Source organism: Mycobacterium sp. (assembly GCF_002863225.1).
Classification (GTDB): domain Bacteria; phylum Actinomycetota; class Actinomycetes; order Mycobacteriales; family Mycobacteriaceae; genus Mycobacterium.
This window is the reverse complement of the sequence record NZ_PKEK01000022.1, coordinates 1-56,750: the sequence shown is the minus strand read 5'-3', so window position 1 is coordinate 56,750 and position 56,750 is coordinate 1. Positions and strand designations below refer to the sequence as shown.

General features: G+C 67.1%; 57 protein-coding genes (1 of these 57 running past the window's edge). 24 read left to right on the top strand and 33 right to left on the bottom strand.

The annotated features are described in order from the left end of the window. The 3 genes in view from CYU59_RS04720 to CYU59_RS04710 are tightly spaced (at most 55 nt apart) and all read right to left on the bottom strand, a layout consistent with a single transcriptional unit that may run on beyond the window. Positions 1-816 carry the 5' portion of a helix-turn-helix domain-containing protein gene (locus CYU59_RS04720; RefSeq protein WP_292976435.1) on the bottom strand. It extends 147 nt beyond the left edge of the window, so the window shows 816 of its 963 coding nt (coding positions 1-816); it begins with the start codon at positions 814-816; the stop codon falls past the left edge of the window. Positions 817-871: 55 nt separating this feature from the next. Continuing rightward, positions 872-1,822 (bottom strand): o-succinylbenzoate synthase, encoded by a 951-nt coding sequence (locus CYU59_RS04715; RefSeq protein WP_292976433.1) that lies wholly within the window; start codon positions 1,820-1,822, stop codon positions 872-874. Continuing rightward, a complete protein-coding gene (locus tag CYU59_RS04710; protein WP_292976431.1) occupies positions 1,819-3,423 on the bottom strand; it encodes an amidohydrolase in 1,605 nt (534 codons plus the stop codon). The genes CYU59_RS04715 and CYU59_RS04710 overlap by 4 nt, the downstream gene beginning before the upstream one ends. A gap of 66 nt (positions 3,424-3,489) precedes the next feature. On the opposite strand from CYU59_RS04710, the gene fadD8 reads away from it, so the two are divergent. Further along, a complete protein-coding gene (gene fadD8 / locus CYU59_RS04705; protein ID WP_292976428.1) occupies positions 3,490-5,091 on the top strand; it encodes a fatty-acid--CoA ligase FadD8 in 1,602 nt (533 codons plus the stop codon). Positions 5,092-5,176: 85 nt separating this feature from the next. Here fadD8 and CYU59_RS04700 read toward each other — a convergent pair whose 3' ends face one another. After that, positions 5,177-5,596, bottom strand: coding sequence for a PPOX class F420-dependent oxidoreductase (locus CYU59_RS04700; protein ID WP_292976426.1), 420 nt, complete (start codon positions 5,594-5,596; stop codon positions 5,177-5,179). Next, on the bottom strand, positions 5,593-6,171 hold the full coding sequence (locus CYU59_RS04695; RefSeq protein ID WP_292976423.1) for a TetR/AcrR family transcriptional regulator: 579 nt from the start codon (positions 6,169-6,171) through the stop codon (positions 5,593-5,595). The genes CYU59_RS04700 and CYU59_RS04695 overlap by 4 nt, the downstream gene beginning before the upstream one ends. Before the next feature lie 84 nt (positions 6,172-6,255). On the opposite strand from CYU59_RS04695, the gene CYU59_RS04690 reads away from it, so the two are divergent. Further along, complete coding sequence (locus CYU59_RS04690; protein ID WP_292976420.1) at positions 6,256-7,185, top strand: aldo/keto reductase; 930 nt, start codon at positions 6,256-6,258, stop codon at positions 7,183-7,185. 3 nt (positions 7,186-7,188) lie between these two features. Here CYU59_RS04690 and CYU59_RS04685 read toward each other — a convergent pair whose 3' ends face one another. Beyond that, on the bottom strand, positions 7,189-7,902 hold the full coding sequence (locus CYU59_RS04685; RefSeq protein ID WP_292976417.1) for a VIT family protein: 714 nt from the start codon (positions 7,900-7,902) through the stop codon (positions 7,189-7,191). Between the two features lie 106 nt (positions 7,903-8,008). Between CYU59_RS04685 and CYU59_RS04680 the strand changes: the two genes are divergently transcribed. The 8 genes from CYU59_RS04680 to CYU59_RS04645 all read left to right on the top strand — a co-directional run bounded on the left by CYU59_RS04680 (position 8,009) and on the right by CYU59_RS04645 (position 15,377). Next, entirely contained in the window at positions 8,009-8,911 is a 903-nt protein-coding gene (locus CYU59_RS04680; RefSeq protein ID WP_292976584.1) for a 1,4-dihydroxy-2-naphthoyl-CoA synthase, read from the top strand. 188 nt (positions 8,912-9,099) lie between these two features. Further along, the gene (locus tag CYU59_RS04675) at positions 9,100-10,041 is read left to right on the top strand and encodes an SDR family oxidoreductase (protein WP_292976414.1); all 942 of its coding nucleotides are present in this window, start codon (positions 9,100-9,102) and stop codon (positions 10,039-10,041) included. 13 nt (positions 10,042-10,054) lie between these two features. After that, a complete protein-coding gene (locus CYU59_RS04670) occupies positions 10,055-10,441 on the top strand; it encodes a VOC family protein (RefSeq protein WP_292976411.1) in 387 nt (128 codons plus the stop codon). Between the two features lie 116 nt (positions 10,442-10,557). Further along, positions 10,558-11,793 carry an inorganic phosphate transporter gene (locus tag CYU59_RS04665; protein ID WP_292976408.1) on the top strand — a complete coding sequence of 412 codons (1,236 nt, stop codon included), beginning with the start codon at positions 10,558-10,560 and terminating at the stop codon, positions 11,791-11,793. After that, on the top strand, positions 11,790-12,080 hold the full coding sequence (locus CYU59_RS04660) for a hypothetical protein (RefSeq protein WP_292976406.1): 291 nt from the start codon (positions 11,790-11,792) through the stop codon (positions 12,078-12,080). The genes CYU59_RS04665 and CYU59_RS04660 overlap by 4 nt, the downstream gene beginning before the upstream one ends. A gap of 61 nt (positions 12,081-12,141) precedes the next feature. Then, positions 12,142-12,444 carry a DUF3349 domain-containing protein gene (locus CYU59_RS04655; RefSeq protein WP_292976404.1) on the top strand — a complete coding sequence of 101 codons (303 nt, stop codon included), beginning with the start codon at positions 12,142-12,144 and terminating at the stop codon, positions 12,442-12,444. Between the two features lie 20 nt (positions 12,445-12,464). Beyond that, positions 12,465-13,589: an o-succinylbenzoate--CoA ligase gene (menE, locus tag CYU59_RS04650; RefSeq protein WP_292976402.1), complete on the top strand. Its 1,125-nt coding sequence runs from the start codon at positions 12,465-12,467 to the stop codon at positions 13,587-13,589. A gap of 36 nt (positions 13,590-13,625) precedes the next feature. After that, entirely contained in the window at positions 13,626-15,377 is a 1,752-nt protein-coding gene (locus CYU59_RS04645; protein WP_292976400.1) for an NAD-binding protein, read from the top strand. A gap of 3 nt (positions 15,378-15,380) precedes the next feature. Here the strand turns inward: CYU59_RS04645 and CYU59_RS04640 are convergent, their stop codons facing one another. Then, the gene (locus CYU59_RS04640; protein ID WP_292976398.1) at positions 15,381-16,157 is read right to left on the bottom strand and encodes an S-methyl-5'-thioadenosine phosphorylase; all 777 of its coding nucleotides are present in this window, start codon (positions 16,155-16,157) and stop codon (positions 15,381-15,383) included. Positions 16,158-16,195: 38 nt separating this feature from the next. Here CYU59_RS04640 and CYU59_RS04635 point away from each other — a divergent pair, with 38 nt between their 5' ends. After that, positions 16,196-17,071: a 1,4-dihydroxy-2-naphthoate polyprenyltransferase gene (locus CYU59_RS04635; RefSeq protein WP_292976396.1), complete on the top strand. Its 876-nt coding sequence runs from the start codon at positions 16,196-16,198 to the stop codon at positions 17,069-17,071. A 9-nt stretch (positions 17,072-17,080) separates the two neighbouring features. Here CYU59_RS04635 and CYU59_RS04630 read toward each other — a convergent pair whose 3' ends face one another. Next, positions 17,081-17,398 (bottom strand): antibiotic biosynthesis monooxygenase, encoded by a 318-nt coding sequence (locus CYU59_RS04630; protein WP_292976393.1) that lies wholly within the window; start codon positions 17,396-17,398, stop codon positions 17,081-17,083. Between the two features lie 734 nt (positions 17,399-18,132). Then, positions 18,133-18,447, bottom strand: a complete 315-nt coding sequence (locus tag CYU59_RS04625; protein WP_292976390.1) for a DUF4229 domain-containing protein — start codon at positions 18,445-18,447, stop codon at positions 18,133-18,135. 47 nt (positions 18,448-18,494) lie between these two features. On the opposite strand from CYU59_RS04625, the gene CYU59_RS04620 reads away from it, so the two are divergent. Beyond that, positions 18,495-18,656, top strand: a complete 162-nt coding sequence (locus CYU59_RS04620) for a hypothetical protein (RefSeq protein ID WP_292976388.1) — start codon at positions 18,495-18,497, stop codon at positions 18,654-18,656. Positions 18,657-18,690: 34 nt separating this feature from the next. Here CYU59_RS04620 and CYU59_RS04615 read toward each other — a convergent pair whose 3' ends face one another. From CYU59_RS04615 to CYU59_RS04580, 8 genes are all read right to left on the bottom strand, one after another. Beyond that, a complete protein-coding gene (locus tag CYU59_RS04615; protein WP_292976385.1) occupies positions 18,691-19,971 on the bottom strand; it encodes an AAA family ATPase in 1,281 nt (426 codons plus the stop codon). 98 nt (positions 19,972-20,069) lie between these two features. After that, positions 20,070-21,035, bottom strand: coding sequence for a c-type cytochrome biogenesis protein CcsB (ccsB, locus tag CYU59_RS04610; protein ID WP_292976383.1), 966 nt, complete (start codon positions 21,033-21,035; stop codon positions 20,070-20,072). Further along, entirely contained in the window at positions 21,032-22,576 is a 1,545-nt protein-coding gene (locus CYU59_RS04605; protein WP_292976581.1) for a cytochrome c biogenesis protein ResB, read from the bottom strand. Before CYU59_RS04605 ends, ccsB begins: the two co-directional genes overlap by 4 nt. 47 nt (positions 22,577-22,623) lie before the next feature. Next, positions 22,624-23,388, bottom strand: coding sequence for a cytochrome c biogenesis CcdA family protein (locus CYU59_RS04600; RefSeq protein ID WP_292976380.1), 765 nt, complete (start codon positions 23,386-23,388; stop codon positions 22,624-22,626). After that, complete coding sequence (locus CYU59_RS04595; protein WP_292976377.1) at positions 23,385-23,981, bottom strand: TlpA disulfide reductase family protein; 597 nt, start codon at positions 23,979-23,981, stop codon at positions 23,385-23,387. The genes CYU59_RS04600 and CYU59_RS04595 overlap by 4 nt, the downstream gene beginning before the upstream one ends. Further along, a complete protein-coding gene (locus tag CYU59_RS04590) occupies positions 23,978-24,586 on the bottom strand; it encodes a histidine phosphatase family protein (RefSeq protein WP_292976375.1) in 609 nt (202 codons plus the stop codon). Before CYU59_RS04590 ends, CYU59_RS04595 begins: the two co-directional genes overlap by 4 nt. After that, complete coding sequence (gene hemL, locus CYU59_RS04585) at positions 24,586-25,896, bottom strand: glutamate-1-semialdehyde 2,1-aminomutase (protein ID WP_292976579.1); 1,311 nt, start codon at positions 25,894-25,896, stop codon at positions 24,586-24,588. Before hemL ends, CYU59_RS04590 begins: the two co-directional genes overlap by 1 nt. Positions 25,897-26,108: 212 nt before the next feature. Further along, on the bottom strand, positions 26,109-26,570 hold the full coding sequence (locus tag CYU59_RS04580; protein ID WP_292976373.1) for a hypothetical protein: 462 nt from the start codon (positions 26,568-26,570) through the stop codon (positions 26,109-26,111). Positions 26,571-26,745: 175 nt separating this feature from the next. Here CYU59_RS04580 and CYU59_RS04575 point away from each other — a divergent pair, with 175 nt between their 5' ends. Genes CYU59_RS04575 through CYU59_RS04555 form a run of 5 tightly spaced genes read left to right on the top strand, consistent with a single transcriptional unit; the run spans position 26,746 to position 33,134 of the window. After that, positions 26,746-27,819, top strand: coding sequence for an NAD(P)-dependent alcohol dehydrogenase (locus CYU59_RS04575; RefSeq protein WP_292976370.1), 1,074 nt, complete (start codon positions 26,746-26,748; stop codon positions 27,817-27,819). A gap of 51 nt (positions 27,820-27,870) precedes the next feature. Beyond that, positions 27,871-28,542, top strand: coding sequence for a maleylpyruvate isomerase family mycothiol-dependent enzyme (locus tag CYU59_RS04570; protein WP_292976368.1), 672 nt, complete (start codon positions 27,871-27,873; stop codon positions 28,540-28,542). Next, on the top strand, positions 28,542-29,933 hold the full coding sequence (locus CYU59_RS04565) for a mycothione reductase (RefSeq protein WP_292976365.1): 1,392 nt from the start codon (positions 28,542-28,544) through the stop codon (positions 29,931-29,933). Before CYU59_RS04570 ends, CYU59_RS04565 begins: the two co-directional genes overlap by 1 nt. Then, on the top strand, positions 29,933-31,336 hold the full coding sequence (gene zwf / locus CYU59_RS04560; RefSeq protein WP_292976362.1) for a glucose-6-phosphate dehydrogenase: 1,404 nt from the start codon (positions 29,933-29,935) through the stop codon (positions 31,334-31,336). Before CYU59_RS04565 ends, zwf begins: the two co-directional genes overlap by 1 nt. Then, positions 31,329-33,134 carry a glycoside hydrolase family 15 protein gene (locus CYU59_RS04555; protein WP_292976359.1) on the top strand — a complete coding sequence of 602 codons (1,806 nt, stop codon included), beginning with the start codon at positions 31,329-31,331 and terminating at the stop codon, positions 33,132-33,134. Before zwf ends, CYU59_RS04555 begins: the two co-directional genes overlap by 8 nt. Before the next feature lie 48 nt (positions 33,135-33,182). Here the strand turns inward: CYU59_RS04555 and CYU59_RS04550 are convergent, their stop codons facing one another. Further along, on the bottom strand, positions 33,183-33,503 hold the full coding sequence (locus tag CYU59_RS04550) for a hypothetical protein (RefSeq protein ID WP_292976356.1): 321 nt from the start codon (positions 33,501-33,503) through the stop codon (positions 33,183-33,185). 271 nt (positions 33,504-33,774) lie between these two features. Here CYU59_RS04550 and CYU59_RS04545 point away from each other — a divergent pair, with 271 nt between their 5' ends. Beyond that, positions 33,775-34,170, top strand: a complete 396-nt coding sequence (locus tag CYU59_RS04545) for a nitroreductase family deazaflavin-dependent oxidoreductase (protein ID WP_292976577.1) — start codon at positions 33,775-33,777, stop codon at positions 34,168-34,170. Here the strand turns inward: CYU59_RS04545 and CYU59_RS04540 are convergent. Together CYU59_RS04540 and CYU59_RS04535 are read right to left on the bottom strand one after the other, a co-directional pair. Next, complete coding sequence (locus CYU59_RS04540) at positions 34,167-35,513, bottom strand: amino acid permease (RefSeq protein ID WP_292976354.1); 1,347 nt, start codon at positions 35,511-35,513, stop codon at positions 34,167-34,169. The genes CYU59_RS04545 and CYU59_RS04540 overlap by 4 nt on opposite strands. Before the next feature lie 7 nt (positions 35,514-35,520). Beyond that, the gene (locus tag CYU59_RS04535) at positions 35,521-37,350 is read right to left on the bottom strand and encodes an amino acid permease (RefSeq protein WP_292976352.1); all 1,830 of its coding nucleotides are present in this window, start codon (positions 37,348-37,350) and stop codon (positions 35,521-35,523) included. Positions 37,351-37,599: 249 nt separating this feature from the next. On the opposite strand from CYU59_RS04535, the gene CYU59_RS04530 reads away from it, so the two are divergent. Beyond that, positions 37,600-38,070 (top strand): VOC family protein, encoded by a 471-nt coding sequence (locus tag CYU59_RS04530; protein ID WP_292976349.1) that lies wholly within the window; start codon positions 37,600-37,602, stop codon positions 38,068-38,070. Between the two features lie 43 nt (positions 38,071-38,113). Beyond that, positions 38,114-38,785: an alpha/beta hydrolase-fold protein gene (locus tag CYU59_RS04525; RefSeq protein ID WP_292976347.1), complete on the top strand. Its 672-nt coding sequence runs from the start codon at positions 38,114-38,116 to the stop codon at positions 38,783-38,785. On the opposite strand, the gene CYU59_RS04520 is transcribed toward CYU59_RS04525, so the two are convergent. The 4 genes from CYU59_RS04520 to CYU59_RS04505 form a co-directional block, all read right to left on the bottom strand. After that, positions 38,775-39,701: a LysR family transcriptional regulator gene (locus CYU59_RS04520; protein WP_292976345.1), complete on the bottom strand. Its 927-nt coding sequence runs from the start codon at positions 39,699-39,701 to the stop codon at positions 38,775-38,777. The genes CYU59_RS04525 and CYU59_RS04520 overlap by 11 nt on opposite strands. 109 nt (positions 39,702-39,810) lie before the next feature. Beyond that, on the bottom strand, positions 39,811-40,404 hold the full coding sequence (locus tag CYU59_RS04515; RefSeq protein ID WP_292976343.1) for a TetR/AcrR family transcriptional regulator: 594 nt from the start codon (positions 40,402-40,404) through the stop codon (positions 39,811-39,813). Then, on the bottom strand, positions 40,391-41,254 hold the full coding sequence (locus CYU59_RS04510; RefSeq protein WP_292976340.1) for an oxygenase MpaB family protein: 864 nt from the start codon (positions 41,252-41,254) through the stop codon (positions 40,391-40,393). The genes CYU59_RS04515 and CYU59_RS04510 overlap by 14 nt, the downstream gene beginning before the upstream one ends. A gap of 54 nt (positions 41,255-41,308) precedes the next feature. Next, a complete protein-coding gene (locus CYU59_RS04505) occupies positions 41,309-42,022 on the bottom strand; it encodes a DUF5642 family protein (protein ID WP_292976338.1) in 714 nt (237 codons plus the stop codon). Positions 42,023-42,142: 120 nt separating this feature from the next. On the opposite strand from CYU59_RS04505, the gene CYU59_RS04500 reads away from it, so the two are divergent. Further along, positions 42,143-43,024 (top strand): hypothetical protein, encoded by an 882-nt coding sequence (locus CYU59_RS04500; RefSeq protein WP_292976335.1) that lies wholly within the window; start codon positions 42,143-42,145, stop codon positions 43,022-43,024. A 5-nt stretch (positions 43,025-43,029) separates the two neighbouring features. Here the strand turns inward: CYU59_RS04500 and CYU59_RS04495 are convergent, their stop codons facing one another. The 9 genes from CYU59_RS04495 to CYU59_RS04455 form a co-directional block, all read right to left on the bottom strand. Next, complete coding sequence (locus tag CYU59_RS04495) at positions 43,030-45,153, bottom strand: heavy metal translocating P-type ATPase (RefSeq protein WP_292976332.1); 2,124 nt, start codon at positions 45,151-45,153, stop codon at positions 43,030-43,032. Further along, the gene (locus CYU59_RS04490; RefSeq protein WP_292976329.1) at positions 45,150-45,404 is read right to left on the bottom strand and encodes a hypothetical protein; all 255 of its coding nucleotides are present in this window, start codon (positions 45,402-45,404) and stop codon (positions 45,150-45,152) included. The genes CYU59_RS04495 and CYU59_RS04490 overlap by 4 nt, the downstream gene beginning before the upstream one ends. Beyond that, positions 45,401-45,940, bottom strand: a complete 540-nt coding sequence (locus tag CYU59_RS04485; protein WP_292976327.1) for a DUF3093 domain-containing protein — start codon at positions 45,938-45,940, stop codon at positions 45,401-45,403. Before CYU59_RS04485 ends, CYU59_RS04490 begins: the two co-directional genes overlap by 4 nt. Before the next feature lie 62 nt (positions 45,941-46,002). Further along, positions 46,003-46,431, bottom strand: a complete 429-nt coding sequence (locus CYU59_RS04480) for a hypothetical protein (protein WP_292976325.1) — start codon at positions 46,429-46,431, stop codon at positions 46,003-46,005. After that, a complete protein-coding gene (gene hemB / locus CYU59_RS04475) occupies positions 46,428-47,396 on the bottom strand; it encodes a porphobilinogen synthase (protein ID WP_292976323.1) in 969 nt (322 codons plus the stop codon). Before hemB ends, CYU59_RS04480 begins: the two co-directional genes overlap by 4 nt. Positions 47,397-47,486: 90 nt before the next feature. Continuing rightward, entirely contained in the window at positions 47,487-49,160 is a 1,674-nt protein-coding gene (locus CYU59_RS04470; protein WP_292976321.1) for a bifunctional uroporphyrinogen-III C-methyltransferase/uroporphyrinogen-III synthase, read from the bottom strand. Positions 49,161-49,198: 38 nt separating this feature from the next. Beyond that, positions 49,199-50,125, bottom strand: a complete 927-nt coding sequence (gene hemC / locus CYU59_RS04465) for a hydroxymethylbilane synthase (protein WP_292976575.1) — start codon at positions 50,123-50,125, stop codon at positions 49,199-49,201. A 13-nt stretch (positions 50,126-50,138) separates the two neighbouring features. Continuing rightward, the gene (locus CYU59_RS04460; RefSeq protein ID WP_292976318.1) at positions 50,139-51,482 is read right to left on the bottom strand and encodes a glutamyl-tRNA reductase; all 1,344 of its coding nucleotides are present in this window, start codon (positions 51,480-51,482) and stop codon (positions 50,139-50,141) included. Between the two features lie 98 nt (positions 51,483-51,580). Beyond that, on the bottom strand, positions 51,581-51,841 hold the full coding sequence (locus CYU59_RS04455; RefSeq protein WP_292976316.1) for a glutaredoxin family protein: 261 nt from the start codon (positions 51,839-51,841) through the stop codon (positions 51,581-51,583). Between the two features lie 1,545 nt (positions 51,842-53,386). Between CYU59_RS04455 and CYU59_RS04450 the strand changes: the two genes are divergently transcribed. The 3 genes from CYU59_RS04450 to CYU59_RS04440 form a co-directional block, all read left to right on the top strand. Further along, a complete protein-coding gene (locus CYU59_RS04450; protein WP_292976314.1) occupies positions 53,387-53,674 on the top strand; it encodes a hypothetical protein in 288 nt (95 codons plus the stop codon). Beyond that, complete coding sequence (locus tag CYU59_RS04445) at positions 53,671-55,842, top strand: DUF5631 domain-containing protein (RefSeq protein ID WP_292976311.1); 2,172 nt, start codon at positions 53,671-53,673, stop codon at positions 55,840-55,842. The genes CYU59_RS04450 and CYU59_RS04445 overlap by 4 nt, the downstream gene beginning before the upstream one ends. Before the next feature lie 11 nt (positions 55,843-55,853). Further along, positions 55,854-56,750: hypothetical protein (locus tag CYU59_RS04440; RefSeq protein ID WP_292976309.1), on the top strand; the 897-nt coding region annotated here is incomplete at its 3' end.

Genomic DNA, 56,750 nt, shown 5'->3' with positions numbered 1-56,750 from the left:
CTCGGTGCGGACCCGTTCGACGTAGGACCCGGGCGCCTCGCCGACTTCGTCGGTGAACACCCGGGTGAAGTGCCGGGGACTCATCGCCGCCAGACGCGCCAGGTCGGCGATGCTGTGCGCGCCACCGGGTTCGGACTCCACCGCGTCCTGGACGGCGCGGATCGGCTCACGTTTGGCGCGGGCAACCCAGACCGGAGCGGCGAACTGGGTCTGCCCGCCGGGCCGGCGAAGGTGCAGCACCAGCCAGCGCGCGACGGTCTGCGCGACCTCGGTGCCGTGGTCCTCTTCGACCAGGGCAAGCGTCAGATCGATGCCGGCGCTGACCCCGGCGGCGGTCCACACCGTCGGCGAGCTGCGGATGAAGATCGGGTCGGGATCGACGACGACGGAGGGGAATTCCAACGCCAGCTGCTCCGCGAAGGCCCAGTGCGTGGTCGCCCGGCAGCCGTCCAGCAGGCCCGCCTGCGCGGCGAGAAAGGCGCCCGTGCAGACGCTGACGACACGGCGGGCGTGTGGTGCCGCGGCGACGATCCAGTCCACCAGCCTGGGGTCGCGCCGGTCACCGCGGGCACCATTGCCACCCGGAAGCAGCACGGTGTCGACGCCGTCGGTCGGATCGGGCAGGGGCGCGGCGCTCAAAGTCAGCCCTGTGTCGGTGGACACCGGCTGCGCGGCGAGCGAGACCAGTTCCGGTGCATACCCGTCCCTGCCCTGTGCGGCCAGCACTTTCGACGCTGCGGCGAACACCTCGAACGGGCCGACCAGGTCGAGGGCCTGCACCCCCGGGAAGCCGACGATCAACACCTTCTGCGCCATAGCTGCCAGTGTTGGCGATCAGACCCCGTGTCGTCTACGCCATGCACCCCACAAATCAGGACAGCAGCGGAAAGCAGGCCCCGATCCGGTCGATCCACCACTGCCGGCGATCCGCGGGTGCGGCCAAGGCAGCCAGCCGGGCCGGATCAGGCGTGACCGGTCCGACCGGCAGATAACCGTCGACCGGCTCGACAGGGTCTGCGATGTCCTCCACGAACAACCGACCGGTGCCCAGCCCGCAGGCATGCTTCACCGTCGGCAGTGCGGCGGCCGCGGACAGCCCGATCGCTATGCCGACCGCGGAGTCCAGCGCGCTGGATACCACGACGGGGATGTCGATCTGCTCGGCGATTGCCAGCAGCGCCGAAATCCCGCCCAGCGGAGCGACTTTGAGCACCGCGATATCCGCCGCGCCGGCGCGGACCACGGCAAGCGGGTCGCCGGCTTTGCGGATGCTCTCGTCGGCGGCCACCGGCACGTCGACCTGGCGACGCACCTGCGCGAGCTCATCGACTGTGGCGCAGGGCTGCTCGAGGTATTCCAGCGCGCCGAGCGCCCTCGCGGCCTCCACCGCCTGCGCGACGGTCCAGGCGCCGTTGGCGTCGACCCGCACAGTCGGCACCAGCGCACGGACCGCCTCGACCCGGGCGACGTCGTCGTCAAGGGTCTGACCAGGCTCGGCGACCTTCACCTTGGCGGTCCGGGCGCCGGGGTAGCGCGCCAGGATCTCTTCGACCTGCGCCGCGGGGACGGCCGGGACGGTGGCGTTGACGTCGATGCGCGTTCGTCGCGGCGCGGGTGGCGGGCGGTAGGCCGAGTCGATCGCGGCGGCCAGCCAGTACGCGGCCTCGGCGTCGCCGTACTCCAGGAACGCGCCGAACTCGCCCCAGCCGGCCGGGCCGTCGACCAGCGCCACCTCGCGGGTCGTGATGCCGCGGAAGCGCACCCGCATCGGCAGCGACACCACGTGCAGGCGGTCGAGCAGATCGTCCAGCGTCGGGGTCACGACGAGTAGACCTGGCGGCCGGCCAGGAATGTCGCAAGCACCTCCAGATCGGCGATCTCCTCCGGCGGTACCGTGCGCGGATCAGCGGACAGCACAACCAGATCCGCGTACTTACCGACTTCCAGCGAGCCGATGATGTCGTCGGCGAACAGCTGCCAGGCCGCGTCGATGGTCTGCGCCCGGATCGCCTGGTCCACGGTCAACCGTTCCTCGGGGCCCAGCACCCGTCCGCTCGGGGCCTTGCGCGTGACGGCCACGCTGATGTTGCGCAGCGGCTCCTCGGGTGTGACCGGCGGGTCGTTGTGCAGGGAAATCCGCATACCGGTGGCGACCGCGGAACCCGCTGGCATCCAACGGTTTCCGTGCTCGGGCCCGAAGAGTCCGTCGACGATCACGTCACCCCAGTAGTGGATCTGGTCGACGAAGATGCTGCAGGTGACGCCGAGGTCGTGGGCGCGCTGCAACTGCTCGGGACGGATCGCGCCGACGTGCTCGAGCCGCAACCGGTGATCGTCACGCGGATGACGTTGCAGCGCTTGTTCGTACACGTCGAGGATGGTGTCCACCCCGGCGTCACCCTGTACGTGGCAGGCCATCGGCCAGCCGAGCGGGTAGTAGGCACCGACGATCTCGGTGAGCTGCTCGGCGGTGTAGTTGGCGCAGCCGCACGAGCCCGGCGTCACGCCGATCGCGCGGGTGGCCGCGGTATCGAGGTAGGGAAACGACAGCGCGATGTTGCCGATCCACGGCGAGCCGTCCACCCAGATCTTGATGCCGACCTGACGGACCATGTCGTCACCCTCGCCGGGGGTGGCGGTGGTCGACATCTGCGGGTTGGACATCTCGTAGGTCCGCAACCGCACGGTGATCGCGCCGCGCAGGCCGTCGAGCAGCGGCCGTAGGGCCGGGTCGAACGCCATCTCCGAGCAGGTGGTCAGCCCGGCCCGGTTGAGCCGGGCGCACTCCGCCAGCAGCATGGCCGGGTAGTCACTCGGCGCGATGGCACCGCTGAGCAGCGGGAACACCGCGCCGGTTTCCTCGGCGCTGCCGTCGAGTTCGCCGTTGGCATCGCGCCCGTACTTGGCGCCCTTGGGGTCGGGGGTGTCGCGGCTGAGCCCGGCCCGCTGCGCGGCGCGCGAGTTGAAGTACGCCTTGTGGCCGGAGTTGTGGATGATGACCAGCGGATTGTCCGGTGCGACCTGGTCCAGCCAGCTCAGCGTCGGCTCCGGCAGACCATCCTGCAGCAGCGGATCCCAGCCGTTGAGGTAGGCGCCGTCGGCGCCGCGGCGGGCCACCTCGCCCCGGACCGCCTCGACCACCCGGTCGGCGTCGCGCATGGTGACCGGCCTGATGTCGACCAGCCGGTCGGACAACGCGATCGCCTCCATCAGCGGATGGCCGTGCGCCTCGACGAAACCCGGCATCACGCAGCCGGTGCCGACGTCGATGGTCCGGATCGACGGGCCGACCAGTGCGGCCACCTCGGATCGGCTGCCCACCGCGACGATCCGGCCGTCGGCCACCGCCAGCGCCTCGGCGGTGGGCCGGGCGTCGTCGACGGTCAGAACGGTTCCGTACATGACGACATCTGCGGCGGCCATGGGCAGAAATACTAGTGACAACAGGGTGTGGCTGACACGAATTGGAACACGTTCTAGTCTGACTCCATGACGGACGATCTGTTGCGCAATCCGACCCACAACGGCCACCTGCTCGTCGGCGCACTGAAGCGCCACAAGAACCGGCCGGTGCTCTTCCTCGGCGACACCACGCTCACCGGCGGTCAGCTGGCCGAACGGATCAGCCAGTACATCCAGGCGTTCGACGCACTCGGCGCCGGCAGCGGCGTCACCGTCGGCCTGCTCTCGCTGAACCGGCCCGAGGTGCTGATGATCCTCGGCGCCAGCCAGACTCAGGGCTACCGCCGGACCGCACTGCATCCGCTGGGTTCGCTGGACGACCACGCCTACGTGCTCTCCGACGCCGGGGCGACCGCGCTGATCATCGACCCCAACCCGATGTTCGTCGAGCGGGCACTCGGACTACTGGACAAGGTCGACTCGCTGAGGCAGATCCTGACGATCGGCCCGGTCCCGGAACAGCTCCAAGATGTCGCGGTCGATCTGAATGCCGAGGCGGCGAAATATTCGCCGCAGCCGATCACCGTCGCCGACCTGCCGCCGAATCACGTTGGCGGCCTGACGTATACCGGCGGCACCACCGGCAAGCCGAAGGGCGTGATCGGCACCACCGGCAACATCGCCACGATGACGCAGATTCAGCTCGCCGAGTGGGAGTGGCCCGAGCATCCACGCTTCCTGATGTGTACGCCGCTGTCGCACGCCGGCGCGGCGTTCTTCACGCCCACCGTGGTCAAAGGTGGCGAGATGGTGGTGCTAAGCAAGTTCGACCCGGCCGAAGTGCTGAAAGTCATTGAAGAGCAGAAGATTACGGCGACCATGCTGGTGCCGTCGATGCTGTACGCGCTGATGGACCACCCGGACTCCAAGACCCGCGACCTGTCGTCGCTGGAGACGGTGTACTACGGCGCCTCGGCGATCAACCCGGTCCGGCTGGCCGAGGCGATCAAGCGGTTCGGCCCGATCTTCGCGCAGTACTACGGCCAGTCCGAGGCGCCGATGGTGATCACCTATCTGGCCAAGGCCGACCACGACGAGAAGCGCCTGACGTCCTGTGGGCGGCCCACGCTGTTCTCCCGGGTGGCACTGCTGGGCGACGACGGTAAGCCCGTCGCACCGGGTGAGCCCGGCGAGATCTGTGTCGCCGGGCCGCTTTTGGCCGGCGGCTACTGGCATCTTCCGGAGGCCACCGCCGACACATTCAAGGACGGTTGGCTGCACACCGGCGACATGGCCCGCGAGGACGAGGACGGTTTCTACTTCATCGTCGACCGGGTCAAGGACATGATCGTCACCGGCGGTTTCAACGTCTTCCCCCGCGAGGTCGAGGATGTGATCGCCGAGCACCCGTCGGTCGCGCAGGTCTGCGTGGTCGGGGCGCCGGACGACAAGTGGGGTGAGGCGGTCACCGCGGTCGTCGTCCTGCGCGAGGACGCGGCGCGCGACGACGCCGCGGTCGAAGCGATGACCGCCGACGTCCAGGCCGCGGTCAAGGACCGCAAGGGTTCGGTGCAGTCACCCAAGCGGGTGGTGATCGTCGACGCGCTGCCGCTGACCGGGCTGGGTAAGCCGGACAAGAAGGCCGTGCGGGCGCAGTTCTGGGAGGGCGCCGGCCGCGCGGTCGGCTGAGTTTCCGCGCCGAGCGCCCGGCTGGCCGGGCAGTCGCGCCCCAGCGCCCGGCAGGCCGGGCGGTCGGGCGCGTTTCGGCGAACGGTCAGGACCAGGGGCCGATGCCGCCGACCTTCTCGACCCGGATGTGGGTGACGAATCCGGGCGGAGCATCCTTCGGCGGGAATTGGTCGGGGTCAGACAACGTCTGCGCCAGACTCCTGAGCAGTCCCGGGGCCCCGCCCTCTTCGATGTAGGCGGTTCCGGTGACGGACAGATACGGCCGCATTGCGTTGCCGGCTTCCTCCGTCGACACGATCGTCACGGCCACGCGGGGGTCGTGGCGAATGTTGCGGACCTTCTTGTGCTCCGCCAAATGAGCGGTCACCAGTTCGTCACCGTCGGGCGTCGATCGCAGCGCCACCCAGACCAGGCTGACCTGCGGACTGCCGTCCGGGTTGAGGGTGACCAGCGTGGCATCGACGCCGTCTCCGATGAGTGCGCGTGCCGCGTCGTTGAGTGTCATGCTTCCTCCAACCCGCCAACCGGCTTTTGATTCCCGATACCGGCCACCAGCAGGTCCAGCAAGCGGCCGGTCTGCCCGGGTGAGCCGCTGGCCAGGAAGATTCCGATCAGGCTCGACACCACGTCGTCGGCCGGCACGTCGGCGCGCAGGCTGCCGTCGTCCACACCGGCCCGCAGCAGCAGCTCGACGGCACCGACGATGCTGTCCCGGGTTTCGTTGCGCGCCACGGCCCCGGAGTCGAACATCGCATGCAACGACTCGGCCATGCCGCGTTTGGCCGCGACGAAGCTCGCGTAGCGGTCCATCCAGCGGCGCAGCGCCGTCGCCGGCGGATACCGCTCGAGCAGGCGCCCGGCGGCCTTGGCGACTTCGGCGAGCTCGGTCCGGTAGGTCGCTTCGACCAGCGCCTCGCGGGTGGGGAAATGGCGGTACAGCGTGCCGATGCCGACACCGGCGTCGCGCGCGATCGACTCCAGCGACACCGGCCGGCCGTCAGCGGCGGTGAATGCCGCGGTCGCGACCTCGAGCAGCCTCTCTCGGTTGCGTCGAGCATCGGAGCGCACCCTTCCGGTCAAAGTGGAGGTGCCTCCGTTTCTGCTACAGTCGATGAAACGGAGGGACCTCCGTATCTCTGCCAAGTGTCTCACGACAGGAGCACCATGACCGACAAACTCGGCGGCACGGCCACGATCGGCACCCACCCGGTGGCCCGGATCGGCTACGGCGCCATGCAGTTGGCCGAGACCTCGCTCGACGACGCGGTGGCCGTGCTGCGCCGCGCAATTGAGTTGGGCGTCAACCACATCGACACCGCATCGTTCTACGGCCCGGGCGAGGTGAACCGCCGGATCCGCGCGGCGCTCGAGCCGTACCCCGACGCCCTGGTGATCGTGAGCAAGGTCGGCGCACGCCATATCGGCGGCGACGGGCCGGTGCCCCTGGGTCCGGCGCAGCGACCTGCCGACCTGCGTGCCGCGGTCGAAGACGACCTGAGCCAACTTGGCCTGGACCAGATTCCGATCGTCAACCTGCGGCGCCTGGACCTGGGACCCGGACTGGAGGCCGAGGGCGATCAGATCGTCGACGTCGACGACCAGCTGGCCGAGATGGTCGCGCTGCGCGACGAGGGCAAGATCGGCGCGATCGGCGTCAGCAGCGTGCCGCTGGAAGTCCTGAAGCGCGCTCTGCCCGTCGGGGTGGCGTGTGTGCAGAACTCCTACAGCCTGTTGGACCGCTCGCAGGAGCAGATGCTCGACGTCTGCGTCGCCGAAAACATCGCCTGGGTGCCGTATTTCCCGCTCGGTTCGGCATTCCCCGGGTTCCCGAAGGTGTCGAATGACCCGGTGGTCGTCGAGATCGCGAACGAGTTGGGGGCGACGCCGTCGCAGGTCGGCCTGGCATGGCTGCTGGCGCACTCGCCGACGACATTGCTGATCCCGGGCACTCGGTCGATCACGCACCTCGAGGAGAACCTCGGCGTCGGCGACGTCACGTTGAGCGCCGACGCACTGGCCCGCCTGGACGCCATCACCGCGCCCGGAACCAGCGCGCTCCCGGACGGCATCGAGGGGTCCGCCGAACATTCGTAGCGGTCAGCCAATGACGGCACCGACCATGTGACCGATGGCGTACGTGACTGCCAGAGCGACTCCGCCGCCGACGCCATTACGCAGTGCCGCACGGTGTTTCGGCGCTCCACCGAGATGAGCCGAGACAGTTCCGGTGATCAACAGCGCGATCAGTACCGCACCTACCGTCAGCGGTATGCGGGCGGCAGGCGATGCCGCCATGACGGCGGACAAGGGCAGCAGGGCTCCGACGCTGAAAGCCACAGCCGACGACGCCGCCGCCTGCCACGGGCTGGTCAGCTCGGTTGGATCGAAACCGAGTTCCACCTCTGCGTGGGCGGCGATCGGATCGTGCGCGGTGAATTCCTCAGCCACGCAACGCGCCGTCGCCACCGATAAACCCTTTGCCTCGTAGAGCGCGGCCAACTCGTCCAGCTCCGCGGCCGGGTCCTCGGCGAGTTCGCGTCGCTCGGTGCGCAGCAGCGCCTGCTCGGTGTCGCGCTGAGCGCTCACCGAGACGTACTCGCCCAGCGCCATCGACACCGCGCCGGCAGCCAGCCCCGCAACTCCGGCGGTGACGATCGGGCCACGCGTCGCCGTGGCCGCAGCGACACCGACGACAATGCCTGCCGTAGAGACGATTCCGTCATTGGCGCCGAGCACGCCTGCGCGCAGCCAATTCAACCGGGCCGACACCGAGCCGCTGTGCGGCTCGCGCGAATGCAAAGTAGCGGACATGGTTGGCACATTAAGCCGCCACGCCTTCGCTGGCCAGCAAAGATAGCCTTCCCAAAGCCGGCCGACTACGGTCTGCCTATGCGTGACAGCACATCGGGTGGCGACCTTGTCTGACAATCCTTTTCACGACGATCAATGGAAGCCGGTCGACGGGTTCGCCGATTTGACCGACATCACCTACCACCGTCACGTCGCCGACGCGACCGTGCGGGTGGCCTTCGACCGGCCCGAGGTGCGCAATGCCTTCCGGCCGCACACCGTCGACGAGTTGTACCGCGTGCTCGATCACGCCCGGATGTCGCCGGACGTCGGCGTGGTGCTGCTGACCGGCAACGGCCCGTCGCCCAAGGACGGCGGCTGGGCGTTCTGTTCGGGTGGCGATCAACGCATCCGCGGCCGCAGCGGGTACCAGTACGCAAGCGGAGACACCGGCGATACTGTTGACGCCGCAAGGGCTGGAAGGCTGCACATCCTCGAGGTGCAGCGGCTGATCCGGTTCATGCCGAAGGTGGTGATCTGCCTGGTCAACGGTTGGGCCGCGGGCGGCGGGCACAGCCTGCACGTGGTCTGCGACCTCACCCTGGCCAGTCGCGAGCACGCCCGGTTCAAGCAGACCGACGCCGACGTCGGCAGCTTCGACGGCGGCTACGGCAGCGCATACCTGGCCCGCCAGGTCGGCCAGAAGTTCGCCCGCGAGATCTTCTTCCTGGGTCGTCCGTACACAGCCGAGCAGATGCATCACATGGGTGCGGTCAATGCCGTCGTCGACCACGCCGAGCTGGAGACCGAGGCGATTCAGTGGGCCGCTGAGATCAACGCGAAATCGCCTCAGGCGCAACGGATGCTGAAGTATGCCTTCAATCTGCTCGACGACGGGCTGGTGGGCCAGCAGTTGTTCGCCGGCGAGGCGACCCGGTTGGCGTACATGACCGACGAGGCCGTCGAGGGCCGTGACGCCTTCCTCGAGAAGCGGCCGCCCGACTGGACGCCGTTTCCGCGCTACTTCTAGACGTCGGGTTCGCCGCTGGCGCCGGCGTCTGGTTGCGCCGAGATCGACGCTGGCGCGCAGAAGTGCGAGAGCGCTCCACGCTGGCGTCGATCTGGGCAATCGACGAGGTGTCGCTCGGAGGTGGGCACTTCGAACATCGGCCACAGTCGGCGCCGAACGCGCTCAGACCTGCCACCTAGACTTCCGACGTGAGTTGGAACCCGATTCGACAACTGGCCACGCAGATCACGCTGGCCAGCATGCGCCCGCCCCTGGTACCGCGACTGCTGCCCAGCGCAACCAATATCGATCTGGCCGGCAAGCGCGTCCTGCTGACCGGAGCGTCGTCCGGGATCGGCGAATGCGCCGCCGAGCAGTTCGCCCGCCGCGGCGCGACCGTGGTTGCGGTGGCCCGCCGCAAAGATCTGCTGGACGAGGTGGTCGGCCGGATCACCGCGGACGGCGGCGAGGCGATCGCCATCCCCTGCGACCTGTCCGACCTGGACGCGGTCGACGCGCTGGTGGCCGACGTCGAGAAGCGTCTCGGCGGGGTAGACATCCTGATCAACAACGCCGGGCGCTCCATCCGCCGGCCGCTGGCCGAGTCGCTGGAACGCTGGCACGACGTCGACCGGACCATGCTGCTCAACTACACCTCACCGCTGCGGCTGATCCGCGGCATCGCCCCCGGCATGCTGGAGCGCCGCGACGGCCACATCATCAACGTCGCGACGTGGGGTGTCTTCAGCGAGCCGTCTCCGTTGTTCGCCGTCTACAACGCCTCCAAGGCGGCGCTGTCGGCGGTCAGCCGGGTGATCGAAACCGAGTGGGCGACAAAGGGTGTGCACTCGACCACGCTGTACTACCCGCTGGTGGCCACCCCGATGATCGCGCCGACCAAGGAGTACCAGGGCCTGCCGGCGCTGACCTCCGAGGAAGCCGCCGGCTGGATGATCGACGCGGCGCGCACCCGCCCGGTCCGGATCGCGCCCCGGATGGCGATCGCCGCGCAGGCGATCGACACCGTCGTCCCGGGCTTGGCCACCACCGCGATCCGGCGCCAGCGGCTTCAGCCGACGACGATGCAGAGCGCGAAGCGCGATGAGGAGAAGTCGGCTAAGCAGGCCGAGCCGAACAATCCCGACGCGTGATAGACACGAAGGCATGGAGATACTCGCCAGCCGGATGCTGTTTCGGCCGGCGGACTATCCGCGGTCGCTGACCTTCTACCGCGATCAGCTCGGGCTGGCGATCTTTCGCGACTACGGCGCGGGGACGGTGTTCTTCGCCGGCCAGTCGCTGATCGAGCTGGCCAATCACGGCGCCGAGGAGAAGCCGGCCGTGCCGTTCCCCGGCGCACTGTGGCTGCAGGTTCGCGACGTGGTCGCGACGCAGGCCGAGCTGGAGGGCCGGGGCGTCGAGATCGCTCGGGAAGCCCGGCAGGAACCCTGGGGTCTGCACGAGTTGCACGTGGTCGATCCCGACGGCGTTCTGCTCATCTTCGTCCAGATTCCACCGGAGCATCCGCTGCGCCGCGACACGCGCGGTTAACGCCGTGAGCTGGCAGGTAAACCCCAGACGAACATCTGACGTCTAGTGCGATATACCTTTGTTTTGCGACGCTGTTCTTTCGACAAGCGGTCCCTCCTACCTACAGAATTAGGCCCGTGAATCTTCAGCTGTTCCTTCTGATCATTGTCGTGATCACCGCCCTCGCTTTCGATTTCACGAACGGCTTCCACGACACCGGGAACGCGATGGCGACGTCGATCGCCAGCGGAGCGCTCAAGCCCAAGACAGCGGTGACGCTCTCGGCGGTGCTGAACCTGCTCGGCGCGTTCCTGTCCACCGCCGTCGCCGCGACGATCGCCAAGGACCTGGTCAACGGTCACCTGGTGACGCTGCAACTGGTGTTCGCCGGACTGGTCGGCGGCATCGTCTGGAACCTGCTGACCTGGCTGCTGGGCATTCCGTCCAGCTCGTCACACGCGCTGGTCGGCGGCATCGTCGGCGCGATGATCGCCGCGGTCGGCGGCCACGGGGTGATCTGGACCGGGGTGGCCTCGCGCGTGCTGATCCCGGCCCTGGTGTCGGTGTTTCTCGCCGGAGTGGTCGGCGCGGTCGGCACCTGGCTGGTCTACCGGATCAACCGCGGCGTCCCGGAGCAGCGCAGCGAGGCCGCATTCCGTCGCGGCCAGATCTTCTCGGCGTCGCTGGTCTCGCTGGCGCACGGCACCAACGACGCCCAGAAGACGATGGGCGTGATCTTCCTGGCGCTGATCTCCTACGGCGCGGTCAGCCGCACCGAGACGCTGCCGCCGTTCTGGGTGATCCTGGCCTGCGCGTGCGCGATGGCGGCGGGCACCTACACCGGCGGCTGGCGGATCATCCGGACCATGGGCAAGGGCATCGTCGAGATCAAGTCGCCGCAGGGCATGGCGGCCGAATCCTCTTCTGCCGTCATCATTTTGCTGTCCGCGCAGTTCGGTTATGCGCTGTCGACAACTCAGGTGGTCACCGGTTCGGTGCTCGGCAGCGGGGTCGGCAAGCCCGGTGCCGAGGTGCGCTGGGGTGTGGCGGGACGGATGGCGGCCGCGTGGCTGATCACCCTGCCCTCGGCCGGCCTGGTCGGCGGATTCACCTACTTCGTGGTGCACAAGATCGGCGGTTACCCGGGTGCGATCATCGGCGTCGCACTGCTGGTGGCCGTCGCCACGGCGATCTATTTGCAGTCGCGCAAGACCAAGGTCGACCACAACAACGTGAACGCCGAGTGGAAGGGCGACCTGACCGCCGGGCTCGACGAGCACGGCAAGCCGGGCCTGGCCGGCGCCCCGATCGGCAATGGTGCAGTCTCCGGCGTCGCTCCGCACGCCGACGTGAAGAAAGCGGGCACGCGATGAGCCACTGGTTCAACTACGAGGCGTCGCTGAAGATCCTGTTCTTCGGCCTGCTGCTGGGCAGCGGGCTGCCCACGATCTTCGCGCTCGCGGTGCGGATCGGCTCAGCGGGCGCCGGCGCCCAGGGGTCCGGCGCGGCCGTCGCGCAACGGAACCCGGCGCTGGCCGCGATCAGCTACGCGCTGTATGCGTTGGTGCTGGTCGCCGTCTTCGTGGGCGTGCTCTACATCGCTCGCGAGTTCATCGGAGTGCACACCGGTCTTTACATCCTCGGAGCCAAGCCCGCGTAGCATCGGAATTTCATTCCGTTTGTAGGCATAGCGACAGTCGGGCGGGGGAAGTGCACACACCGTGAACCGATTCCTGAACTCCGTTGTCGCGTGGTTGCGCGCCGGCTACCCCGAGGGCATTCCGCCGACCGACTACGTCCCGGTGCTGGCCCTGCTCTCACGCCGACTCAGCAATGACGAAGTCAAGCTGGTGGCCCGCGAACTGATCGCGCGCGGCGACTTCGACCACGTCGACATCGGCGTGCTGATCACCCAGATCACCGATCATCTGCCGGCGCCGAGTGACGTCGAGCGGGTGCGCGAACGGCTGGCCGCCAAGGGCTGGCCGCTGGAGGACGCCCGCGACGGCGAGGAGCCCAAATAGCCGTCCTGCGGGCCTTTCCCATGCCGCACGGCTCGCCGGTCGGTCCCCTGCTGGCCGCTTTAGACGCGGTTCTGCACGACGAGGCCCCCGCACTCCTTCCGCTGGGCGCTGACCAGTCGGACGCGGTGGCACTAAGAGCGGGCGAACCCATCGACGCCGACGTGGCCGTCGTGGCGACCACCTCGGGCACCACCGGCCCGCCCAAAGGTGCACTGCTCACCGCGGCCGCGCTGACCGCCAGCGCGGTGGCCACCCATGACCGCCTCGGCGGACCAGGCCGGTGGCTGCTGGCCCTGCCGCCGTATCACATCGCCGGCATCCAGGTGCTGGTCCGCAGCCTGCTGGCCGGCTCCGACCCGGTCGAAATGGACGTCTCGACCGGCTTCGACATCAGCCAATTACCCTCTGCCGTAGACGAACTCGGCTCCGGGCGGCGCTACACCTCGCTGGTCGCCACGCAGCTGGCCAAGGCGCTGGGCGACCCCGTAGCCACCGCCGCCCTGGCCGGCCTGGACGCGGTGCTGCTGGGCGGTGGCCCGGCCCCCGGGCCGGTTCTGGCCGGCGCGGCGGCGGCCGGCATCACCGTCGTCCGCACCTACGGCATGAGCGAGACCGCCGGCGGCTGCGTCTACGACGGCATCCCGCTCAACGGCGTGCGACTCCGACTCGACGACGGCCGGATCGTCCTCGGCGGCCCGACCCTGGCCAAGGGCTACCGCAATCCGCCGGACCCCGATCCGTTCGCCGAAGCCGGCTGGTTCCGCACCGACGACCTTGGCATGGTTGACGATTCGGGAGTGCTCAGCGTGCTCGGCCGCGTTGACGACGCGATCAGCACCGGCGGGTTGACCGTGTTGCCGCAACCCGTCGAGGCCGCGCTGCGAACCCATCCCGCGGTGGCGGACTGCGCGGTGTTCGGGCTGGCCGACGAGCGACTCGGCCAGCGGGTGGTGGCTGCGGTCGTGCTCGTCGACGGCTCACCGGCACCCTCACTCGAGCAGCTGCGGGCTCAGGTGACGCAGAGCCTGGACCACACCGCGGCACCGCGGGAAGTGCACGTGGTGGACGCGCTACCGCTGCGGGGTATCGGCAAGGTCGACCGGGCGGCGTTGATACAGCTGACCAGCGCACGTCGGATGACATAATGCCCTGGTGAACCGGCACGAAGGCAGGGTGTGAGCATGCATCGCCACATCATTGTCAGCGGTGACGATTCGCTGGCGACCACGATCGCCGACGAGCTGAAGAACGCCGGCGCGACGGTGGTCCGGCTGGTCAACACCGAGGCCTCCGAAGCCGGCGTCGCGCGTGAGCTCACCCTGGCCGAGGTGTCGCACGCCCTGGCCGTCGTCTGCGCCGGCGACGACGACGCGGTGAACCTTGAAATCGCGTTGCTCGCAAGGAAAGCCAACCCCAACGTGCGCGTGGTCTCGAGGGTGGCCAACGACGTGCTGCGCGAAGCGGTGGCCAACGACAACGGCGCCGGCGCGATCCTCGACGTGGCCGAGATCGCCGCGCCGGCGGTCGTCGAGGCCTGTCTGTCGCAGGCGACCCACGATTTCGACGCCGCCGGGCTGACCTTCCTCGTCTCCGGCAAGACCGCGTCGCGCGAGGCGACGCTGCGCGAGCTCTACGGCGACCTCGCGCCGGTGGCGATCATCCACGGTGACAACTCCCCCGACCCCGGTGAGCTCGAGATCTGCCCCGGCCGCGACCGGCGGGTGCATGCCGGCGACTGGACGATGATGATCGGCACCGCCGACGAGTTGGCCGCGCAAGGCATCAAGGTCCCCGGCTCGTCGCGCTCGCGGTCCCGCCGTACCGTCGTCCGGCGGATGGTCGACGTGGTTCGCGGGGTGGTCAACGACTTCAACCCGACGTTCTACCCCGTCGTCGGCGCGACGTTGATGGTGCTGATCACCGCGACGTTCGTGCTGCGGTTCGGCTACCGTCCACCGCCCAAGATGGGCTGGGTGGACGCGTTCTACTTCACCATCGAGACGATGACCACCACCGGTTACGGCGACTTCAGCTTCGTCAACCAGCCGACCTGGCTACGCACCTTCTCCACGCTGCTGATGTTCAGCGGCGTGACCACCACTGCCCTGCTGGTGTCCTTCGTCGCCGATGTATTGCTTTCTCGCCGTTTCGTTTTCGCGTCAGCGCGGCCACGGGTCGGGCATCTGCGCAACCACATCGTGGTGGTCGGGCTCAGCGGCCTCGGCATGCGCGTCATCAAGGACCTGGTCGGCGCCGGGCACGACGTCGCCGTCATCGAACAGGACGAGGAGAATCGCTTCCTGTCCGCCGTCCGCGACCTCGACGTGCCGGTCATCTTCGGCGACGCCACGCTGCGCCAGACCCTGCAGTCGGCTCGGGTCGACCGCGCGCGGGCGGTCGCGGTGCTGACCCGCAACGACATGATCAACATCGAGACCGGCATCGTGCTGGCCGAGATGCTCGGCAAGAAGACGGCGACCCGCGAGCACTGGACCGACATCCCGCTGGTGCTGCGGGTCTACGACCGAACGCTGGGTTTCGCTGTCGCCCAGCGGTTCGGCTTCGAGAACGTCCGCTCCACCGTCGAATTAGCGGTGCCGTACTTCATCGGCGCCGCCATCGGCCTGCAGGTGCTGGGCACGTTCTCGGTGGGTCAGAGCTCGTTCGTGGTGGGCGAAATGCAGGTCGCCGCGGGCAGCGAGCTGGACGGGCTGCGGATGTTCGAGCTGTCCACCAAGGCCCGGGTCATCGCGATCGTGACCTCCAACGGATTGCTCAAGCTGCACCCGCGCCGCGACGCCCGCTTGCACGCCGACGACACCGTCTACCTGGTCGGCCCCTATCGGGAGTTGATCGAGACCCTGCGACGCGGACGTCCACCCCGCCAGCCCGGCGCCGACGACGAGCGCAAGCCCGCGGCCCGGGTGGGCTGACCGCTACCCCTCGTCGAACGGGTTCGGCATCCCGGTGTGCGACAGACACTCCTGACAGGAATGCTCGGTGGCCACCCGGCCGATCGCTTCGCGGACGAGCTTTTTGAACGGCTCGATGTTCTTGGCGAAGACGTCGATTACCTCGTCGACCTTCACGCCACCGCCGGCCTCGATCCCGGCGTCCAGGTCGGTTACCAAAGCGATTGCTGCGTAGCAGATTTCGAGCTCGCGAGCCAGAACCGACTCGGGGTAGCCGGTCATGTTGATCAGGGTGAAGCCGGCCGCGGCGAACCACCGACTCTCCGCCCGGGTGGAAAACCGCGGACCCTCGATCACCACCATGGTGCCGCCGTCGACGACCTCCGGCAGACCGGTCGCCGCGGCGCGCAACGTCGGGCAGTACGGGTCGGCGAAGGCCACGTGCGCCGCGCCGGAATCGAAGTAGGTGTCGGCGCGATGACGGGTGCGGTCGACCAATTGATCGGGCACCACCACGCTTCCCGGGCCATGGTCCGGGGTCAGGCTGCCGACCGCGCACGGCGCGAAGACCTGTCGGACACCGAGCGAGCGCAGCGCCCACATGTTGGCCCGATAGGGCACCTTGTGGGCGGGATAGCGATGGTCGACGCCGTGCCGAGGCAGGAACGCCACCTCGTGCTCCCCGATGGCGCCGACCGTCAGCGGGCCGCTGGGCTCGCCGAACGGCGTGTCCAGGCTGACGCTGCGGGCCGCCGAGTCGAAGAAGCTGTAGAAGCCGCTGCCGCCGATCACTCCAAGCATCTATGCATTGTCGAGCACGCGCATGGAACGATCACAGGGTGGCCAGTCTTTCGCAGTGGATCGCCGGTGCGCGACCGCGAACACTCCCCAACGCCGTCGCCCCCGTCATCGCCGGCACCGGCGCGGCCGCCTGGCTGCACTCCGCCGTCTGGTGGAAGGCATTGCTGGCGTTGGCCGTGGCGGTCGCGTTGATCATCGGGGTCAACTTCGCCAACGACTACTCCGACGGCATTCGCGGCACCGACGACAACCGGGCCGGCCCGCTGCGCCTGGTGGGCTCGCGACTGGCCGCGCCGCGGTCGGTCCTGCTGGTGGCCGTGGCGAGCTTGGCCGTGGGTGCGGCGGCCGGGCTGGCGCTGGCGCTGACGAGCGCGCTGTGGCTGGTCGCGGTCGGTGCGCTGTGCATCGCCGGAGCCTGGTTGTACACCGGCGGCTCGAAGCCCTACGGCTACGCGGGTTACGGGGAGGTCGCCGTCTTTCTGTTCTTCGGTCTGGTCGCGGTGCTCGGCACCCAGTACACCCAGGCATTGCGGGTGGACTGGGTCGGCGCGGTGCTGGCGGTGACGACGGGGGCGCTGTCGTCGGCGGTGCTGGTGGCCAACAACTTGCGCGACATCCCGACCGATGCCGAGTCCGGCAAGATCACGTTGGCAGTCCGCTTGGGCGACAAGGGAACACGCGTCTTCTACCAGCTGCTGCTGGCCGCCGCCGCGGTGTTGACCCTGGCGCTGACCGCGGCGACGCCGTGGTGCGCGCTGGGCCTGCTGGCAACGCCGCTGGCGGTTCGGGCCGCGAAGCCGGTGCGTACCGGGCAGCGAGGGCCCGCGCTGATCCCGGTGCTGCGCGACACCGGCCTGACGATGCTGGTCTGGTCGATCGCCGTGGCGGCGGCGTTGGGCGTAACGGCGGCCTGAGGGCGTTCGTCAACGTTCGAGTGTGTATACGACGTCATAAAGCCCGGGGTGCGCCTCCCCGTGCTCGGCGTTGCGCTCCAGGAAACCTTCGCGCCGAAGCCGATCGATCACTGCCAGCGCGGCGTCGAGGCTATCGCTTTGGGCGTAGTTCACCACGCGGGTTCCATCGTGGCTCCTGTGCAGGCTCGCCGACAACCAACCGGGTGTTGCGCTGGCGAACTGTGCACCTTCACGAAGTGAGTCGATCAGTTTTTGCGGATCACCACCGGTTACCGTGAAAGTGTTGATTTGAGTGACGATTCCGGCGTTTGTTCGAATTAATGGCATGTCGGCCTCCTGTCAGGGCACAGCCGGCCGGAAATGGACGCATGTGCTGCGAGCGCGCTCAAGCCGCCGACGCGTCTGCGCCAGTGCTTGCCGCGGGTCCGCTGCGCGGAACGGAGCTTCCTGTGGAAGGGAGCGGGCTTACCGGTGCCTCTCCTGGTCCTTTTCGACGCTTAGACGTTACTGAGTGAGTGCGAAGTCACGCAACCTCGAGCCGCCCTCTCCCGCATGTTGACCACCACCGCCCGTAATCGCGCGGTGTAGACGTGCTCGGCGATCACCCGATGGCCGATTTCTCGCCGCTGCGCAAGATGCCCAGCAGCAGATGCTCGCAGCGGATCTCGGTGTCCTAGTACGCCAGCGCTTCCCGCAGCGCAAGCTCCTGCACCTTCTTGGCCCCGTGGCTCAACGACATCTGCCTTCGGGAGCGGCGACAACGACCCGAGCGAGACGACGCTCTGGCGAAAGCTTCGTCGCCGAAGGTGCGCGACACACTGTCGCGGACCACCCCCAGGTCGATGCAGCGCGCGCACCGCGCGTAAATCCATCGCCGGGTTGGCGCTGCCCGCAGCGTCTGCGACAAGCCCGGGCGACAGGTCGGACAATTCGCCCACGAGGGCCAAGTCAACTCGGCAATCACACAGCGTCAAGCAACGAGGAAACCTGACCGGATTGGAACGCGTTCGCTCTGCGGACAGGGCGGGCAATGTCGACGTATCGCCGCCCTCACCGCAGCCTTAATGCGGGTCGGGCGGCTCTTCGCCTCGCAGCCGGGCCTGCAGTTGTTCGCGGTCCTGGCGGCGGCGGGCGGTGGCTTCTTCCAGGCCGGCGGTGGCCCGTCGTCGCAGCGGGGCGAACAGCCACATGCCCAGCGGCATCGCGATGATCAACGCGAAAAGCAATGCGACGACGATGGGAAACTCGTGCACCCCGAGCGCGCGACCGATCCCGTAGATCGCGCCGGCCAGCGCGGCCACCAATGCCAGGCGGGCCACGACGTAGAACACGACGCTGAGAACCGCGCGACCCACCGACCTCTGTGCGTTTGACACAGTGCGAGCCTAGGTCGCCGCGTATATTCGGACCAAGGAGGTGTTGAGTGCTTTATCTGCTCCTGGTCTTTCTTCTCGGATCACTGATCTACGTCGGCTGGCGCGCGGCACGCGCGCAGATGAGCCGGCCGAAGAGCCGCGTCATCGGCCCTGACGACGATCCGGACTTCCTCTGGCGGCTCAGTCACGGCGACAACAACCCGCGCTGACGCTCGAGCCTGACGGCCCTGCGTCGTCCTCCCGTCAGATGAAGTGCTCGTTGGAGCGGCGCTGATCGTTCGGAAAGCCGTCTGCGACAACAGCTGCCAGCTCGATCAGCGCTTCCCGGGTCTCCCGCTTCAACAGGTCGAGATTGATCTCGGCGCCTTCTTCGAGGTGCGGGTCGAACGGCACCAGGCGCACCGCCCGGCAGCGCCGGGAGAAATGGTCGACCACTTTCTGCATGTCGACCTTGCCGGAACGCGGGCGTACCGCGTTGATCACCGCGATGGAATTGCTGACCAGCTCTTCGTGGCCGTGCGCGTCGAGCCAGTCCAAGGTCGCCGACGCGCTGCGAGCGCCGTCGATCGAACCCGAACTCACCACGACTAGCGCGTCAGCCTTCTCCAGCACCGCCGTCATCGCGGAGTGCAGCAACCCGGTGCCGCAATCGGTGAGCACCAGACCGTAGAACCGCTCGAGAATCTCCAGCGTCTGCGCGTAGTCCTCGGCGCTGAAGGCCTCCGACATCGCCGGATCGCTTTCGGAGGCAAGCACTTCCAGTCGGCTGCGGCCCTGCGAGGTGTAGCTGCGGACGTCGCTGTAGCGCTCGATGCCGTCGGCGTCGCGCAGCAGGTGGCGCACGGTGGCCGGGGTTTCCAGCGGCACCTTCTGGCTCAGCGTGCCGCGATCGGGGTTGGCGTCCACGGCCACCACCCGGTCACCCCGGATCGAGGCGAAGGTCGCGCCCAGGGTGGCGGTGACGGTGGTCTTGCCGACGCCGCCTTTCAGCGAGAGCATCGCGATCCGGTAGCACCCGCGCAGCGGTCGGTTCACCTGGACGGTGAGGTCGTTGTAGCGGATCGTGCGCTGGCTCTCGCCGACGTTGATCAGCTGGCCGGACAAGCGGTAGAGCCACCGGCGCCAGCCCTCCGCCGGCGCGGGCTTGACCTGGCGCAGCAAGGTGCTGGTGGACAGCTCCGGGTATCGCGACGGCGGCAGGTTGGGCTGCTGTTGCGCCGGTTCGAACGCGGGAGGCGGGCCGCCGTAGTTTCCGTAGACCCGGCGCGGCGCATCGTTGGCCTCGACGACGCGGGGCAGCCCCTGGTACGGCGTCTCGGCCCAGGCGCGCGGTTCGACGCGGGTCTCCGGCATGGGCGCGTTCTGTGTCGGTCCCTCGCCGAAGCGGCGTTCGGTCCGGAATCCGGTGAACGCCCGGGTCGGCGGCTCGGGAGCCGGCGGTGGCGGCGCCTGCGGCGGCAGTTCGGTCGTCGGATGCTCTCCGCGACGGCCCGTATTCGGGTCATGCGTCGGATGGTCAGACACGTGAAATATCCCCTCGGTGCGACGCTCGGGTCGCTATCGACGAACAGTTCTGGTCATCGAACATATCGCAGGGCCTTGTGAATGCCTGTGAGCTGCAGTTATCCAACTCCGGCATAGGAGTGCAGCCCGACAGTGACCAAGTTGACGAAGAACAGGTTGAACACCATCGCCACGAATCCGACCACGTTGATCCAGGCGGCTTTGCGGTCCCGCCAGCCGGCCGTCGACCGGGCGTGCAGGTAGGCGGCGTAGACCACCCACGCGATGAAGGCGACGGTTTCCTTGGGGTCCCAGCCCCAGTACCGGCCCCAGGCTTCCTCAGCCCAGATCGCACCGAAGATGACCCCGAAACCGAACACCGGGAAGCCGAAGATCGTGGTTCGGTACGCGATCCGATCCAGTGTCTGCGCGTCGGGCAGCCGCTGGACCAGCTGGGCCAACCCGCCCGGGGTGTCCGGCTCGCCGAGCCGCGACGTGCGCAGCAGGAACAGGATGCTGGCCACCCCGGCCACCATGAACACCCCGGAACCCAGGCTGACCACCGACACGTGAATCGGTAGCCAGTACGACTGCAGCGCGGGCATCACCGGCGCCGCGTTGGTGTAGAGCCAGCGTCCGGACACCGTCAGCAGAATCAGCACCGGCAGCAGCAGGAAGACCCAGAGCGGACGGTATTGCGGCTTGCGCAGCACGATTGCCCCGGCGATCAGCCCGCAGAAGCAGGTCAGGTTGATGAATTCGTACATGTTGCCCCACGGCACCCGCTGGGTGGCCAGACCGCGCAGCACGATGCATGCGAACAGCAGTCCGATCCCGGCGTAGACCAGCAGCAGCCCGGCCCGCCCGACGCGCTCGTCGACCGGGCGGCGCGGGGTCTCGGCCACCACGCCGGGGGTTGCGCTGTCAGCCCCCACCCCGACCAGCTCGCGATCGCGGTCACGGCTGCGGGTGTAGGCGAGTTCGACGGCCAACAGCAGCAGCGCGACCACCATGATCACCACCGCGGAGGTGAATGCCCAGTCGGAGTTGCGCGCCAGCCCGATGTGGACGTGCGTCGTGTTCATGGGGTGCTCCTTCCGGTGGCGATCGGCTCGGCAGCCGAGACCGTCAGCCCGTTTTCGAGGCGCTCGACCAGCCGCTCGAACTCGTCGCCCCAGCCTGCGTTGTCGGTCCGCGCCAAACCGCCTACCTGGACATTCACGCTACTCGGCGTTTCGGTCTGCAGCCGAACCCAGATCCTTCGCCGACGTACCAGCAACGACACCACCAGCCCCGCCATCATCGCCATCGCCGACACCAGCACCCAGATCTGGCCCGGGTCGTGGGACACCTGCAGGTTGACGAACGGCACAGCGCCGTCGAAGCGGACGATGGTGCCCGCCGCCGGCCCCTGGTCGATGCGGACCTGCTGCCCGACCCGCAGGTTCACCCGCGCGGCCCGGTCGATGCGGTGCTGGTCGATCAGACGCGGGTCGAGGGTGTACAGCGACTGCGGGCGGCCGCTGTCCAGGCCGGTGTCGCCGGTGTAGATGTCGACGGCGACGGCCGGTGCGATCAGCGCCGGGAAGCTCGACGACAGCAGCTTGCCGTCGAGTTGCTCCGTCGGGGCCAGCAAGCCGGTGATGGCGATCTGATGTCTGCGACGTTCGGCCGGGTCGGGGTAGCTGCCGGCGGGCGGGTCGATGCGGGCGACGCCGGAGGACAGCAGCGTGGTGGCGTTGTCAGGGCGCCACTGCACGGTCGAGGTGCGGACCTGCCCATCCGGGTAGACGACGCTGAACGTCGGCGCGTAGCCGTGGCCCTGCAGGTAAACCCGGTCGCCGCCCACCCGCAACGGGTGGTTGACCTCGAGCCGGTAGGGCCGCCAGCTGCCGGCGGTCAAGTCGCGACCGGACTGGTAGTCGATGTCGGCGGCAAACGACGTCGCCTGTCCGGACGGCAGGTATTTGGCCTTGAAGTCGTTGACCCGCAGGCAGATCGGATGCAGCGACGTGCCGTCGACGGTGTTGCCGGCCCGGAACGAGTCGAATGCGGCGGGCGATGCCGAGCAGAAGCCGGGTCCGCCGTCGGCGATGACGACGACGTTGCCCTCGTAGCCGAACAGCTTGCCGGCGGCCACCGCGACCAGCAGACCGAGCAGCGAGAAGTGGAAGACCAGGTTGCCGAATTCGCGCAGATAGCCTTTCTCGGCGGAGATTTCGATGCCCTCGCCGCGACGGACGGTGGTGCGCCAGCCGCGCAACCGCTCGGTGATCGTGGTGGCGATCTCGTCGGCGTCGCCGGTGACAGTGGCGACGGCGTGCTTGGGCAGCCGCGTCAGGTTGCGGGGCGCCGGCACCGGTGTCGCGCGCATGCTCCGGGCGTGCTCGATCATCCGCGGGGTGAGGCAGCCCAGCAGCGAGATGAACAGCAAGGTGTAGATCGCGGTGAACCAGAAGCTGCCGAACACGTTGAACGCCTGCACTTTGTCCAGCAGCGGGCCGAGTTTCGGGTGCGAGGCCAGGTAGTCGTCGACCTTGCCGGCGTTGAGGCTGCGCTGCGGCAGCAGCGCCCCCGGCATCGCGCCGAGCGCCAGCAGGAACAGCAGCACCAACGCGGTGCCCATCGAGGTCAGAGCGCGCCAGGTGTTGCGGGCGTAGGCAAGTGGCCGGCTCAAATCGGCAACCTCACATCCGAGACGAACCCGTCGCGCAGCCAGGAGACGAACTCGTTCCATCCGCCGCTGACCAGCGCGACACCCACGGCGATCAGCAGGACGCCGCCGAAGATCTGCAACCCTCGGGTGTGCCGGCGCAGCCAGCCGAGACCTGCGACGGCCGATGCCGAGCCGAAAGCCAACAGCACGAACGGAATTCCCAACCCGAGGCAGTAGGCGATCACCAGCACGATTCCCCGGGCCACGCTGGCGCCGTCGGTGGCCGACGCGACGCTGACCACACCGGCCAGAGTCGGGCCCAGACACGGCGTCCACCCCAGCGCGAACACCGCACCCAGCAGCGGTGCGCCGGCCAACGTCGACAGTTGCCGCGGCGCGAAGCGGAACTGGCGTTGCAGCGCGGGGACATAACCCACGAACACCAACCCCATCACAATGGTGATCACACCACCGACCCGTTGCAGCACAAGCTGATTGGTGATCAGCGAGGTCGTCATCCCCAGCACCGCGACGGTGCCGAGCAGGAACACCACGGTGAACCCGACGACGAACAGCGCCGCCGATCCCGCGACCCGCCACCGAGCCCGCGCCGCGGCGTGATCGGCCTCGTCGACACCCACCACCGCCGCCAAGTACGACAGATAGCCCGGCACCAGCGGCACCACGCAGGGTGATGCGAACGACACCAGGCCGGCCAGCACCGACACCGCCAGGGCCAGCAAAAGCGGTCCGGCGGTGGCAGTTTCAGTGAACCCGCTCACTTCTCGGCCGCGATTCGTTGCACCACCGGCTGCAGATCCTCGGCCAGCAGCTCGCGCAGGAACACCGCGGCCACCCGATGGCTGCGGTCCAGCACCAGGGTGGACGGGATGACCGACGTCGGGTATTTGCCGCCGAACGCGATCATCGTGCGCATCGCCGGGTCGTAGATCGACGGGAAGGTCATCTTGCGGTCTTTGACGAAGTCCTGGGCGGCCTCGCGGTTGTTGTCGCGAACGTCGATGCCCAGCATCGACACCCCGTTGCCGCGGGTGGCGTCGTACACCTGTTGCAGCGCCGACGCCTCGGCGCGGCACGGCCCGCACCACTGCCCCCACACGTTGATCACCACGACCCGTCCGGCGAAGGGGCCGGCGGGGTCGTCGACCGAGATCATCCGCGCCGGGTCCATCAGTTCCGGTCCGCTGATCGGGCCGGGCCGGCCACGGTGGTCGGGCGGGTCGTAGAGGATGTCGGTTTTGCCTCCGGGAGAGACGAATTCGAAGGTGCCGCCCTGCGCGACAGCGTCGTCACCGGTGGAGCAGCCGACCAGTAGACCGGCCGCCACCGCGGCGACGAACGCCAGCTTGGTCAACTGAGTACCGGCTCGCTGTACTGCACGTCGATCAGCCGATCGCCGTCGAAGACCAGCGACGTCACCGAGCCCACCGCGCACTCGCGGCGGCGCGGGTCGTGCCACAGCCGTTTTCCGGTCAGCGAGAGTCGGCCCGTCCACACCGGGAGCTGATGGCTGACGCAGACGGCCTCGTGCCCGCTGGCCCGCGCCCTGGCCTTGTCGATCGCGGTGGTCATGCGGGCCGCGATCTGCTTGTACGGTTCGCCCCACGACGGGGTGAACGGGTTGCGCATCTGCCACCAGAATCGCGGGTCGCGCCAGGCGCCGTCGCCGGGACTGACCCGCCTGCCCTCGAAGAAGTTGGCCGACTCGATCAGGTCGGGGTCGGTGTCCACCGTCAGGTTGTGCTTGGCCGCGATCGGCGCGGCGGTCTCCTGTGCCCGTTGCAGCGGCGAGGCGATCACCGCGACGATGTCACGGCCGGCCAGGGCGTCGGCGGCCGCCTGAGCCTGTCGATTTCCCTTGTCGGACAAGCGGAATCCCGGCAGTCGACCGTAGAGGACACCGTCGGGGTTGTGCACCTCGCCGTGACGGATCAGGTGAACGCGGGTCTGCTCGGCCATCAGGGCGTGGTCTCCTCGGCGGTGGCTTCTGCGGCTCTCCGCGCCGCAAGGGGCAGCGCGTCCGCGATCCGGTCGAAGGCGTCGTCGTCGAGCGCCGCCGAGACGAACCACGCCTCGAAAGCGCTACAGGGGGGATACACGCCGCCGTCGAGCAGCGCATGGAAGAACGGCGCGAAGCGCCAGGTCTCACTACTGCGGGCGGACGCAAAGTCGGTGACCGGCGCGTCGCCGAAGAACACGCTGAGCATGTTGCCGGCTCGCGGAATCCGGTGTGGCACACCAGCCTCGGTCAGCGCTCCGGACAGCAGGCCGGCCAGCCGGTCGGCATTGGTATCGAGCGCGGCGTACACCTGCTCGTCGGCCGCACGCAGTGTGGCCAAGCCGGCGGCCACGGCGACGGGATTGCCGGACAGCGTGCCGGCTTGATACACCGGCCCCAGCGGAGCAAGCCGCTGCATCACTTCCGCGCGACCGCCGAAGGCCGCGGCGGGCAGTCCGCCGCTCATCACCTTGCCGAAGGTGAACAGGTCGGCGTCGACGGGATCGACTCCATACCAACCACTTCGGCTGATCCGGAATCCGGTCATCACCTCGTCGACGATCAGCAGCGCGCCGTGCGCGCCGGTGATCTCCTTCAGCCCGGCATTGAAGCCCGCCACGGGCGGCACGACGCCCATGTTGCCGGGGCTGGCCTCGGTGATCACCGCGGCGATCTGGTCGCCGAACTTCTCGAAGGTGTCGCGCACCGCATCGATGTCGTTGTACGGCAACACAATCGTGTCCGCCGCGGTCGCACCGGTGACTCCGGGCGTGGACGGCAGACCCAGCGTCGCCACACCCGAGCCGGCGTCGGCCAGCAGCGCGTCGACGTGGCCGTGGTAGCAGCCGGAGAACTTGACGATCTTCGCGCGGCCGGTGAACCCGCGGGCCAGCCGGACCGCGCTCATGGTGGCCTCGGTGCCGGAGTTGACCAGCCGGATCAGGTCAACCGGCGCCACCCGGTCGATGATCTCGGTGGCCAGTTCACTTTCGGCCGGGGTCGGCGCCCCGAAGGACAGCCCCTTGGCCGCGGCGCGGGTGACGGCGTCGACCACCGACGGGTGCGCGTGGCCGAGGATCATCGGCCCCCAGGAGCAGACCAGGTCGACATAGCGATTGCCGTCGGCGTCGGTCAGCCAGTAACCGTTGGCTTCGGTGATGAAGCGGGGGGTTCCGCCGACCGCGTTGAACGCCCGCACCGGCGAGTTCACCCCGCCGGGAATGACCGCGCTGGCGGCGTCGAACAGCTTGGACGAGACGTCCGTGGGCAGCGACGATGCGGGCTGCGACGCGGCCCGAGAAGAAGCCGCGCCAGCTGGGCGAGGCGGCGACGATGCGAGCTTCGATGCGGCCCGGGAAGAAGCCGCGCCAACTGGGCGATCCACGTACTCCAGTGTCCCAGCTGTCGAGACCGTGTCGACTACAGGGTGTAGTTGTTCACCCGAGCGATCCGTCACACCAGACCCGCGGCGGGCCGCTGCGTCTATTCGTGGACGTAGCCACCGGCGACTTCGGCGACCGAACAGGGCGCCGGCCGGGTCAGACATGCCAGCCGACGCTCTTCGGCGACGATCGCGGCGGCTTTGGCGTCGAAAGCCGCTTGCTCGAGCTCACGGCGGCAGAAGTCGGCGATGATCAAGCCATAAGCCCTGGTACACCACGTCACGACCGACTCGTCGTCGCTGGCTTCGGCCGCGGCCATCAGCACCGCGTGCAGCCCCTCCAACTCGGCGGCCGTCAGGGATTTCAACGAACACGGGGTGTCACCGGCATCTTCGACGCGCGCTCCGGTGGTGACCGAGACCAGGCGGATCAACAACGCGTCCGACACGGCGGAGGCCCAGCACGCCAGACCCGGATGTCGCGACTGAGACAGCTGGGCGCAGATCCCGAGCAATGTGGAGGTGGCTTGTTCGGGCAAACCGTCGACGGTCGGATGCGTCATTGTGATCCTCCTCATACTTGTGAACAGGTATTCGGAGCACACGTGCGCTTGGACGGACGGGGTTTCCAAGTAGCTGCTCACAGTTTGAGGCAGCCGCAGGACGGGAATTGTCTCGGTCGTCCGCGAAGGCCGCTCGGCAGGCCAGGCGTCTGGACACGACCCCAAGGAGTTGCCTGTGCCCGCCAATCTCGGTTACGCCGCCCCCGATGCGAAGAGCCCGCTAGCGCCGATGGAATTCGACCGGCCTCCGGTGGGACCGGAGGATGTACGGATCGAGATCAAGTTCTGCGGAATTTGTCACTCCGACGTTCATCAAGCTCGCGACGACTTCGACTCGTCGCTGGCCACGAACTATCCCTGCATGCCCGGACACGAGATCGTGGGAATCGTCAGCGACGTCGGCGATGACGTGACTCGTCACGCCGTCGGCGATCGGGTGGGAGTGGGCTGCCTCGTCTACTGGGGAGACGAGAGTCAGAAGGGCAAGGGCGACGAGCAATATCAAGATCCCCCAGCGGTTTTCACCTACAACGCCAAGGATCCCCGCACTGGTGACATCACCTTCGGTGGCTATTCCGACTCTATCGTCGTCGACCAGCACTTCGTCTTGCGCATTCCCGACGCGCTCGCGCTGGAGAAAGCCGCGCCCTTGCTGTGCGCGGGAGTCACGACCTGGTCACCGCTGCAGCACTGGGACGTCGGGCCCGGCAAGACCGTCGCCGTCGCGGGAACGGGCGGGCTCGGGCATATCGCGATCAAGCTGGCCAAGGCCCGCGGTGCCGATCAGGTCATCGCGCTCACCACCAGTCCCGGTAAACGAGATGCGTTGTTGGAGTTGGGCGCCGACGATGTCGTCGTCATGTCCGACGACGATCAACTCGGCGATCACGCCAGCTCGATCGATTTCATTTTGTCGACCATTCCGGCCTCGTTCGACATGAAGCCGTACGTCGCGCTGCTCAAGCACGACGGGGCGTTGGTGAGCGTGGGGATGCTCGAGGCGACTCAGGCTGACGCGATCAACTTCGCCGAGGTCTCCGTCAAGCGGGTGACAATCGCCGGCTCGTTCATCGGCAGCATCGAAGAGACCCAAGAGGTCCTCGATTTCAGCGCCCAGCACGGGGTCGACCCGGAGATCCGCGTCATCGACGCCGAATCGATCAACGATGCGTTCGACGACATCGCCGACAACGACGTCGCTTTTCGCTACGTCATCGACAACTCGACCTTGCCCACATCCGGCAACTGAACAGCCTGCGCGGCAACAACTTCGCCGCAGTCAATCAGGTAGGAGAATGATATGGACGCGCTTGAACAATGGACCCAGGCTCAAGACCGGGTGATCGATCTCGTGGCAGATCTCGACACCGCTGCCGCCAACAGGGCGGTACCGGCCTGTCCAGACTGGACGGTCCAGCAGTTGCTCGCACACATGATCGGCTTGGACGCCGACGTGCTGGCCGGTGACGAGCCCGACGATCACAACAGCGACTGGACACAGCGGCAGGTGCGCGAGCGGACCGACCGCAGCCTTTCCGAGCTGCTCGATGAATGGCGTTCGCTGCGCGCGCCTCTCGTCGAGTGGATGCAGCAGAACAACACCCGCCCGCTCGGTGACATCGTTATCCACGAACAGGATCTCCGCGGGGCCCTCGGGCGCAGCGGTGGACAGCACACGCCGGCGCAGGCGGCCATTCGCGACATGTTCGTCCAGAAGTTCAGCGACGCCGTCGCTCAACTCGAACCCATAGCGTTGGTGGGTGATTCGTGGACCTGGGCCTCCCGTGGCGGAGTCGACGACGCTGAGGTCGTCGTCACGGCAACGGACTTCGATCTCGCCAGATCGCTGGTGTCGCGCCGCTCCGAAAAGCAACTGCGCGACTGGACGACGCGCGGCGACATCTCCCCTTATCTCGACAGCTTTCAAACCCTGGGTCCGCTACCGGACGACGATCTCACCGAGACGTTCTGATGACCACGACGACACACCACGACCTCGTCGTCATCGGCAGTGGTTCGGGCAACATGGTGACCGACGATTCGTTCAAGAATCTCGACGTCGCCATCATCGAGGACCGGCGGGTCGGAGGAACCTGCCTCAATTTCGGTTGTATCCCCTCGAAACTGCTCGCCTACACCGCTGAAGTAGCTGAAACCGTCACCAGTGCCGGCTCTTTCGGCGTTGACGCCGATCTCCGATCGATCAACTGGGTCGAGGTGCGCGACCGCGTGTTCGGTCACACCGATCACGTGTCGGACGGCGGGCGTCGCGGCCGGGAGAAGTCCGACTGGATCACGCTGTATGCCGGTCACGCCCGCTTCACCGGGCCGCGCCAACTCTCAGTCGACACAGAAGACGGGCAGTCGACAGTGATCACCGCCGATCGCATCGTGATCGCCTGCGGCGGAAGGCCGGTCGTTCCCCCGGTGGTCGCCGAGTCCGGCCTGCCCTACGAGACGTCGGACACCGTGATGCGGGTCGACGCGCCGCCGAAGCGACTCGCCGTGTTGGGCGGTGGGTACATCGCAGCCGAACTCGCGCGCGTTTTCGCCACTGTCGGCAGCCACATCACCATCATCGAGAGGGGTGAGCACTTACTCGGTGGACCGCAGGACGACGACATCCGGGTCGCCTTCACCGATCTGATGGCGCAGCGCCACGACCTGCGACTCGGCACCGAACTCACCGAATTATCCGGCACCCCGGGCGACTTGCTGCTGACTCTGGACGACGGCAGCACCGTACAGGCCGACATGCTGCTGGTCGCCAGCGGCCGCACCTCCAACGCCGATCGGCTGGACGTCGATGTGGCCGGCATCGAGACCCACGACAGTGGCCGCATCAAAGTCGACGAATTCTGTCGCACCTCGGTCGAGGGCATCTTCGCCCTTGGCGACGTCAGTACGTCCGTGCCGCTCAAGCATGTCGCCAACCGCGAAGCCGAAGTGGTGGCCCACAACCTGCACAACCCGAACGACCTGCGCCGGGTCGACCTCGACCATGTGCCGTCGGCGGTGTTCACCGACCCGCAAATCGCATCGGTAGGCCGTACCGAGCGGGATTGTCGCGATGCAGATGTCAAATACGTTGTGGGAAAAGTCGATTACAGCGATGTCGCCTACGGATGGGCGTTGCAGGACGACACCGGCTTCTGCAAGGTGATCGTGGACGAGGACACCGACCTGGTACTCGGTGCGCACATCATGGGACCGCAGGCGTCCACCCTGATCCAGACACTGGTCCTGGCCATCGAATTCGACATCACCGCGACCGACCTGAGTCGGCGGCCATTCTGGATACATCCGGCGTTGACCGAAGTCATCGACAACGCGCTGCGTAACATCGAGCCAAAGGCGGCGTGATGACATCGACCCCTCAGGTATTCGTTCTCTTCGGAGCACGAGGAGATCTGGCCCGTCGCAAACTGTTTCCCGGCTTGTACCGGCTCGCCAAGGCCGGTCGCCTGCCCGAGGACTATGTGGTGATCGGTTCGGGTCGCCACGCGCCGGATTCCGACGACGAATTCCGCGATTCCGTGCGGTCTGCCCTGGATGAATTTGTCGACGACGTCGACGACGCGATCGCAGAGGAGTTCCTGGGTCGGCTGTCGTTCACGGCCTCCAGCGCCGATGACGGTAGCGATCTGGCCGAGGCGGTGCGGGCGGCCCGCGACCGCCTCGGTGACGAATCACGCACGCTGATATACCTTTCCGTGCCGCCGGATGCGATGCAGCCGATGATCGGCATGCTCGCGGAGCAGGATCTGACTTCCGATGCGCGGGTCGTGGTCGAGAAGCCCTTCGGAACCGACCTGGAATCTTCTCGTGAACTCGACGCGGCATTGAAGGAGGTGCTCAGCGAAGAGCAGATTTTCCGGATCGACCACTTCCTGGGCAAGGAAGCCGTACAGAACATTCTGGCGCTGCGATTCGCCAACGATGGTGTGATCGAACCACTCTGGAACTCAACACATCTGGAGTCCGTTCAGATCGACGTTCCCGAATCCGGTGGCATCGAAGGCCGCGGCGCGTTCTACGAGTCGACCGGCTGCTTCCGCGACATGATCTCGACGCACCTCGCTCAAGTGCTGGGTTTCATCGCGATGGAGCCCCCCGCGAGCCTCGACTCGGTAGCGGTTCGTGACGAAGTCGCGCGCGTCTTCGCCGCGCTCCAACCGTTCGACCCGGACCGGACTGTTTTCGGACAGTACGACGGCTACCGCGCCGAAGACGATGTGTCTGACGAGTCGACGGTCGAGACGTTCGTTGCGCTCGAGGCCGTCGTCGATACCGAACGCTGGCGCGGCACTCCGTTCTATCTGCGCACCGGTAAAGGTCTTGCCGACACTCGCCGCACCGTCACATTGACCTTCCGCGGGCAAAAGACGAGCTATTTCGGCGACGAGGCACGCAACCCCAACAAACTCGTGTTGGAACTCAGCGACTCCCCCAGCGTCCAGTTCGGCCTGAACGCAAAGCGGCCCGGTCCCGAGCTCGACGTCATGGGGGTGCACATGCTGCTCGACGTCGCCGAGCAGGATCCCGAGGACACCCCTCTGGAGGCCTACGAGCGGTTGTTGTTGGACGTCATGCGCGGTGATCAACTGCTGTTCACCCGCGCCGACGAGGTCGACCGCATCTGGCAGGTGTGCCAACCGATCCTCGACGCGCCACCGCAGACCATCCCCTACGACCAAGGCACCTGGGGACCGGACGAGGCGGGCACGCTGCCCGGCCCGTCAGGGTGGCACCTACCTGATGAGTGAGCGTCGGCTGAGCATTGCCGATCACGGCCTCATCGGCGACATGCGTACCTGCGCGCTGGTGGGCACGGATGGCACCATCGACTGGTTCTGCGTCCCCCGCTTCGATTCGCCGAGCGTTTTCGGCGCGATCCTCGACGAGGACGACGGCGGCAGTTGGCGGTTGAGCCCGATCGGCGACGTGACCCGGACTCAGCAGTTCTACCGCCCCGACACCGCCGTCCTGATCACCCGCTTCCTGACTCCACACGGAGTGACCGAGGTCAACGATTTCATGCCGGTGGCCCCGGACGGCGCCGGCGGCGACCGGCAACGGCTTGTTCGCCGCGTTCGTGGCGTGCGCGGAACCGCGGACCTGCGGATGGAACTGGATGCACGGCCCGACTACGCACGGGAGTCGTGTGCCGTCGAATCCCTCAGTGACACAAGCGTCGTGCTGACCGGCGGTGGGGTCAGACTCAGCCTTTCGGCCACCGTCCCGCTGACCGTCGACGGCGACACAGTGACAGCCGACGTTCATCTCTCGCGGGGCGAGACCGCTCGCTTCGTCCTCGAAGTCCTGGCCGACGGGGAAGAGCCCTCCGCGGACGGACTCTGCTCCACCGACACTCTTTTCGAGAGTACGAATTCCTTCTGGCGGCAATGGATTTCGAAGTCCAACTACGTCGGCCGGTGGCGCGAGACGGTGCACCGCTCGGCCATCACGCTCAAACTACTCACGCACTCACCCAGTGGCGCGGTGATCGCGGCCCCCACCGCGAGCCTGCCTGAGCTCATCGGCGGCGAACGAAATTGGGACTACCGCTACGTCTGGATGCGCGACGCGGGATTCACCTTGTACGCGTTGCTGCGCCTGGGCTTCGTCGACGAGGCGCAGTCGTTCATCCGGTGGCTGTCCGAACGATTGGGCACCGCCCACGGGGCCGACGGAGAGCTGGGGCCGCTGCGGGTTCTCTACGACATCGATGGCAATCTCCCGGACGAGTTCGAGCTCAAACACCTTTCCGGACATCGTGATTCCAAGCCCGTACGGATCGGCAACGCGGCCGCCGACCAGCTGCAGCTCGACATCTACGGCGACCTGATCGACTCGATCTATCTGTTCAACAAGTACGGCCCGGGCATCAGCGACGCGGCGTGGCGCGACGTGGTCAGCGTCGTGAACTGGGTGATGAACAACTGGGACCGGGAGGACGCCGGAATGTGGGAGGTGCGCGGTGAGACGCGCGCGTTCACCACGTCACGGCTGATGTGCTGGGTGGCCTTGGAACGCGCCATCCGCGTTGCCCGCCAGCGGGGCTTACCGGGTGACATCGTGGCGTGGTCGCGCGCCCGCGACGAGATCTACGAGCGCATCATGACCCGCTGCTACAACACCGAGAAAGAATCGTTCACCCAAACGGAGGACGGTGACGAGCTCGACGCGGGAGCGCTGCTCATGCCGATGGTGAAGTTCTTGTCACCCGCCGATCCGAAATTCCTCAACACTCTGAAAGCCATTGAGCGGGAACTGGTTACCGACAGTCTGGTCTTCCGATACGACCCCGAAAGCGATGGCTTGGACGGCGAGGAGGGCACCTTCTCGATCTGCTCGTTCTGGTACGTCGAAGCGCTCACTCGCACCGGTCGGCTGGCGGACGCGCAACTGGCCTTGGAAAAGATGTTCACCTACGCCAACCACGTCGGGCTGTACGCCGAACAGGTCAGCGCGACGGGCGATCAGGTGGGCAACTTTCCGCAGGCTTTCACCCATCTGGCATTGATCAGCGCGGCAATCAACCTCGATGACGCCCTGAAATAGCGGCGGCCGCTCCTCAGCGCTCGAGCCAACTCGGGCCGACCGGAGAGCTCAGGTTGCCTCGCACGCGAGGCGGCGCTCCTCGTCGATGATGGCCGCGGCCTTCGCATCGATCGCAGCCTGGGCGTACAACCGCTGATAGGACTCGGCCACGATCAGCTGGTCGGTCCGTGTGCACCAGTCGGCGAAGTCGTTGTCGCCGCTGACTGCCCCCGCCGCTACGGCCTGACGGAGTTCGGCAAGTTCCGCGGTGGTCCGGTCAGCCAGCTCAGCGCGAGAAATCGAGCCAGTCGAGTCCGACAGCCCCCGGTAGGCGCCGAACAAACTCGTCACGGCCTCGCCCGGTGTTCCCTCGACGTGTAGATCAGTCATTGTGTCCCCCCACCCCTAATGGGCCCGCCCGTTGGGTGGGTGACCCGCCCAAGCAGGCAATACCGCGCGGTGCTGTGGCCCGTGTCACATATATTGACCCCTGTACGGCTGGTTAAACACAAATACTTAACCAATTAAGTCCCTTTTAGTCTCACCAGTCACGCTGGCCTCAGACGGTCCGGGCGGACGCGTCATTCCGCCGTCTGGCGTCGTCGATAACGGCCCCGGGAAGTTCTTGAGGCGGCCCATGCAATGGGAGTTGGATGACGGTATGCAACTACCGCAACGACTCGCCCGATTCAACCGGCACGTCACCAACCCGATTCAGCGAATCTGGGCGGGCTGGGCCCCGTCCTTCGGCATCCTCGAACATGTCGGCCGGCGCTCCGGCAAGGCCTACCGCACCCCGCTGACGGTCTTCAAAGCGGAGGTCGACGGCAAGCCCGGCGTGGCAATCCTGCTGACCTACGGCCCGGATCGCGACTGGCTGAAGAACCTCAACGCCGCGGGCGGGGGCCGCATGCGCCGCCACGGCAAGACTTTCGGCGTCGCCAATCCGCAGACCGTCAGCAAGGAGCAGGCGGCGTCGCACGTCGGCGGCGCGGCGCACCGCGTCTTTGCCCGACTGCCGTTCGAGCAGGCTGTGCTGCTGACCAAGACGGGCTAATCCGACCGGGCCGCAACGCGTTTGGTGATGAAATACAGCCCGACTGTGACCGCCCAGGACAGCAGGCTGAGCCAGAACTGCACGCGGGCGTCCGCATCGAACGCCATCTGCACCAGCACCGCGGCGATACCCGCCACCGTCAAAATCGACAGCACCGGGAAGAACCACATCTTGACGCGCAGCTTTCCGGGCGGCGTCTTGCGGCGTAATACGATCTGCGACAACGCAATCAGCAGGTAGACGAGCAACACGACGGCGCCCGAGGAGTTGAGCAGGAACTGGAACACGGTGTCCGGAGCGACCGCGGCCATGATGACGCAGAGAAAACCCACCAGCGACGAGCCCACGATCGCCAGGTAGGGCACGCCGCGTCCGCTGACCTCGAGCAGGCGGGCCGGCGCCTCGCCCTGCCGGGCCAGCACGAACAGCATTCGAGACGCCGAATACAGGCCGGAGTTCAGACACGACAGCACCGCTGTCAGCACCACCGCGTTCATCAGGTGGTCCGCACCCGGGATGCCCATCTGCTTCAATGCCGCGACGAACGGCGAGGCGCCGGGCTGCAACGAGTTCCATGGCAGGACGATCGTCAGCAGAAAGACCGATCCGACGAAGAAAATCGCGATACGTGCGGCCACCGCGTTGGTCGCCCGCCGAATGGCCCGCTCCGGGTCGGCCGTCTCGGCGGCGGCGATGGTCGCGATCTCGGCGCCGACCATCGAGAAGATCACCACCACAATGGCACCGACCGCGCCGTGAATTCCGTTGGGGAGGAATCCATCATGCGACGTCAGGTTGGAGAGGTCGGCATGCCGGTTCGGCCACAGCCCGAACGAGCACGCCGAGCCGAGTAGCAGGAATGCCACGATGGCCGCGACTTTGATTCCGGCGAACCAGAATTCGAACTCGCCGTACGACGAGACCGAGAACAAGTTGGTCGCCGTCATCAGCACCATCAACAACAGCGACAGCAACCACAGCGGCGCGGGAAACCAGTAGGTGATGACCTTCGCCCCGGCAACCGCCTCGAAACCGACGACGATCACCCAGTAGTACCAATACATCCAGCCCACCGAGAAGCCCGCCCAGCCGCCCAACGCTTCTCGGGCGTACTCCGCGAAGGACCCCGTCGAGGGATTCGCGGCGGCCATCTCGCCGAGCATCCGCATGACCAGGATGATCAGCAGGCCGCACACCGCGTAGGTCAGGAACGCCGCGGGGCCGGCCTTGCCGATGACGACGCCGGAGCCGACGAAGAATCCGGCGCCGATGATGCCGCCGACGGCGATCATCGTGAGCTGGCGCTGCGACAACCCCTGGCGCAGTTGCGGTGTGGTGCTCATCGACTCCTCAGGCCGAACTCAGCGCCGACGGCCGTCCGGGCACCACGTGTAGCACCGGGATCGGGTAGGCCGCCCGCACCTTGTCGACCATGCCCAGCCGCAGCCACGCCGAACGGGCTTCGGCGATCACCAGTTGGTCGGGGTGGAAGTGCCGCACCGCCGCGTCCAGTGCCCGCAGCGGCCGGTAGTCACCGAGTTCGCCGTCGGCGGACAGCCCGATACCGCGCATCGCGGTCAGGATCGCGTCGAGCCGGTCGTGCGCGGCGGTGACGGTGGCATCGAGGACGAACACCGGTCCGGTGCGTTCGGCCTGGCCGGTGTCGACGGGGTTCACCGGCACGCAGATGAAGTACTCGGCGCGCTGCTGGGCGTCGACGCGGCGCAGCACGTCGAAAAGCTCACCCGTGGAAACGTTTTTGTTGGCCAACACGAGGACGCGCCTGGCCTTGCCGGTCGGTGTGACGACCGCCTCGGGCTTCTCCGGTCTACGCCACCAGCGTGGGACGAAGTACAGCGTCAGAACGACCACCCAGGACAACAGTCCCAACCACAGCTCGGTGCGGGCGCTTCTGTCGAATGCCATCAGCACCAGCACCCCGACCAGCGCCGCCGCAGTGAGAATCGACAGACCGGGGAACAACCACATCTTCACCCGCAACCGCGCCGGCGGCGTACGCCGCCGCAGCACGATCTGTGATAACGCGATCAACAGATACACCGAAAGAACCAGTGAGCCAGATGATTTCAACAGGAAGGTGAACACCGCCTCCGGTGCCACCCAGGCCATCAGGACGCACACGAATCCGACGACCGAGGACACCAGGATCGCCGCATACGGCACACCCCGGCGACCGACCTTGACCAATTCGACCGGCGCCTCGCCGCGGGCGGCCAGCACGAACAGCATTCGCGACGCGGTGTAGAGCCCGGAATTCAAACACGACAGCACCGCGGTCAGCACCACCGCGTTCATGATGTGGCCCGCGGCGGGAATCCCCATCTGCCCCAACGCCGCAACGTACGGCGAGACACCGGGGCGCTCCGCATTCCACGGCACGATCACCGCGAGCAGAAACACCGAGCCGAGGTAGAAGATGACGATCCGGACGACCACCGATTTGGTCGCGCGTGCCACGGCGCGTTCGGGATCCGCGGTCTCGGCGGCCGCGATCGTGGCCACCTCGGCTCCGACCATCGCCGAGACCACCACCGAGGTGGCCCCGAACACCGTTCCGATGCCGTTGGGAAAGAAGCCGCCGTGCGCGGTCAGGTTGCTGAAGTCGAGGCCGTGCTGCGGCCAGACCCCGAGAACAAACAGAGTTCCCAGCGCCAGAAATGCCACGATCGCCGCGACTTTGATTCCGGCGAACCAGAATTCGAATTCCCCAAAGGCGGCCACGGAGAACAGATTGGTCGCTGTCATCGCGACCATCAGGATGCCGGACAGCAGCCACAGCGGCGCCTTGATCCAGTACGACAGCACCGCTCCGCCGGCAATCGCTTCGAAGCCGACCACCACCACCCAGAAGTACCAGTACAGCCAGCCGACTGAGAAACCCGCCCAGCCGCCGAGCGCCTGCCGGGCGTAGTCGGCGAACGAACCGGTCGACGGGTTGGCGGTGGCCATCTCGCCGAGCATCCGCATGACGAGAACGACCAGGACTCCGCAGATCGCATAGGTGATGAAGGCACCCGGTCCGGTTTCGCCGATGATGACCCCGGAGCCGACGAACAAGCCGGCGCCGATCACGCCACCGAGCGCGATCATGTTCAGCTGTCGTTGCGAAAGGCCCCGGCGCAGCGGCGCGGCGCCGCTCACCTCCTGGGACTCCGGCATTACGGGACGCTAACACCTGTGCGCAGGGCCGCGCTCGATGCGTACCGCACGCGCGTGACGCGATGAGCCTGCAAGTCGCCTCCGTCTGACACGGAGCCGATTGCATGGCACGCAACTCTGACATAGAAAACAATTACTACCGCGCATTCGAAGTGGCGCCTATCGTCGGGATAGTCAGGGCGCAGGAGAATCCCAGATCCGCGAAATACGAACTGCGCCAGTGAAACACACGATGTGAGGAGAAATGTCATGACGCATTTGACTGAGACCCGTTGGACACACGTCGCCCTCCCCGTCAGAGACCTCGACCGGTCCATCGCGTTCTACGAGGCGGTGACCCCACTGGTCCTGGTGCGCAGGAACGAAGACAACCTCGGGCGGGGCGCCTGGCTGTCCCACGAAGGCCAAGTCGATCCGCCGTTCATCCTGGTGCTCGCTGAGTTCGGGCCAAAACTGGCGGACCGCTTCGACATTGAATCCGACGTCGACATTCCGATCCTCCAGCATTTCGGGCACCTCGGCATCGAGGTGCCCAACCGCGAGGACGTCGACGCGGCCGCCGCCCAGGGCCGCGAGATGCACGGGCTGGCCTGGGAACCCATGGACATGGGCGACTACATCGGCTACACGACGGCAATCAAGGATCCCGACGGCAACACCATCGAGTTCGCCCACAAGCAGGCGGTGTACGACACCATTCAAGAGCTCTGGGGTACGTAGGCACACCTTGACATCGGCGCAATTGATCGATCGGGTGTCGAACGTGGACTACCGAAGGATCGAGAACGGCGGCTCGGGGCATCTCGTCACCGAAGAGTTCGATTACGACGGCGGACGGCGGGTCACGGTGTACGTTCCACCAGACCCGCCCGACGCCATCGTGTTCGCCGGTGACGGTGAGTTGATTTCGGGCTGGGGCGGGTTCCTCGAGGCAACCGACACGCCCTCCACGATGATTGTCGGCGTCCACCGACGGTCCGATGAGACAGCGCGGCTGCAGGAGTACTCACCACATTTCGCCCCGGAGCGCTTCGCGGCGCACGAGAAGTTCTTCGTCGATGACGTCCGCGAGTGGGCCCGATCGCGTTTCGGCGTCTCGCTGCCCGTCGAACGAACCGCGGTGTTCGGAGTCTCCGCGAGCGGAGAACTGGCAGTCGCTCTCGGGCTGCGGCATCCCGATGTCTACGGCACGATCTTCTGCGCCTCGCCGGGTGCGGGCTACCAACCGCCCGACGTGATGCCAAATCCGCTTCCGCGCGCGTACTTCGTCGCCGGCACGTTGGAGCCGTTCTTTCTCGAGAACGCGACTCGGTGGGCGGACGCGCTGCGCTGCGCTGGGGCGGACGTGGTCATGAGCGAGCGGGTCGGATCGCATGGCGACGCCTTCTGGAAAGAAGAGCTTCCGCTGATGGCGGCGTGGGCGTTCAGTCGCTGACAGCGCTCACCGCTGCGCGAACGCGATCACGTAGCCAACGGTGTTCGGGGTCGCTATGGCTGCGGTGATGCCAGCACTGTTCGATGACGAGTTCGGGCAGCGGAATTGGGCTGGGCCAGCTGCGTAGATCGGCTCCGAGACTCCGCCGGGTCAGCCGTTCAGGCGCCAGGCAGATCAGATCGGCGCTGCGGACCAATGCGAACGCCGCCGCAAATCCGGGCGCCGTGGCTGCCACTGTGCGGGCGAGTCCGCGCTCGGCCAGCTGGAGATCCGCCGCCTCGTGCCAGACGGATTCAGGGACGCGATTGACATGCGGATACCGGGTCAGCTGGGCCGCCGTCGGGCCTGCGGCCTTGCATGTACGCGCCAAGGCGCCGTCGCGGCGGGCGACGATCACCACCGTATCGGTGAGCAGCACTTCGCGGTGCAGGCCGTTGGCGTTGCCGGCGATCGGGCTGCCCAGCACGAGATCGATCTGCCCGTCGCGCAGTGCCTCCGCGGCCCCCGCATCGTCGCCGACCAGGTGCAACCCCGATTGCGGAGCGCGAGAACGCATTTCCTCGAACAGCGCAGGCCCGAAGGCGTTCGCGTTGTCGGGGCCGGTTCGCACGGTGAACACGCGATGCAGCGTGCGTTCCAACTCGTCGTCGGACGGCGCCTGCAACGGCCCCAGAATTTCATGCACGGCTGCGACAACCTCGTGGGTGCGCTCGCGCAGGCTGTCGGCAATCGGTGTCGGCACCAAATTCCGCCCTGCGCGCACCAGCAGCGGGTCACCCGTGATCGCCCGTAACCGACCGAGGCTCCGGCTGACCGCCGGTGGCGTCAGGTGCAGACGACGGGCAGCCCCGCTGACACTTCCCTCCTGCAGGAGCGCGTCGAGCACCGCCAACAGGTTCATGTCCACGGATTGCATGAAGAGCAATCCTAGCCGCCCCGGCGTTTACTCGTGAAACATTGCCGAGCTCCGCCTCGGGCTCGAGTCTTTTGTCGGTTTCGTTGCGGGGCAGTTGTATTGGCCGAAATCACACCGGCAGCGCGCGCAGCGCAACGGGCAGGCTGGGCAGGAAGTGTGTGGCGGCAAACACGCGAATGTCCTCGTCGTCGACCATGGCCTGACGAGCCGGCAACAACAACAGCATCGCCGCGTAACGCAGGATGGTGTCGGCCAACTCGTCGACCGCATCTTCGCCGATCTGCTCGGCGAATCCGTCCGGGAAGATCACCCGCAGCGCGGCCGCCATCCGCTCGACGGCAGGATCCCAATGCTGGTTCGCCAACTCCAGCATCAGCCCTGGCTCGTCGGCCAACATTCGGGTCAGCACCCGGTGTTGACGAAACCGCACGATCGACAACGTGAACGCCTCGACGTAGTAATTCGACTGCGGCCGGCGCCTTTTCAGCTCGTCGGCGATGGTGGCGAACAAGACCGCGTTTTCGCGGTCGATGACAGCGGCGACCAGTTCGTCGCGGTTGGCGAAGCGCCGGTAGATCGTGGTGCGGCTGACGCCGGCGCGGCGGGCGACATCATCGAGGGCGACCCGCCGAAAGCCATGCTGCTCGAACTCGACGACGGCGGCGTCGAGGATCGCGTTGGTGGACGCGTCAGACCCGGGCATAGCCACCACGGGCAAAACCGTTGTAGCGCAACTGCATCGGCAGGTGGTCCCAGACCCAGTTCACCGACCGCGACCGCCAGACCGCCGCGAACCGCTGATAGCGCCGCTCCTGACGATCACTCCAGGGCAATCCGAGCAGTTCGCGGCCGCGCGGCGGCATTCCTCCGGTGGTGAGAAACGCGGCCACCGGGTTGAACACCGGCGCGAGTAACCGCCAGGCCAGCGGCGACACACCCTTGGGCCGCGGGAAGCCCTTGGTCACATATCCCACACCGTATTTCGCGGTGGGGTGCGCGATCACGATGCGCTCCATCATGTGGTCCCAATACTTTTCGAACTCTTGATAATTCGCCGGCATCGGACGTTCGCTGACGCCGTAACGGCGGTACCACGTCTTCGATTCCAGATAAATCTGTTCCTTCTCCGCGTCGGTCAGGCGTTTGACGAAAGTGTCGGCGAAATAGAGCACCTGCTCGACGAATGTGGCGTGCGCCCAGTAGTAAGTCTCGGGATCCAGTGCGTGATAGCGCTCCCCGCTGGGCATGGACCCTTTGATCTGATGATGAAAGTCACGCACCTGGTGGCCGGCGTTGTCGTCGTCGGAGCCGTAGACGGTCCGGAAAATCGGCGGCAGCGAGCGTTTGACCCGCGCCGAGGTGTCACTGAAGAACACCGAGTGGTCGAGCACGCCCTGCCCGAGTTCGGCCAGCATGTTCTGCAGCACCGCGGGACGGGGCCCGATCAGAAACATCCGGTTGTCGCCGAAGTAGCGCCACACCAGCGACTGCGGCCCCAGCGGCAGCGCGTCGTCGGCCGCCTCGATCGCGGAAGACTCACTCAGATCCGTCATTGGGACAGTGTTACATATTTTGAACTTTGTACCAACCCGACCTAGGCCAAGGCGCTATTTCTGTCGGATCACCGCCACCGCTTTGACGAGAAGGTCCGCCAGCAGTTGCGGATTGGACTCGCTGTCGACGACGACGGCCGTTTTGTCGCTCAACGCGGCGACGTAGGTAAGCCGGTCGATGGACTTCGAGAATCCCGGTGTCGCGAAGTCCAGGTGCACCTTGACCGCGGAGGTCGAGGCGCCGTCGATAGCCGGACCGGCCAGGACGTCCGCGGTGCCGCGCGCGGTGTCCTGGGACTTGAAGGCGACGTGACTGCATCCGGCGCCTACGACGGTGTCCGGGATGGGTTGGGACGTCTGCGTGGCGATCACCGTGACTTCTGTTTGCGGCCCGTGCGCGAGGAGACCCTGCGATACCGCACCCGCTTCCACGCCGGCTGGTTTCAGCACCGTATTGCACTGAGGCGGATCGAAAGTGAACGCGAACTGCTTCGTCAGCCCGGCGACGCTGTCGGCTTGTTCTTTGGTGAGGGTGGTTCGCGGAACCGGCGTGACCGTGAAGCCCGGCGGAAATTGGTTGGCCAAGTTGGCAATTCGTCCGATGTCGTAACCACCGGGCGGCTCCACCAGCGCTTTTGGCGGCGGGTTCGCGGTGCTCGAAGTGCTGTGTGGACCATTGGCTTTCGGGCTATTCGAGCCACACGACGTCAGAGCGGCAACGGCCAGCATCACCAGACCAATACGGACCGTGGCGTTGGCGATGAGCATGGGCCGACCCTAACAACCGGCGTCCCCACCGGCCATTCACCAGCCCGCAGCTCACACCTTGATCACGGTGCAATACCGAAACGGCGTAGCTATTTCGGCGCCTACGTTCCGCTCGGCATGATGACGATCATGCCTGAGCTGTCCCGTCGTGCTGCGCTGCGCTTGGGCGCCAGTGCCGTGGCGGGGGCTGCCGGCATTTGGACGCTGGGCGCCGCGGTGGATCCGACCCGCGTGCCGGCCGATCCGAGTCCGTTCGACCCCGCGGCACCGCCCGCTCCGCCGGTCGCCGCTCCACCGCCGCCGCTGCCGACCAAAGTGTCCGGCTCATTCGTCTCCGCCGCCCGCGGAGGCGTGCTGACGAACTACATCATCGCCCGCCCGCCCGGCATCACCGGACCGCTGCGCCCGGTGATCGCGTTGCACGGCGTGCGCGGCAGCGCCAAACAGGTGATGAGCTTCGGCGTCGAGCAGGCACTTGCGGAACTGGCGAAAGCGGGCCGGCCGCCGATCGCGGTGGTCGCCGTCGACGGTGGCGACAGCTACTGGCATCGCCGGGCAGGCGGCGAGGACGCCGGTTCGATGGTGCTCAACGAGTTGATCCCGATGCTGTCGACGATGAGCCTGGACATCACCCGCGTCGGTTTCCTGGGCTGGTCGATGGGCGGCTACGGCGCGATGCTGCTCGGTGCACGGCTCGGCGCGGCGCGCACCGCCGGGATCTGCGCCGTGAGCCCGGCGCTGTATCAGTCGTACACCGCCAGCACACTCGGGGCTTTCGACAGCTACGACGACTGGACTCACAACACCGTCTTCGGATTGCCCGCGCTGTCGACGATTCCGCTGCGGATCGACTGCGGCAACGACGACCGGTTCGCACCGGCGGCGCACCAATTCATCGGCCAGCTCCGCACGCAGCCCGCGGGCGGATTCGGGCCCGGCGGACACGACGAGGCGTACTGGTGTCAGCAACTGCCCGGTGAGCTGGCCTGGCTGGCGTCCTGACCGGATCAGCCGCGAAAACGCTTGAGCCGCAGACTGTTTGTCACCACCAGCAGCGACGAGCACGCCATCGCCGCCCCGGAGATCATCGGGTTCAGCAGGCCCATCGCTGCCAGCGGGATCGCCGCGGCGTTATAGGCGAACGCCCAGAACAGGTTCATTCGGATCGTTCGCAGCGTGCGTGCTGACAGCCGCAGTGCCGTCGGCACCGTGCGCACCTCGGTACGCATCAGCGTGAGATCTCCGGCGTCGATCGCGGCGTCGGTGCCGCTTCCCATCGCCATGCCGATGTCGGCGACCGCGAGCGCCACCGAGTCGTTGACGCCGTCGCCGACCATCGCGACAGTGCGGCCCTGGTCCTTCAAAGATGTGATGGCGTCTGATTTTTCGATCGGCAGCACGCCGGCGATCACGTCGCCGGGCGCGATTCCGACCTCGTTGGCGACGTGCCGGGCCACCGCGGCGCTGTCGCCGGTGAGCAGCATCGGGGTGATGCCCATGGACTTCAGTTCGGCGATTGCCGCGGCGCTGTCGGGCTTGACCTGATCGGCCAGCGTGATCACGCCGCGAACCTGCCCGTCCCACGTCACCTGGACCGCGGTCTGACGGGCCGTGGGGGTCAGCAGGTCGACGCCGGCCAGTGACCCGACCCGGGACACCGTTATCTCGACGCCGTCGACCACGCCGGCCACGCCTGTTCCCGGATCATTGACGAACTGGCTCGGGCCGTCGCCGATGGCCAGGCCGCGGCCACGGGCGGCGGTCACGATGGCCGCGGCCACCGGATGTTCGGAGGCCGACTCGACCGCGGCGGCTCTGGCAAGCACCACGTCGGCGTCCTCACCGGGCCGGGGGTCGACGGCGTGCACGGTCATCGCACCGGTGGTCAGGGTTCCGGTCTTGTCGAAGACGACGGTGTCGACACCTTCGATCGTCTCCAGCAGCTTGGGGTCCTTGATCAGGATGCCCAGCTGCGCGCCGCGGCCGGTGCCGACCAGGATCGCCGTCGGGGTGGCCAGACCCAGCGCACAGGGGCAGGCGACGATGAGCACCGCGACAGCCGCAGTGAACGCCGACGCCGTCGGTTGCCCGGCCAGCAGCCAGCCTGTCATCGTCGCCACGGCGATCACCAGCACCGCCGGCACGAACACCGCCGCGACCCGGTCGGCCATCCGCTGCACGGGGGCCTTGTCGTTCTGCGCGTCGCTGACCAGTTTCGCCATTCGCGCCAGCTGGGTGTCAGCACCGACCTTGGCGGCGCGCACCAACAGCCGTCCGTAGGTGTTCAGCGCCCCGCCGACCACGGTGTCACCGGCGGTCACGTCGACCGGCGCCGGCTCACCCGTCATCGCCGAGGTGTCCAAAGCCGTTGCGCCGTCGACGATCACGCCGTCGGTGGCCACCCGCTCACCCGGTCGCACCACCACGATGTCACCGACCTGCAGCTGTCCGACCGGCACCCGCACCTCGTCGCCGTCACGCAGCACCGCCGCGTCCTTGGCGCCCAAGCTCAGCAGTGATCGCAACGCCGCGCCCGATGCGCGCTTGGCCCGCGCCTCGGCGTAGCGACCGGCCAGCTGGAACACCGTGACTGCGGCGGCGACTTCGAAGTAGACCGGGCCGGTAAACGGCACGGTCGCGCACGCCGCCGCGGACCAGAGATAGGCAGCCAGCGTGCCCAGTGACACCAGCGTGTCCATCGTCGAGCTGCGGTGCCGCAGACCGAGCAGCGCCAGGCGGTGGAACGGGTATCCGCCCCACGCGACAACCGGCGTGGTGAGCGCCAGCGCCATCCACTGCCAGCCGGCGAACTGCCAGCCCATCACCATCGACACCGCCACCACCGGAATAGCCAGCAGCGTGGAGCCGATCAGGCGGGCGCGCAACGCGTCCCGAGGCGCGTCGTCGGCGTGGACGAACGGGTCGACGACCACCGAGGCGTGATAACCCGTGGACTCCACCGCCCGAATCAAGTCGCCGGCCGACACAGCCGACTCGTGCTGGACATGGGCGCGTTCGAGCGCGAAATTGACCGCGGCGCGCACCCCGTCGAGACGGTTCAGCGCACCTTCGATCCGGACAGCGCACGACCCGCAGCTCATGCCGCGCAGGTCCAGATCTGTAGTCGTCATGCCACCGAAGCGCGGCCGGCCCGCCGAAACCGCGCGACGCCGACCACCGCCAGCATGCCGGCCAGTGCCGCCAATAACAGGGTCACCAACAGCATCGACGGGTCGTAGGCCACCGACGTGGTCACCGGCTGGTCTTTGAGGACGGGCGCGACAGCCACCGTGGAGCGCACCGCCGCCCAGCTGGCCGCGCAACCGACGATCGCGGCAACGGCTAGCAGCAACTCGATGACCGCCCGGATACGTTCTTTCACCAGCCCGCACTCTCGCTGAAATCGTCGTCGGGCGGCTGGTCGGGCCCGACCCGCTCCTCGACCAGCGGGGTCAGCAGATTGCGCAGATGACGGTGCTTGCGCGCCCACGCCTGCGCGGTGCGGCCGCCGGTGAGCCGCAGCCCGATGCCGGTGCGGCCTTTGGGTACTCCGGTCAACTCGCCGAGCGCGCGGGCGGACTGCCAGCGCTCGAGGTCCTTCTTCGCCGCCAGCGGGTGGTCGGGTTCCGGGTACACCTTGACGATCTCGGCGACCTTGATGGTCTCAGTGCCTTGGCGCAGAGTCTGCGGGGTCAGCACGACCGAAGTGTGGATTCGCGCCGCTTTGACTTGCAGCGCAACGAAACTCGAGATGACGACGAGGAAGAACACCGGTATCGAGATCTGCCAGCCGTTGCCGTTGGACTTCTCGATCCACGCCATGATCCCGGCCGCCATCGGACCGGTCAGCACCCAGTACCAGCTGGCCCCGACCTCCCGGAAGATCGGTGCCGCTTCAGTGTCCGTCTGGGCAGTCACGTCACCCATCATCCCCTGCTGAAAGAGTCGGCAAACCACCTGGGGTCATTACGTCGGGCCCCTCACCTGGTGAAGTATTCGTGCGAGTCCCTGCGATGCAACAGGAACATGCCGCCGGCGATCAACACCGATCCGGTGATACCGGTGACGCCGCAGGCTACCGCCCACATCGGCGGCCAGGTCACGGTGAACAGGCGGATCCCGACGTAGACCACGGTCGCCATTGCCCCGCCCGTCAAAATCGTTCTAGCCCAGCGATATCCGGCCCGCATCAGGATCAGAAACGTCACGACGATGGCACATATGACCGCGGTGAACAATCCCGACCCGATCATCAGCGCCACAGGGCCGTGCCCAGTCGACGAACCGACGAAGTCGGCGACATAGCCGACCACCATCAGCGGCACGGCCACCAGCCACAGCCAGAAGCCGGTATCGACGTCCACCGGACGGGCCGGCGGCTCCTGCGCGCTGTCGGCCGGACCCGTCACGACAACCAGTTGGCCGCGGCGACGGCCCAGTAGGTCAGCACGATGTCGGCGCCCGCCCGCCGAATGCCGGTCAACGACTCAAGGGCGGCGGAGCGCTCGTCGATCCAGCCGTTGGCCGCAGCCGCGACGATCATCGCGTACTCCCCCGACACCTGATAAGCAGCGACGGGCACCGGCGAGATCTCAGCGGCTGCGCTGACGATGTCCAGGTAGCTCATCGCCGGCTTCACCATCACGATGTCGGCACCCTCGTCGAGGTCGAGCTGGACTTCGCGTAACGCCTCGCGGGCGTTGCCCGGCTCCTGCTGGTAGGTGCGGCGATCGCCGATCAGGCTGGAGCTCACCGCTTCCCGGAACGGGCCGTAGAACGCCGACGCGAACTTGGCCGCGTAGGCCAGGATGATCACGTCGGTGTGACCGGCGCTGTCCAGGCCGCTGCGGATGGCGGCCACCTGGCCGTCCATCATTCCACTCGGGCCGATCACATGCGCGCCGGAATTCGCTTGTGCGACAGCCAGTTCCACGTATCGCTGCACGGTGGCGTCGTTGTCGACCCGGCCGCGTTCGTCCAGTACGCCGCAGTGGCCGTGGTCGGTGAATTCGTCGAGACAGGTGTCGGCCATCAGCACCGTCGAGTCGCCGAGATCCTGGGCCAGATCGCGCAGCGCGACATTGAGGATGCCGTCGGGATCCATGCCCGCCGACCCGGTCGCGTCCTTGTCCTCGGCGCGGGGCACACCGAACAGCATCAGCCCGCCCACTCCAGCGCTCACCGCCTCGGCGGCGGCCTTGCGGAGCGACTCGCGGGTGTGTTGGACGACACCCGGCATGGATGTGATCGGCGCAGGCTCGTCGATGCCGTCGGCGACGAACATCGGCAACACCAAATGCCTTGGCTCGAGCGAGGTTTGGGCGACCAACCGACGCAGGGCCGGGGTCGAACGGAGCCGACGCGGACGCTGCACGTTAGCGTCCCGTCGGCGCGTTCACTCTGCGTTGAGGGCGTTCGCTACTCGAACTTCTTCGCCCCTGACGCAGAGTCAACGCACGGTGAGTCATCGCCTGCGGCTCTTCTTACGCGGCGGCGGCAGCGCACCCTCGGCGCGCAGCCGGGCGGCGTGCTCGGCCAGCGCCTCGATCAGCGGACCGACCGCGGCGGTTTCGGGCTGCACGTCGACGCGCAAACCGAATTCGGCTGCGGTCTCGGCGGTTTTCGGCCCGATGCAAGCGACGATGGTGCGGGCGTGCGGCTTGCCGGCGATGCCGACCAGGTTGCGCACCGTCGAGCTCGAGGTGAAGCACACCGCGTCGAAGCCACCGGTCTTGATCATCTCGCGGGTGGCCGCCGGCGGCGGGGCGGCCCGCACGGTCCGGTAGGCGGTGACGTCCTCGATCTCCCAGCCACGTTCGCGCAGACCTTCGGCCAGCGTCTCGGTGGCGATGTCGGCGCGCGGCAGCAGCACCCGGTTCACCGGATCGAAAATGCTGTCGTAGTCCGGGAATTCGTCCAGCAGGCCCAGCGACGACTGCTCGCCGGAAGGCACCAGCTCCGGGCTGATACCGAAGGCGCGAACCCGGTCGGCGGTCGATTCGCCGACGCAGGCGATCTTCACGCCGGAGAACGCGCGAGCGTCCAGACCGAACTCACCGAACTTCTCCCACACCGCACGCACCGCGTTGGTGGAGGTGAACACGACCCACTGGTAGCGGCCGTCGACCAGACCCTTGACCGCACGCTCCATCTGGGCGGGGCTGCGGGGTGGCTCGACCGCGATGGTCGGGACCTCGATCGGTAGTGCGCCGTGTGCGGTCAGCCGCTCGCTCATCTCGCCGGCCTGGTCCTTGGTGCGCGGCACCAGCACGGTCCAGCCGTACAGGGCGCGGCTCTCCCACCAGTTCAGCTTGGCCCGGTTGGCGACGGTCTTGCCGATGGTCACGATCACCGGCGACGGTGCCGCCGCGTCACCACCCAGGAGCAGCGTCGAGTCGGTCAACCCGCCCAGCGTCGACTCCACCGACCGCTGCTGGCAGGTGGTGCCCGAGGAGGTCACCACGCACGGGGTGGTGTCGGCCAGGCCGTACTCGATCAGCGTGCGCGCCGAATCGGCCACGTGCGCGGAGGTCGCCTGCAGGATCAGCGGACCCGGTCCGGCCGCCAGGGCACCCCAGTCGACATCAGGGTCGCGGACGTCGGCGACGGTGTGCGACGAGCCCAGCGGCAGGCCGGCGTAGGTCGGCACCGCGTCGCTGGCGGACAGACCCGGCACGATCTCGAAGTGCAGGTGGCTGCGCGCCACGGTGTTGACCTCGGTGATCACCGAGTCCACCGACAGCGGGTCGCCGGCCACCAGTCGCACCACGTCGGCGCCGGTGCGGGCCTCGGCGACCAGCGTCTTGGCCACCTCGGCCGGGTCGCCCAGCGCGGGCCGGACGTCAGGTCCCACCGAGACCACCGCGGCGGGTTGTTCTTTGGTGTCGGCACCCGCCGTGTCATCGCCGGCTCCACCGGTCGACGCCGCTGCCGGCTCGGCCGGCGCGGGCCCGGAGACTGGCGGCAGATCTTTGCCGATCAACGCCAGAACTGGCTCGGGCACGTCGGGGTCAATGAACACCAGGGGGGCATTGGCCAGCACCGCTGCGGCCCGCGTCGTCAGCAGGGCCGGGTCGCCGGGACCCGAACCCACGAACATGATGCGGCCGGGCCGCGGCTTGCGCCCTCGCGTCGTCATCGTCGCTCCTACCTACCTACCTTGTTGGCGCGCTTGGCTTACCGCGCGCTCGACATGACTTCCCGTGCGCCCAAGTCGAACAGCTCGGCGGCCACCGAGAGCCCCAGCTCCCGTGCCCGATCCGGACTGCCGATCCCGGACGCGCGGATCACATCAGATCCGTCCAGCGCCGCCACACAGCTGCGCAGCGACAACTCCTCGAAGATGCGGCCGTCCTCGTCGATCGATTCGACCACTTCCGCGATCGCCCCCACCGGCGCGGAACAACCCGCCTCCAGTTCGGCGAGCAGGGCGCGCTCGGCGGTGACGGCCGCTCGGGAGTCGGCGTCGTCCAGCTCTGCAAGCAGTGTCGCGAGCCGGGAATCCCCGGAGCGGCACTCGATGGCGAGCGCCCCCTGAGCCGGCGCCGGCAGCATCTGCACCGGCTCCAGCGTCTCGGTGACGGCGTCGAGACGTCCCAGCCGGGTCAGACCCGCCCGGGCAACCACGATCGCGTCCAAATCGCCATTGCTTACCCTGTTCAACCTGGTGTCTAGGTTGCCTCGTAGGGGGCGAATTTCCAAACCGAGACCCAGTGCTCTAAGCTGCGCGGCCCGCCGCGGGGACGAGGTGCCCACGATTGCGCCGTTCGGCAGCTCTCCCAGCACCAACCCGTCGCGGGCCACCAGTGCGTCGCGGGCGTCTTCACGAGGCGGGATAGCGGCGATCACGAACCGCCCGTCGTGCGCGGTCGGCAGATCCTTGTAGGAATGCACCGCCATGTCGACCTCGCCGGCATCAATCGCCTCGCGCAGCGCGGTCGTGAAAACGCCGACACCGATATCGGCGATCGGTTCGTCTGACTGGTCGCCCGCGGTGCTGATGATCACCAGTTCGGCCTGGTGTCCTTTGGCCAGCAGGGCATCGCGAATGATGCCCGCCTGGGTAGTGGCCAGCACACTGCCACGGGTGCCTATCCGAATCACGTCGGCCAAGCGGCTACTCGGCTGAATCTGTTGGCACAGAAGGCAATTCGCCCGCATTGGCGACGGCGTCGACCGCGGTCTGGTCGAGCTCGAACAGCTCTCTCAGCGCCTCGGCGTAGCTGTCACCGCCGGGTGCGCTGGCCAGTTGCTTGATCCGCACGGTGGGAGCGTGCAGCAGCTTGTCCACCACGCGGCGCACCGTGCGAGCCACCTCGTCTTTGTGGGCGGCGTCCAGGCCCGGCAGCCGGTTGTCCAGGCGCAGCAGTTCGGCCTCGACCACGTCGGCTGCGCGCTGGCGCAGGGCGGTGACGGTCGGGGTGACCTCGGCCATCCGCTGGCCGGCCAGATAGGTGGCGACCTCGGCGGCCACCAGATGGCGGGCCGCATCGGCGTCGGCCGCGGCGGCTTTGGCTGACGGTTCGCGCTGGATGCGGTCCATGTCGACCACCCAGACGCCGGGAAGCCCCGACACCGTCGGGTCGACGTCGCGCGGCATGCCCAGGTCGCAGATCACCAGCGGCTGGTCGTCGCGGCGGCTGGCGGCCAAGGCGTTGTGTACATCGGCCAGCGACACCACCGGGCGTACCGCGCCGGTACAGCTGACCACGACGTGGGAGTCGGCCAGCGCGTCGGACAGGTTCTCCAGCGCCAACGCCTCAGCCGGGGTGCCCGCATCGCGGATCTTGCGGGCCAGCCGCTGAGCGCGAGGCAGCGAGCGGTTGACCACGTAGACGCTGCCGATACCGGCGCGGGTCAGGTGAGCCGCCGACAGCGCACCCATCGCTCCGGCGCCGACGACGACGGCCGTCTTGCCTTGCAGGCCACCGATTTTGGCGTCGGCCATGCCCAGGGCGACCGAGACGACTGAGGCGCCGGCCGCGTCGATGCCGGTCTCGGAGTGCACCCGCTTGCCGACCGCCAGTGCGCGCTGGGCCAGCTCGTGCAGGACCCGGCCGACGGTCTGGTTGGTCTCGGCGGCGGCGTAGGCCCGACGGACCTGGCCCAGCACCTGCGCCTCGCCGACCACGGCCGAATCCAGGCCGCTGGCCACCGCGAAGAAGTGCTCGACGGCGGCTTCGCTGTAGCGGACGTAGGCGTATTTGGTCAGGTCCGGGACCGACATGCCGGAGTGATCGGCAAGTACCTGGCCGATGGCGGACAGGCCGCCGTGGAAGGCGTCGACGACGGCATAGACCTCGACGCGGTTGCAGGTGGAGAGCACCATGGCCTCGGTCACCAGCGGCGACTGCATGATTCGGTCGACGAGCTTGATCTGCTCGGACTCGTCGGTGCTGAGCTGCTCCAGAACGGAGACCGGGGCGCTACGGTGCGACACACCGAAAAGCAGCACGCTCACGGCTGAATCACCTGGCCTGCTCCCTTGCTAACACCGGTGAATTGACTGCTCTCCACCGTAGACGGTTACTTGAGGGCCCACCAAATTTGCGCTGGAAGTCACTCCCTGGCCAGATCCTTGCGCAGCCGGGGCTCGTCGAGCTCCCAGTAGCTGTGTTCGCGGCCGTCGAGCAGGACGACGGGCAGCCGGTCGCCGAATTCCGCTCTGAGCTTCGGGTTGCCTGCTTGGGCTTCGGTGTCGACGTCGGTGATCTCGACGTCGAAGTCGAGTTCTTGCGCGAGCTTGGCCAGCTGCGCGTGGACGCCGTCGCAGATCGAGCAGCCGGCGCGCGTGAGGAGTCGGACGTTGCGGCGGGGCATGGGTTTCAGTGTGGCAGTTGGGTCCATTCGCAGAGGTGGAAGCCGCGGGTGGGGATCGCAATGGTGAATACCTGGTTCGGTGATCGGCGATACCGTTGGCAGATGTCGGAACAAACGCCTGGCGGGCCCTCGTTCGGGCAAGGTACAAGTAGGATTCCAGCTGCTTCGCCGACTCCGGGGCCCTATTTTCCGCCGCAATGGCTAACCCCGACATCTCAAGCTTTGCGTTGGCCCACGTTTGCAGCGCTCGCGATCGCGCTCCTCGCTACAGCGCTAGCGATAGTGGGATGGTTTCGCCCCATGCCTAGGCCGGTCTCGGCGCAAGCATCTGGCCCGGCTTATACCGACCAACAAATCGCTGATGCAAAAACCCGCGCGTGCCAAGCTTTTGAGTTGGTTCGGAAGGGTGTGGCCTTACAGACGAATCCGCCACCAAACGATGATCCCGGTACTGCGAACGCTCAAGCAGCCCACGCACAGCTGTCGCTCGTCGCCGGAGCTGATTACTTGAGGGACCGCTTAGACCCTGCAACTCCCGCGCCCCTGGCAAAGGATATCCGCCAACTCGCAGCACTGATCCTCGATATCGGAGTCAACGCTCTCGCTGGGGCCAAAAACGCTGATCCGTCCCAATCGGCGCTTATAAAAGCTGGGAATGACGCCGTTGACCGTGCCGCTGGAGAGTGCAAGTGACGGCACAAATTAGCCGGCCAAACTGGAGTCGACTGATTCCTGAGACAAGACTCGCGGGCACTGTTCCGGAGCTTGCGTTTCGGCAAGCTAAAGCCGACCGTTGTCGCCGGCGTGACTTTTGCTGAATAGCACGTCAGACCACAACCGGCAGTGCACTAATCCGGATCGGTCGGCAAGTTTCCAAAATCGCGGCCCTTACGGTCATCAAGCCTTTGCGCCGCCGCTTGGACGCTTTTATACGCTGCCACGTAGTCACACGAGCCGCCGGAGTCTTGGCGTGATTGGCAGAGTTTCAGCCGCTCAGGTAGGCCTCGGGGCCAAGCGCCTGGGGCACTTTGCTGACTCAAGACCATCGCCGGCGCGAGCGTCGATGGTAGTGGCGCGCCCTCGAGTGACACAACGACAAGTCCTACTCTGGCAGGAGTCGGACGTTGCGGCTACATGGGTGTCAGGGTGGCAGTTGGGTTCACTGGAGACGTGGGACCCACGGCGGGGATCGCAATGGTGAATACCCGAGTCGTTGATCGGCGATACGATTGGCGCATGTCGGAACAGCCGCCTAGCGGGCCCTCCTACGGGCAAAGCGCCAGTGGGTTTCCAGCTGCTTCGCCGGCGACGGGGCCGTATCCCCCGCCGCAGTGGCCTACCCCGACATCGGGGCCATCCCGCTGGCCAACGTTTGCAGCGCTCGCGATTGCGCTGCTCGCTACAGCACTGGCCATAGTGGGCTGGTTCCGCCCCGCCCCTACCCCGACTCAGACGCATTCCGCGACTCCGAGTTGGTCTGCGCAGCAGGTCTCGGATGCGAAAGCCCGTGCATGCAACGCGGCTGACACAGTCCACAAAGGGGCTATGTTGCATTCCGGTACCGGCACGCAGCAAAGCAGCGACCCCGCGATGGCCGAGGCGCAGGCCGCGGACGGCCGACTGGCGGTTATCGCGGGAGGCTGGTATCTCCGCGATCACTTGAGTCCTGCAACGCCGCCCGTGTTGACGGATGCAATGCAGCATTTATCGCAGGTAATGCTTGAACTTGGAGCGAACTATTTGGCTGGCGCTAAGAACGCAGACCCCAGTCAAGCCGCATTAATCGAAGAGGGAAACACCGCGTTCGAGCGCGTTCAGGATTTGTGTAAATGACGTCGGCCAATCCATATCGCCCGCTGTTGGTTGGGCTGTGGGACACGCCACCGTCCGACCTCGGGATTGTCGGCGCTGCAGCGACGAAAAGGCAGGCTTCGGCAACTGAATGGCATCAATTCTCAGGGTTGCTGTCGCAGCAATTAACGACATCGCTCAATCCGGGGCTTCAAAAAGGCATGACGGCTGACAGTATACGAGAAGCCTTTCAACAAGGCATCCACCAAGCCAACGATGTTGCGGAAATAAATGAAACGATTAGCAAAGCACACACCTCTGCCCATGACGTAGTCAGTGATTTAAATTCCAAGCTGGACAGCATTGCCAACAATGGGAAGAATCAGATCGATAACATTCAGGCGTCGAAGGAGACACCTGTCGCAAAATTTGCTCAAATTGTCGAAGTCGTTATGGATTGTCAGCAGCAAGCTAATACCGCAGCGGCCCCCTGTACGCAAAACATTTTTGAGGCGATGCAAACGATCCTCGATCGTCGCGGAATCTCAAAAACAGCACGTCAATTTGCTCAAGAGCACGGGATCGACACGACCCGCATGCTTGGTTCTCCCAGCAAAGAAACAGTCACACAGCAGGTCAAGTCATTTTTCGACGAGTCCGGTCGTCCGCTTACGCCACCGCCGAAAGGCTCGTCATCCCCGTTTGGAGGGCCGCAAGAGGAAGCTCCCCCTCCACCATCAACTGTCCCAACACAGGCCTCTACCGTGCCAGCACAACCAATGGGAGGCGGTGGCCTGGACGCACCACCGCCTGCCACTACCTCCGGAGGCCATCCGTTGGGCGGTGGAGGTTTAGGCGGACCTTCCATGCCCGCCACCAATGCCGGATCCGCTGTCCGAGGCCCCACGGGTATCGGTGGCCTTCCTGCGGCCAGCACCCCGATGGCTCCCGGCGGATTGTCGTCGATCGGCTCCTCGAACCCCATCGGCCAGGCAGGCCTGGCAGGTCTCCAGCCGACAAATGCCCTGTCGCAAGGCCTGAATCCCGCCTTGGGCCAAGGCACCCCCATGTCAGGCGCCTTCAACAACGTGCCGCCCGTCACCAGCCCAGTCCAGCCGCAGTTACCGGTTCAGCCACCCCCTTCAGAGTTCTCGGGATCGACCGTCCCGGCGTCGGCTGGTCACACGCCCGCGTTCGATGCTCCTCCGCCCGCGCCTCCCGCACCGGTCGCCCCGCATGCAGCGGTAACCGACTCTGCCCCAGCATATTTGGCGGGCCCTGCAGCCGCAGCCCCTGCGACACCGGCCGGGCCGCTGCCAACCTACGGCTCCGACATCCGACCGCCCACCCCGACGATCTCGGCGCCCACGATTCCGTCGAGCCCGTCGGCGATCTCCTCGGTATCTTCAGCTGCCTCACCAGCCTCCGCTCCCGTCAGCCCGTCGGCCGGAGCCGGTGGACTCGCGCAGCCCGTCGTTCGCACGCCGCCGACAGCCGCGATGGCGCACCCGGCGCCGGCCGGCATCGGCGAGCAGGCCGTCGCCGCAGCGGCGGGCGGCGCGGCCGCAGGTGCAGCCTCGGCAGCCGCCACCGCGAAGGCCCGTCTGCAGCGGTTGGTCGACTTCGTCGCCAGCCAAGAGCCCCGTCTGCGATGGGCTGCCGGCGAACAAGCTGACGGCACAACCATTCTGGCGACCGACCTTGCGAGCGGTTGGATCCCGCCAAATATCGCTATCCCCTCGGTGGTGACTCTGCTCGAACCAGGTGAACGTCGCGGCGACCTCGAAATGCTGCTCGGCGAGGTGAGCGCGTCGGCTAGCTACACCCCGTTGCACTACCTTCCGGAGTCACCGGTTGACGATGAGCCGATCCCTACCTCGCCGCGTCCGCGACAGGTGCCGGCTGTCGACGAACTCGGCTGGGAGCTGGGCCAGGCGACCAACTGGCGGGATGGGCTGCCGCAGATGGCGCACACCTTGGCCAAGGCCGCGTCAGCCGGCACAGGCGTTGTCGACAACGAAGTCGAGTTTCTCCACCAGCATCTTGCAATGTTGCGCGACCGGGTGCTGGACGCCTACCCCGACGATGTCGACGGCGCCGCAGTCGCGAACTGGCAGTTGCTGGCGTCGATCGAAGCACTGGCAGCTTCCGACACCAACGGGGCCAACTACCACTTCGCCTGGTTTCAGGCGCTGAACCGCGTCTCCTAGAAGGAAGATTCATGGGCGGACAAGACGAGGTACAGATCAACCCCGGCCAGCTTGCGCAGGCGTTGGGTCTGCCGCCGCCACCGCCGTTGACGCCCGATCAGATCGCGTCGGGGACCTCGCTGATGAGTCAGCTACTCGCCACCCTCGGGCTCGCCGGGAACGCCGGTGACCCCCAGGACGCGGCGGACGCGGCGGCGGGTCACGCAAAGCGCGGCGAGAAGACCGGCGACGCGATGCAGCAGTTCCCCGCGAACGATCAGCAGGCCAGCCAACAACTTCAGCAGCTGATGAGTTCCGCCACCCAGATGCCGCAGCAGTTCATGCAAGCGTTCACTCAGATGTTCCAAGGCTTGACCCAAGGCATGAATCAAGCCATGCAACAAGGCATGCAGGTCGGCCAGCAACTGGCCAGCAGTGTCGGCAAAGCCGGAGCGGGTGCCGGTGCCTCGCTCCCCGCCGACGCCCTGGGCGGCGCGCTCGGTGCGGGCGGTGCTGGGTTGGGCGCCGGCGGCGGTGGTGCCGGGCTCGCTGGTGCGACCACCCCGGCCGGAAACCTTGGGCCGCCACCGGTTCCGTCAGCGGGCACGGTTCCGATGTCGTCGCAGCAAGTGCCCGTGACCTCGCCGCCCGCCGCCGAAGGCGCGGGAGCGCGCGGTGGGATGGGCGGCGGCATGCCGATGATGCCGCCCGGTGCCGGTGGCGCCGGCGCGGGCGGAGGCGACAACAAGGCCGAGACCAAGCGCGTCGTCCCGCCGTCGGTCAAAAACGGCGCCCCGGTGCAAGGTCGCATTACGACACCGCAGACCGCGCCCGAAGTCGTCAAACGTATTGCGGGCAAACCAATCGCCAGCCGTCGCATCCTGGCGCCCGAAGACAAACGCGACGACGAAAACGACGAGAGCGCCCGC

Bases quoted from the DNA above. Each gene is read 5' to 3' on its own strand.
- CYU59_RS04710 (WP_292976431.1), bottom strand. From the start codon at position 3,423: ATGGCCGCCGCAGATGTCGTCATGTACGGAACCGTTCTGACCGTCGAC.
- fadD8 (WP_292976428.1), top strand. From the start codon at position 3,490: ATGACGGACGATCTGTTGCGCAATCCGACCCACAACGGCCACCTGCTC.
- CYU59_RS04700 (WP_292976426.1), bottom strand. From the start codon at position 5,596: ATGACACTCAACGACGCGGCACGCGCACTCATCGGAGACGGCGTCGAT.
- CYU59_RS04690 (WP_292976420.1), top strand. From the start codon at position 6,256: ATGACCGACAAACTCGGCGGCACGGCCACGATCGGCACCCACCCGGTG.
- CYU59_RS04685 (WP_292976417.1), bottom strand. From the start codon at position 7,902: ATGTCCGCTACTTTGCATTCGCGCGAGCCGCACAGCGGCTCGGTGTCG.
- CYU59_RS04670 (WP_292976411.1), top strand. From the start codon at position 10,055: ATGGAGATACTCGCCAGCCGGATGCTGTTTCGGCCGGCGGACTATCCG.
- CYU59_RS04660 (WP_292976406.1), top strand. From the start codon at position 11,790: ATGAGCCACTGGTTCAACTACGAGGCGTCGCTGAAGATCCTGTTCTTC.
- menE (WP_292976402.1), top strand. From the start codon at position 12,465: ATGCCGCACGGCTCGCCGGTCGGTCCCCTGCTGGCCGCTTTAGACGCG.
- CYU59_RS04645 (WP_292976400.1), top strand. From the start codon at position 13,626: ATGCATCGCCACATCATTGTCAGCGGTGACGATTCGCTGGCGACCACG.
- CYU59_RS04640 (WP_292976398.1), bottom strand. From the start codon at position 16,157: ATGCTTGGAGTGATCGGCGGCAGCGGCTTCTACAGCTTCTTCGACTCG.
- CYU59_RS04630 (WP_292976393.1), bottom strand. From the start codon at position 17,398: ATGCCATTAATTCGAACAAACGCCGGAATCGTCACTCAAATCAACACT.
- ccsB (WP_292976383.1), bottom strand. From the start codon at position 21,035: ATGAACACGACGCACGTCCACATCGGGCTGGCGCGCAACTCCGACTGG.
- CYU59_RS04605 (WP_292976581.1), bottom strand. From the start codon at position 22,576: ATGGGCACCGCGTTGGTGCTGCTGTTCCTGCTGGCGCTCGGCGCGATG.
- CYU59_RS04590 (WP_292976375.1), bottom strand. From the start codon at position 24,586: ATGGCCGAGCAGACCCGCGTTCACCTGATCCGTCACGGCGAGGTGCAC.
- CYU59_RS04580 (WP_292976373.1), bottom strand. From the start codon at position 26,570: ATGACGCATCCGACCGTCGACGGTTTGCCCGAACAAGCCACCTCCACA.
- CYU59_RS04570 (WP_292976368.1), top strand. From the start codon at position 27,871: ATGGACGCGCTTGAACAATGGACCCAGGCTCAAGACCGGGTGATCGAT.
- CYU59_RS04565 (WP_292976365.1), top strand. From the start codon at position 28,542: ATGACCACGACGACACACCACGACCTCGTCGTCATCGGCAGTGGTTCG.
- zwf (WP_292976362.1), top strand. From the start codon at position 29,933: ATGACATCGACCCCTCAGGTATTCGTTCTCTTCGGAGCACGAGGAGAT.
- CYU59_RS04555 (WP_292976359.1), top strand. From the start codon at position 31,329: ATGAGTGAGCGTCGGCTGAGCATTGCCGATCACGGCCTCATCGGCGAC.
- CYU59_RS04550 (WP_292976356.1), bottom strand. From the start codon at position 33,503: ATGACTGATCTACACGTCGAGGGAACACCGGGCGAGGCCGTGACGAGT.
- CYU59_RS04545 (WP_292976577.1), top strand. From the start codon at position 33,775: ATGCAACTACCGCAACGACTCGCCCGATTCAACCGGCACGTCACCAAC.
- CYU59_RS04540 (WP_292976354.1), bottom strand. From the start codon at position 35,513: ATGAGCACCACACCGCAACTGCGCCAGGGGTTGTCGCAGCGCCAGCTC.
- CYU59_RS04535 (WP_292976352.1), bottom strand. From the start codon at position 37,350: ATGCCGGAGTCCCAGGAGGTGAGCGGCGCCGCGCCGCTGCGCCGGGGC.
- CYU59_RS04530 (WP_292976349.1), top strand. From the start codon at position 37,600: ATGACGCATTTGACTGAGACCCGTTGGACACACGTCGCCCTCCCCGTC.
- CYU59_RS04520 (WP_292976345.1), bottom strand. From the start codon at position 39,701: ATGCAATCCGTGGACATGAACCTGTTGGCGGTGCTCGACGCGCTCCTG.
- CYU59_RS04515 (WP_292976343.1), bottom strand. From the start codon at position 40,404: ATGCCCGGGTCTGACGCGTCCACCAACGCGATCCTCGACGCCGCCGTC.
- CYU59_RS04510 (WP_292976340.1), bottom strand. From the start codon at position 41,254: ATGACGGATCTGAGTGAGTCTTCCGCGATCGAGGCGGCCGACGACGCG.
- CYU59_RS04505 (WP_292976338.1), bottom strand. From the start codon at position 42,022: ATGCTCATCGCCAACGCCACGGTCCGTATTGGTCTGGTGATGCTGGCC.
- CYU59_RS04500 (WP_292976335.1), top strand. From the start codon at position 42,143: ATGACGATCATGCCTGAGCTGTCCCGTCGTGCTGCGCTGCGCTTGGGC.
- CYU59_RS04495 (WP_292976332.1), bottom strand. From the start codon at position 45,153: ATGACGACTACAGATCTGGACCTGCGCGGCATGAGCTGCGGGTCGTGC.
- CYU59_RS04470 (WP_292976321.1), bottom strand. From the start codon at position 49,160: ATGACGACGCGAGGGCGCAAGCCGCGGCCCGGCCGCATCATGTTCGTG.
- CYU59_RS04455 (WP_292976316.1), bottom strand. From the start codon at position 51,841: ATGCCCCGCCGCAACGTCCGACTCCTCACGCGCGCCGGCTGCTCGATC.
- CYU59_RS04450 (WP_292976314.1), top strand. From the start codon at position 53,387: ATGTTGCATTCCGGTACCGGCACGCAGCAAAGCAGCGACCCCGCGATG.
- CYU59_RS04445 (WP_292976311.1), top strand. From the start codon at position 53,671: ATGACGTCGGCCAATCCATATCGCCCGCTGTTGGTTGGGCTGTGGGAC.